This window comes from Alkalibaculum bacchi, assembly GCF_003317055.1.
Lineage (GTDB): Bacteria > Bacillota > Clostridia > Eubacteriales > Alkalibacteraceae > Alkalibaculum > Alkalibaculum bacchi.
Genome location: NZ_QNRX01000003.1, coordinates 1 through 57,671 on the forward strand (window position 1 = coordinate 1; position 57,671 = coordinate 57,671).

Below are 57,671 nucleotides of genomic sequence, written 5' to 3' on the forward strand. Positions count from 1 at the left end.
TGACATAACTACACCTCGAATTTCGACTTTTATAACTATATTATACTATATTTTTACTATTTGAGGTGTAGAAACCTTTGTTTTCACACAGTCTGTCGTCTGCCTCTCCACTTTCTCGCCTTAAAGTGGAGCTCTCAGCAAAGTTCCACTTTCAGCTTTTCGCTATTTTTAATTCGACAATACAAATCCTTCTTCTTCAGGCTTATAAATATACACTTCTCCTGTTTCAATAATATAGTGCCAACCACTTAATTGCAATCTTCCACTATTTACCCTTTCTACTATATAGGGATAGGTCCCCAAATTCTTTAGTTGTTCTAGAACATTTCCCTGTTCCATCATCCATTTTCTAGCACCTGGTTCATTGTCTGGGATTTTATCTATGACTTTATTTCGGACAGGCTCAATAAGTTGTAACCATTTTTTCGTGTGCACAAAATCGCTATGATCTCCTATGCCCTTCAGGCTTGCTGCGCAACCACCGCAATTTGAATGTCCACAGACAATAATATTTTCAACATTAAGAGCAAGAACAGCGTATTCAATCGCGGACATAATCGATACATACTCTGAGGTTTCACTATATGGAGGCACAATATTGGCCACATTGCGGACGATAAATAGTTCCCCCGGTAGAGCTCCTGTAATCATATTAGGATGAATCCTAGAATCACAGCAGGTAATAAATAAAGTATGGGGATGTTGACTTGTCTTTAGGTCCCAGAAGAGCTCCTTGTGAGTTTCATAATCTTTTCTTCTAAAATTGATGATTCCATCTAATAACTTTTGCATGATTCCCCCTCCCAAAGGTCTTTGTTTTGTTTTCATACTATATATTAAACTATTTTTGTTAATTAATAAACTACTTTTTTGCTCTATAGTTTAAATAAGCACCTATTAAAATCAAAGTTACGCCTATCATGCTTAAATAATTTGGAATTTCACTCCATATAGAAATGCCGATAAATATCGAAAATACAGTATTTCCATAGGAATAGATAGAGAGATCTCCTGCTGGCGCATAAGAATAGGCAATTGTCATAAAATATTGTGCAAAAGTGGCGAATATACCTACTGTAAGCAAAACGATGAAATCAAATAAAGTAGGCATGACAAAACCACCAAAAAACATAAATGGAATCGTCAGCAATGTTGAAATACCTGTAAAATAAAATACGATAGCATTAGAAGTATCTGTCTTACTTAAATACCGTATCATAGTATAAGCAGAGGCTGCAAAAATAGCAGACAATAAACCTGCAATAGCTGGAATAACAGTATAGTCAAATTGAGGTTGAGATACAAACACTACTCCTACAAGAGCCAATACAATTGCCCCGATTTGTAGTTTTTTAATTTTTTCTCCTAAGAATAATACTGCAAATATTATGACGAAGAAAGGGTTTATTTGATTGAGTACGACGGCATCTGCTAAAGGCAAGTTTCCTAAAGCATAAAAATAAAAAACAACCCCTAAAAATCCTAATATTGCTCGGTAGCTTAGGTAGTTTGTATTATTTCCTTTAAACCCTTCTCCAGATTTAATAATAGCATGAGCCGATACAACTACACCTACAATATTTCGAAAAAATACTTTTTCCATAGTAGGAATATCTCCAGCAAATTTAACTGCAGCTGCCATTAAAGCAAAAAAAAGCGATGATGCCAACATATATGAAATACCTTTACTGCGATCTGACATAGTGTGCCTCCTTTATTTAAAAAGTTTCCATATACTTATATTATACCATTATAAAATTTATACGCTCTCAAAATGTGCCTTCCGCACTTTTTGAGAATTAAGGTATTCCTTTTGCGTCAAGATCCTTCGCTAGCGCTCCAGGATAACTCCTGTGGAGGCTTGGGGCAAAAGTAACATTTTCAACTATATTAAAAAAGTGCCCATCAGGCACTTAAAATAATTAGTAAAACAATATCATAATTAAAGTTAGTAAGGTTTTTCCGTCCAATCATTTAAAGCAAAAACATAGCTACGATAAATGTTGCTGCAAAACCGATCATAACAGGTCTGAAATTTTTTCTAGCAAGTTCGAGTGGACTAACATTGCAAATAGCAGCTACTGGTATAATTCCCCAAGGGATAATTGTTCCTCCACCAATCCAAATAGTGCTTAATTGTCCAAGACCTGCAAGCACCTCTAAATCAAATCCTCCGCCAGTGGCAAAAGCACTCGCTAAAGATCCTACTAAAGGAAGACCAGAAAATCCTGAGCCATCGAGACCTGTAATGGCTCCTACTAACATTTGAATACCTGCAACAGATAATATAGATAAATCTACAGCATTAGATAGATATAAACCTAAATCAGATAATAAACCCGTCGCATTTGGATCTAAAATCTTCTTTGCCATGTCTTCATTTCCAAGAAAGAAGAAAGCGCCAATAATGATTACAGGGGCAAATACTTTAATGCCAAAAATAAAGCCTTCTTTAATATAATCTGTAACTTTTTCTAAACAGTCACCAGGTTTATGGCAAATCATTGACACAAAACACATTATTAAAATAGCCGTACCTCCTACTAAAGCTGTTGCATCTCCACCTTTTAGCTGGTATTTGTACATAAAAAACACATCTAAAAGAAATATTAGTGGAGTGGCAATAGAAACAAAGATTAGACCAACACTGCGTTTTTTACAGGTTTCCTCAGAATTTTTTTCTATTTTATCTTCTAATATATCAATGGAGGTAATTGCACATTCCATTGCACCTGATTTCATGTCTTTTTTTAGCATAATAAAACTACAAATAACGGTTACTATGCTCATAGTTAACCACAGTGGAAAACTGTCCCTACTAAGTATTAAGGAATCGCTAATACCAGCTGCTTTAGCCGTTATTGCAGGAGCCCCCTGTATAAAAAAATCACTAGATAGGGCAATACCATGCCCAAAGATATTCATTGCTACTGCTGCCCAAATTGGCGATAAGCCTGCTTGTAGGGCAGCAGGTAACATAATAGCGCCTACTAGGGCCACAGCTGGTGATGGCCATATAAACCAGGAAAAAAAGAGCATAACGAAACCTAGTGCAAAAAAGGCAATCGTTGGACTTTTCATAATCTTTTTAATTGGTCGAATCATCACTTCATCAGCGCCAATATCTCGAAGAGCTCGACTCATAGCAATAACTAAAGAGATGACCACAATAATTCCCCAAAACTCGTTTCCCGAGGCAATAAGAGCATTATAAACTACTTGAACGCCCTTTATAAAACTCCCTGTATACATGGCTCCAATTACTAATATACCAATAATACAAGGTAGAAGAGTATCTTTTTTAAAGCCCATTGTTATAATGATCGTTAAAACAAAAAGATAATATACATAATGTAAAGCTGTTAATTGTATCATAATGGCCTCCCCAATTGATTTACAAGTACGAAATTTTAGCGCAATTGAGGCTTCTCTTCGACTATTTTATTTTCAAAAACATTTGATAAACCTGCATAGTGGACTCGATTCTCAATCTCTTGTACATCTGTAGAATATAATTGTAGCTCTTTCATTCTCTCGAAATACACAGAGCCTGAGAATGTAAACTTTTGTCCCATGCCTTCTTCTGTAGCCATAGCTTCTTTTACATAAGAAATAGCGTCACCTACCGCTAATTTATTTGGTAATTCAAGTAATTCCATACCTAAAGCATGACGCACGCTATTGTGTCCAGCTAAAACGCCTGTACAAATAGCTTCTGTATGCCCAACAAGTAAACCTGCTTTTTCACCAGCACAGAATAAATTGCTTAGCCCGTCTACTTTAAGAGCATTGCTTCTTGGAGCCATACTCATGTATCTCATAGAATTCCCCTCACCACCTGCATACGGATCTTCATATCTAGCATTTTCAAAGCCAGGAATTTGGCGAAGTCTTTCTAGTGAATAAAAAGGTGTCATAAGCTTCGCATGGCCAGTATCTAGTAAAATGATATTGTCTTTAAAGGCTGGCAGCGCATACTGTTGACATGCTTTTACGCCAAGGTGATCTTCTTTTAAATTTTCAGGCACTGGAATAACAGCTACTCCCGTTTCATTTAATGTATCTTGTATCTCTTGAGATAATGATTCTTTATACAGTTTACAAGAACCACTCATAGCACCCACTGTCCCATTCGCCTTTTTACCAATCATCTCTTTAACGCCAGCTAAACCTGCTAAGCTAACACGGCCACCAAAGCTAGGACATCTTAAAATACACATTGCGCAGCCGTTTCCATATTTTACACAATTGTTCATAGGTCCAGCAGTACCTGTTGTATCTACAAATACATCTCCTTCAAAAATGCGACCCCTTTGATCTTCTACAGATAGGATTCTGTCTTCTTTCATGTGAATATTGTTTACTCTTCCTTGAAAGACGACTTCAACACCTAAATGAAGTAAATGATTGAGAACCTCTCCGTGAGTTGATGCAATATCATATAAACTTGCGTGTTTATGCCCAGGAAATTCAATACTTTTATGTCTGGCGGTCTTATCACATATTGTAAATAAATCTCCTCCACCCATAGCAATTAATTCTTCTGTTGCAGTAAATCGGCCATTATTTCTCATAATTCCGCCAACAAGTCCTGTCCCTAAGAGCATGTCTGTTCTCTCTAAAAGGGTTACTTCTGCACCTACTTTTTTAGCTCCTACTGCAGCTGCACAACCAGCCCAGCCTCCACCAATTACAATTACTTTTGTCAATGTATTTCCTCCTGTTGTTTGTTTTTTATAAATATCTTTTGAACCTCATAATAATAAGCGCCTTTGGCGCTTTAGTTCTAAGTTGTAAGTTCTATGTAAAACCTTCAGGTCACTAGTAGTGACCGTTACCTTTGATTATTTGCACTTGAATAAGAACTTTCTCAATATAGAGGGTTTCGCTTTGCTATTAAACGACAAAAACAGGCATTGGTAAGTACCAATGCCTGTTTTCTAGTTATGAATATCCCGAAATCAAACAAGATAGCACTCCACCTGCAATCGGTGACAGTCACAAAGTTATTCACCTTGTGCCCAGAAATAAGCAGTAGAGACTACTTATTTCTTCGGTGCTCTCCCCTTTCTTTAAGCTTTATCGACCCTCTACAGCCTCCACTTAAATACTCTTGTCAAGCACGCCTCTATCATGAAGCTTTTATTAAATTGTTTCTATGATAACATAATATTTGTGTTAATACAAGGATTTCATGTCCTTTGAATATATTCGATAAAGAGTCCTCCTAGAGCCCAGGGTCGGATCTTAAGACCCACGAAGCCAGCCTCTGAAGACTTTCCAATCCTTGAACAATTGTTTAACCATCGTTTCACTATTGTTCAACCATTGCTCGGCTACCGTTCACTAGCATTTAGCTCAGCTATCTTCACAATAACCTCTACTGCCTTTTTCATAGATTCTACTGGAATGTATTCAAATTTTCCATGAAAATTGTGTCCACCTGTAAAGATATTTGGACACGGTAATTCTTCAAAGGACAATCTAGCTCCATCTGTTCCTCCGCGGATTGGTTGAATTTTAGGCTCAACATGCACCTTTTCCATGGCCTCTTTTGCTAAGTCTACAATCTCTATAACGGGTTCGATTTTTTCTTTCATATTGTAGTATTGATCTCTAATATCTATTTGGATAATATGATCTCCGTACTTTATCTTTACTAGGCGAAGGATTTCTGATAAGAGCTTCTTTTTCTCTTCAAATAGCTCTCTATTATGGTCTCTAATAATATAGTAGATTTCTGTTTCTTCTACACTGCCTCTAAAGTCTGTCAAATGAAAAAAACCTTCGTAATCTTCTGTATACTGAGGCTTTTGATTTTCTGGTAGTAGCCGATTAATTTCCATTCCAATCTCAATAGAGTTGATCATCTTATTTTTAGCACTACCTGGATGAATATTTCTTCCCTGAATTTTTATTCTTGCCCCAGCAGCATTAAAATTTTCGTATTCTAACTCCCCTACTTCTCCACCATCTACTGTATAGGCGAAATCTGCAGCAAATTTCTTTACATCAAATAAATCGGCTCCCTTTCCAATTTCTTCATCGGGAGTAAATCCTATCTTAACAACTCCGTGTTTAATTTCAGGGTGCTCTATAAGGTATTCTATAGCAGTAAGGATTTCAGCAATCCCAGCTTTATCATCAGCTCCAAGTAGAGTATTTCCATCTGTAGTGATTAAAGTTTGCCCTATATATTCCTTTAATTCCGGAAAATCTTTTGGAGATAAGATGATCTGCTTTTCTTCATTTAATAAGATATCTTCACCTTCATAATTAACAACGATTTGCGGATTGACATTTTCTCCAGATAGATCTGGGCTTGTATCCATATGAGCGATAAACCCAATAGTAGGTACCTCTTTATTTATATTAGAAGGCAAGGTTGCCATAACGTATCCATTTTCATCCAAAGAAATCTCTTCTAAACCTAATTCCTTCAACTCCTCCACTAATATCTTTGCTAAATCAAATTGACGTGAAGTGCTAGGGTGCGAATTAGATTCTGAGTCAGATGTAGTGTGTATCTTTACGTACTTTAAAAATCTTTCAACGATTTTTTCCATTCTAATATCTCCTTTATTTTTCTTTTGATATTAGTATACCATAATTTACTTGAACGATAGGTGAACGATGGTTAAACAGTAGTTGAATAATTGTAAATTTCCCCATCCAGCTCTTATAACTTTTCATTCAAAACTCACTAAGATAGATAAAAAGCGCCGAAGCGCTTTTCAATATAAAATGCTGACCGTTTATTTACCCTAAGTGCGGATGAAAGGAGCGAACACTTTGATTATATGCCTTTTCCTTTTCACGAGTTAACGGCACTTGACCCTTCATAGCGTAAAGTAAACGTCTTTCTACTTCTTGCCAATCGATTAAATCCCACCAGGCTTCAATGTAATCTCTTCTCTTGTTTTGATAATTTAAATAATAAGCGTGTTCCCACACATCACAAACTAGTATAGGAATACCACTCCATTGAGTGAGATTTTGATGCTTTCCAGCTTGTAAGATCTCTAATCGATTCCAAGTTGGTTGCCAAGATAAAACGCCCCATCCTGACCCTTCTACTTTATCAGATGCACTTATAAATTGATCTTTAAACTTTTGAAAGCTACCAAAGTACATATTGATTTGATTTAAGGTTTGAACTCCTACCTGTCTTGCTGCTCCTAAAGGAGCCATAATCGTCCAGTAAATGCTATGCAAGATATGACCAGAGCCATTAAAGGCTAGCTCGTTTTCCCAATATTTAATTAAATTATAATCCCCATTTTCTCTAGCTTCTACTAAATTAATTTCTGCATTATTTAAACCATCTACATAAGATTTATGATGTTTATCATGATGAATCCTAAGAGTCTCCTGACCTAATACCGGTTCCAAAGCATCATAAGAATAAGGCAATGGCGGTAGTACATGCTGTCCAGGAGGAATCATTCTAAATTCCATAAAAAGCACCTCCAATAGTTTTTTGTGCCATATTATTCTATTCATAGGTGTGAGAATGTGGAACACTAAAAAGGAAAGCCAAAAGCTGAAATTAAATGCGCCTAAAGGCAAGGTGTTTTTTTCGCATGCTGCTTTCAGTTAATATATATTTCTTTACACAAAAAAACACCTACCATACAGTAGATGTTATAAACTCTCACATTAATTATTGGCTGAGGCGGTAGGATTCGAACCTACGAATGATGGAGTCAGAGTCCATTGCCTTACCGCTTGGCGACGCCCCAATAGTGTCTAGAAAGAATACATTAATTACTGTACTCCTTTTTTTCAAAAAAATCAAGAGCTTTCCCGAGTTTTACCCCGTTTTTTACTATAAACAAAAAATGATATAAGGGATGATTACATGTATTTCGTAATACATCCCTTATATCTCGTACTCACTCGTCATGTAATTTTCCTTTCCTATGGCTAGTATTTACAAGGTCTAGGCTTTTTAAGGGTGATTTTCTTATAAGCTTTTCATATAGGGAATACCATTGAATCGGATTCGATTTGCAAGCTAAGTTTTAGATAGCATTGTCGTCATCCTTAGTTGCCAATCTATATCATCAGGTAAAAACCTGTCATAGAGTAGGCTCCTATATCACTAGGAGGTTAATACATTCCCTATTGATCATTTCCCTATACAATTTGCTTATAAAACAAACCACAGTTGCTTTATTTCCTATCCTTGTATTTCCTATCCTTGTATTTCTTATATACCCGATATCTTTTTAGTTAAACATATTTTTTGATTTAAAATTCTTTTTCAGACCAATAGGTTCTAACAATCGTTAAACAGAAGCTGAACCATTGTTAAGTAATAGCTCTTTAATCTCAAAACCATTCATAAAACTACAACCTAGTTAACTATCGTCGCCTCTAAAGTTCTTCTTCCAAACCGGAGAGCTTCTTGATGGCTGCTAAAGTAAATATCGATTCGATTTCCTTGAATAGCTCCTCCTCGATCTTCTACGACAAAGGTATTGCTAAAGTAAGGAATGTATACTTTTGTTCCAAAAGAATAATTCTTAGAAGCAGCAACAGTTCTTCCTTCTGCTGGAGAGATGCCTGATGCTGTAGTGCTTCCATCATATGGACCACAGCATTTATGACAAGAACAATATCCAGTGGCTTCAATTGTTATGGTTCTTCCTTTTACAGGAGTGTTTGTTGAAGATCTATTTGCCACTAATTTTGCCCTTTTACCTACTTCTTTGATTTCATCAACGGGATCAAGAGTTTTTTCATCTACTACTTCCCTGTTAAATTCTACTCCATCGTGATAGGTGGCCTTTTCCACAATGGTCTTTAATCCATCTACTCCCTTTTGGACAATTTTAAATTGTCCTTCCTCTAAAGAATTATTTTCTTTTACGATTTTTTCGTATTTAATTACGATTTCTGTGGTATCGAACTTTTCATCTACTCTCGTCACATGTATATTATCGCCTCTATTGACGCTTGCGTATAATGCGGGCTTGACAATATCATGGTCTTCTATGACAACATTTGCATCTTCTAAAATTTTTGCAACTTCCTTTTGTGTAGTGTATATTTCTCTGTACTCACCTTCAACGAAAATACGGACAGGTATAGCTCGGTCAATATTTATAACCGATCCGTCTTTTAACACTTCATTTCTTGCAGGCTTTACGATGTCTTCTTCTTTAACTGTGATTTGATTTGCTTTTAGCACTTCGGCTACGGTTTTATTTCCATTATATGCATATTGTACTTTTTGATTGTCTACCTCTATGATTACCTGCCGATACGAAAATATTAGAGCAAGCACAGCTGTCAAAACAAAAAGAGCAACTCCTATGAAGATCATTTTTTTTCTGATAAAGAAAAACCTAATGCATTCTAGGTTCACTATTCTTACCTCCTCAAATTAATTAAACATCTCGATTTCTTATCTGCAGTATTTTTACATATTCTTTACCTATTAAACATTATATTGTTACATATTTTATTTTATTCATAAAATCTTGACTTTTTGTAGACAAGAATAATATTTATAATAGAGTCTACAGATGTAAAATTTGGGTCTAATTAAAAAAATATATGATATTATATAAGGTACTCATTTTATGCCATAGATTAAAGTAGATATAGAAAGGAAGGTTTACATGAAGAAAGAGTGGTCTATTAGCAATGATAAAATTCTATTAAATTTCTCCATGAAATATTGCCGCACGGAAGAGCAAGTCCTAAATAGCGATGCCTTTAGAGGTGTTTTAGAGCACTTCTTAAAAAAGAATAAGGAACAACCTAATCGGATATATCGCCTTATAAGTGAGACCTTGCAAAAAAATGATCTTGAGAGACAAATCTTTGCAATTACAAAAATCACGAAGCTTCTTACTATTATGACTTCAAAAGAGATTTCTGAGTCTTTCCCTGAGTTTTCTGTTTTATATGAACATAAAGAAAAATTCAGACATTTAATTGAAGCTGTTTATAAGTACTGGAGAAGTATTGAAAGGTATTGTATTATTCAGGAAGAAAAGGGAACAGAAGGTTTACAAAACATCAATTTTATAGAATCAAAACAAAAATTTGATGAGCTTATTCTCAATATGTATCGAAAGATTACAAACAATTTGTCTATGACTACTCCTAGCGTTTACCGCCAAGTTCCAGCTGGTACAAATGTAGGCCTGATCGTTGGTCAAAGCATTTGGCCCATCCCTCGAGAATACGTGATTTTAAAAGATATACCCTTTATTAAAAACATCGTTATGGAAACGCCCTTTATCACTTATCCAAAGCGAAATACTCGTGATGGTTTTTTTACAGAAGTGTTTACAAATCCTATCCGTCGAGCTGGAATTAATACAGATCACTTTTTCTGTTATCCAGCAAAAATAGGGAACTTGCTAGCTTATATTTTTATACACCGAGATTTTTTAACTCAAGGAGTTTCTCTCTCTAATTTATTTCAGATGGCTACAGAGCAAGAAATTGCTGGACGCAAACCCGATTTACTTTACGTTTATGGAGGTCACGACTCTAACCGAGAACCTAAAGATGTGTTTTACGTAGACGAAGTGAATCAAATGATGGTTGGATTTGTAACCTTAAATGAGAAATACGATTATTTTGGCTATTTAAAAAAGATGAGCCTTACTTTACACAATATCTTACAACTAAGAAGAGGAAATCTACCTATTCATGGTGCTATGGTCAATATTGTAATGAAAAATGGCAAGAGTTCAAATATTGTCATCGTCGGCGATAGCGGTGCAGGAAAAAGTGAGAGCATTGAAGCTTTTAGAAGCTTATCTGAAGATTATATAAGTGACTTGACGATTATTTTTGATGATATGGGTACATTTCATATTGGCCGCAAAGAAAATAAAATTGTAGCCTATGGAACAGAAATTGGTGCTTTTGTTCGACTTGATGACTTGGATACAGGTTATGCTTTTAAAGAGCTAGACCGATCTATCTTTATGAATCCAGATAAAATCAATGCTCGATTAATCAATCCTGTAGCTACCTATAAAGATATTATGCAAGGGCTTCCTGTAGATATTTTGCTCTATGCAAATAATTACACTAAGGTAAAAGAAGATGAGTCTTGTATAGACCGTTTTAAAACCGTACAAGAGGCCATAGAAGTATTTAAAGCCGGTAGAAGAATGTCTAAGGGAACGACTACCGAAACAGGATTAACTACTTCCTATTTTGCTAATCCCTTTGGTCCACAACAAAAACAAGATCTTTGCGATCCTCTCATCGAAAAATTTTTTACAAAGGCCTTTGAAACAGGTATATTTGTAGGCCAATTAAAAACTCAACTAGGGATCCAAGGAAAGGAAAAATCCGGCCCTGAAAAGGCAGCTATTGATTTGTTTAAAGTGATTAACGAATAAAAATGTTGAGTTCACTAAACCTTTTGGACTATTATTTTCATTGTTAAAAAAAGACAGAGTTAAAAAAAGACAGAATCTCGTAGGAGATTCTGTCTTTTTCTTAACTTATTTTAATGTAATTAGTTTGCTTCTTTAATGATAATTTTTGAGTTGCCAAAATCAATATGTTTTACTTCACCTGATACAGAGCATTGTTCTCCGAACAAAGAAGTTAAAACTAATAAACCATTTTCCATTGCAATTTGAGAAACATTTTCCATTATAGGATTTAATTCATTGTTGTTGTTTTCTACAAAAGCTTTACCTAGACACATATATGAATCCTCCCTTTCAAGATTTGATTTCATTTTAAAAGAGTATTTTATAATAAAAGTTTTTAATATAATGCTTTTTTTATTATATGCCTTTTCCCCTCTTTAAATTCAGTATAATCCTAAAAGGTTCGACTGTCAATAAGAAACACGCTCCGCGAAGTTTCTCGCGGTTACGCCATAGTCGCCAAATGTTTGCGAGCAACCACTTGATTCATTATTTTGCGATAATAAGAAAGCACCACGCGGCGCTTTTCGTTACTCTACAATCATCGACACTCCATCAGAAACTACAGTGATTTTCCCATCCTTATTCCCGAGTATCTCATTCGCTTTTTCTAGGGCTTCTTCTATAGAGTGAGCTGGAATCATGTGCATATCTTGAATCATCTCGTCTGATGTGTCGGAAATATAGATGACCTTATTCTTTAGTAAAATCCGAACTAATATTTGGGTTTCCCATTGATCGGGTATCGTTTTTTCCCTAGGTGTTGCTAAAATTCCTTCCATTAACTTGCTTAAATCTTCTGTTTCTTGAAAAGTTTTGTAGAATTGTTCTCCCCCGTGACCGTCGTTAGATTTTGCTAGCATGATGATGACACCGCCTTCTTTTACTGTGGCTTCAGCTGCGGTCATACCTTTTACTCCCTGGTAAATATTTTGGTCTAGAGGGTATCCTCCATTTGTTGATATGGCAATATCTGCTGGAACACTTTGTACTTTGCACTGGCTATTTAAAAAGTTTCGCCCTTCTATATGGGCTAAGTCTACATCTCCTGCTACTGCATAGACCACTTCTTTTTGCGCATTGATAACTACATTGACGATAAAATCTAATCTAGCAGCCCTTGCAGCATAAAGCATATCTTTATGTAGAGGATTTCCTTCTATGACTCCAGCTCTAGCGTAATCACTTGCAATAAACTCTGCATTGTGATTGTACATGACTGTAGTCCTGCTAGCAATCCCTGGAAGAACGCTTTTTCTGCCACCAGAATAACCTGCAAAGAAGTGAGGTTCAATAAAGCCTTCTGAAATCAATAAATCTGCGTCAACTGCTAATTTGTTGATGATAAGATCTCCTCCAGATGGAAGGGTACCTATTTTTACTAGCATACTTTCATCTAAGCAATCGTGAACGTAAATATTTTCTTCTTCTACAATTTTAGGGCCAAATTTTGAAATGAGCTCTTCTTTAGTAGTACCTCTATGGCATCCCGTAGAAATTAAAATGGTAATCTCTGCATTTGGATTTCCTCGTCTGATTTCCTCTAACATCAAAGGCATAATAACTTTGCTAGGAACTGGCCTTGTGTGATCACTTGCAATGATAATAATTTTATTCTTGCCCACTGCAATATCTTTTAGCCTAGGAGTGCCTATTGGATTTTCAAGAGCTTCTACCACGAGCTCTTCTTGGCTCTTCTTAGGTTTATAATAATGCATATTTGATTCTAAGACAGCATTTAATCTGCTATCAGGGATATTCGCTTCCATAAAATCTTTTCCATATGGTAGTTTAATAATAGACATATTCTTTCCTCCTTTTTGTATTAACGATAGATAAATAGTGGTCAAATGATTGTTTAAATACTAAACTCAAGACGAATAAACAAGTATAGGCGTCCAGATAATGGACGCTTTTTTTAGAAGAACAGCCAACCTACTACCAGTATTTCAATGCCAAGTAGTAGGGTATATCCTATACAGTAAGGTAATGTAGTATTTAAAATTTTTCCCTCTTTTCCAACTAAGCTGGTAGCAGAAGCAGCAATAGCAATACTTTGCGGTGAGATCATCTTGCCTGCTGAGGCACCGACAGTATTGGCTGCTGCTAACCAAGCAGGATTAGCTCCTATTTGGAGAGCTGTTTGGGTTTGCAATGCGCCAAACAAAATATTAGAAGATGTATCACTGCCTGTTACAAAGGTTCCCAAAGCTCCAATTAATGGTGCAATAAGAGGATATGCGCTTCCCGCAATAGTAGCAATAGAGACGGCAATAACAGATACCATTCCACTGTAACCCATGAGTTTTGCCATAGCTACAATGCTTGAAACCACAACAATGGTTGGAATGAGTTGTTTAATAGAAGCTATAAAAGTCTCTACTAAATCATGAATTTTTCTTCCTTGCTTTCCTTGAATCAGTCCTCCTATGACTGCAGATAAAAACATCAATGTTCCTGGAGTAGTTAACCATTGTAAAGATACAGGCTTTCCACCAGGTCCGAAGTAAAGTTGGACTTTTGAAGCTATATTATGTAATGGTTTTAAGGCAGGTATTAAATTGACAGACATGATTAAGACGAAGAGCGCAATATATGGTGCCCAAGATTTAAGTTGTTGCTTACCAGTAATGACTTCTGCTTCGCTTACACCTGCAGCAATTTCTCGTTCATCTGGAAAACGCCAAACATTTTTAACAGGAAAAACTCGCACATATAAAATGATGGCTAGTAAGGATCCTAAAGAACCTACTATAGCTGCTAATTCTGGTCCCACATAAATAGCTACTAAAGTCTGAAGAACAGCAAAGATAAGCCCACTGATCAAGCACACCCCAAAGACGTCTTTTAATGTCTTAAAGGATTTTGTCAAGACGAGAACTAAGACAAATGGTAAAACGATTATAAAGAAAAATAATTGAAACGCCGTATAAGCAGATAATTGTTCTAAAGACAGTCCGGTTACCTCTGCAAGGGTAATAACTGGAATTCCTATTCCTCCAAAAGCTACTGGTACAGTATTGGCTATAAGGCAAATCACTGCTGCAAAGACCGGATTAAATCCCATACCTGCAAGTAAGCTAGCTGGTATAGCAACAGCAGTACCAAAGCCTGCAGATGCCTCTAAAAAGCCACCAAAAGCAAAAGCTAATATTAATACTTGGATTCTTTGGTCAGGAGATATGTTGGAAAGAGTCTTGTTAATCGTTCCCATAGCCCCTGTTTTTACTGTAATATTATAGGTAAAAATGGCTGCAATAATGACCCATATAATTGGCCACATAGCAGTAATTACCCCTTCTACTACAGCCTGACGCGCAAAATTTACAGGCATATTCCAAACAGTCACACTGAGTACAAAGGCAATAGCCATGGATAAAATAGTCGCCTTATAAGCTTTTATCTTTAAAATTGCTAAACAAACTAAAACACATAAAATTGGCAATAATGCTAAAATTGTCGATAAAAAGCCATTAGATAGTGGATCGTCAATTGGTTGCCACATAATAATCCTCCTTTTTAAAATAGCCATCAGCCGCCAACCTTCAGCTACCAGTAAACAAGCTACCTTCAGTAACAATAAAGGACCCGAAAGAAATACCCTAAGCCGGTGGCTGATCGCTTTTATTTAGTATAAACTCACTCTGTAATTAGAACCGAGCTTTCCAGGATTCATGATCTCATTTGGGTCAAAGGCTAACTTAATTCGTCTAAATAGTTCCATTCCCTTTTCGCCAAATTCTTCTTCAAGATATGGTAATTTTGCAAAGCCTATACCGTGTTCTCCTGATACAGCTCCACCCATTTCAAACGCTTTTTGATACATTCTTTCGAATACAGCGGCAGCTTTTTTATTCCAAGTTTCCTCGTCCATCTCGTCTCTTAATAGATATACATGAAGGTTTCCGTCTCCAGCATGGCCAAAACTGCTTATTCGAATATCACATTCTTTTTGGCATTGATCTGTAAAGATAATAAAGTCCGCTACTTTATTTCGAGGTACAACTACGTCACATTCATCCATTTGAGTAGTAGAAGCTTTAATGGCCTCTAAAAACGCACCTCTAGCAGTCCATAAGGAATCATGTCTTTCGTCTGTATCTGAAATAAGCACATCTAATGCGCCGCATTCTAAACAGATATCAGCTACTTTTTCATAGTTCATCTCAATTTCTTCTTTAGAATTGCCGTCAAACTGAAGCAAGAGATATGCATCAGAGGAATTATCCGGGAATTTCTTTCCTAAAAATTCTTCCGATGCTAAAATAACCTTTCCCTGCATAAACTCAATCGCTGTAGGGATGCTCTTTGACTTTATTATTTCTGGCACCGTTTTAATAGCGGAAGAAAGGTCTTTAAAAGGAACTAGTAAGCTCAATTTATGCTTTGGCAAAGGCAATAATTTTAAAATCAATTTGCTGATTACCCCAAGGGTTCCTTCTGAACCTACTACAAAGTCTTTTAAACTGTATCCTGAACTATTTTTAACGATTTTACCACCAAAGTTCATAACTGTGCCGTCTGGCATAACAAACTCTATACCCCTTACAAAGTCCCTAGTTACACCGTATTTTACCGCTCTCATACCTCCTGCATTAGTAGATACATTTCCACCTATAGAGGCGCTTTTCTCACCAGGATCTGGAGGATAAAATAAGTCGTGAGATTCTACAAAGGCAGTAAGATCCATAAGGAGTACCCCTGGCTCTACAGTTACTGTAAGATTCTCTTCATCCAGCTCTAATATATTATTCATCTTTTCTGTACTGAGCATAATTCCACCATAAAGGGCTACAGAACCACCTACTAGGCCTGTTCCTTGTCCTCTACTTGTAACTGGAATCCTGTTTTCGTTAGCATATTTTAGTATCTTGCTTATTTCTTGTGTGTTTTTGGGATACACTAACACCTCTGGATATCTTTCAATTCCAGCTAATTCATCTCCACTATAGTCATCATGTATATTGTTTTCTCCAACAAATAATCCTTCTTCTCCAACTATAGATAGTAAATAATTCACATCATTTTGATCAATCGCCTCATATTGCATAGTTGCCGTTGTCATCTTTTACCTCCTCTATTTCTTATTCCGAACAAACTCTAAGCTTTAAAATTCTTTACTTATACAAATACTTCTATTTTTTCCCTTTTTTCTAATTTCAATTTTTCTAGTAATTTTGGTATGACTTCATAAATATCCCCAACAACAGAATAATTAGCTATATTGAAGATTGGTGCATTAGGATCGGTGTTTATAGCAATGATTTGCTCTGAATTCTTCATTCCTGCTATAAATTGAACAGAACCGCTGACACCACAAGTAATAATTAATTTTGGTTTTACTGTTCTACCTGAAAGACCAATTTGCACTTTTGGATCGGTCCAGCCAGCTTCTATTAATGGTCTAGTACTTGCTACCATAGCCCCTAATTGATCTGCTAGCTCATAAATTATTGCAAGGTCTTCTTCTTTTTGAATGCCTTTACCTGCTACGACTAATACTTCTGCGTCTTCTATGTATTTTGCTTTTGGTTTTTCTTTGCTTTCTAATACAGTAATTCCAGATTTTAATAACTCTTTAGAAATAGAACAAATTTCAATAGTGCCTGCTCTTCTCTCGTCTTTCTCCATAGCAGAGAAGATCTTATAGCGAACTGTCGCAAATTGTGGTCTTTTATCTCGAGTTTTTATATGAGCCATAATATTTCCACCAAATGCTGGCCTAATCTGAGCTAAGTCCGTATTTTCATCGATGCTTAAGCTAGTACAGTCTGCAGTTAGGCCTGTTCTAAACCTAGCTGCTACTCTAGGAGCTAAACTTCTACCTACTGTTGTACCACCTACTAGGACTACAGAAGGCTTTTGATGCTTAATAAAGTCTTCAAAAACTGCTGCATAAGGTTCTACTCTATAGTCTTCTAACTCTTTTTCATCGTAAATATATACTCTATCCGCACCAAATTGAATTAATTCTCCTCCCTTATCGGCAATATTGTAACCTGCAAATAAGCATATTACTTCATGGTTAATCTCTTCTGCTAATTCCCGTGCTTTCCCCAAGAGTTCAAAAGTAACTGGATGTATTTTGCCATATGTATGCTCTACATAGACTACAACTCCATTCCAAAGAGACTTATCGATTTCTTCTCGTTCTTCATCTTCTACATATGTAAAATATTCTGGCTTTTCCTTTGTACAAATTTTGCACATTTTACATCCTGCGCTAATATCTAATTTTCCATCAATGTATTCTATAGCGCCAAAAGGACAAATCTCTTGAATTGCTGCTCCCTCTTGGGCACTAATCTCGCTTTTTTGAACAATCTCTATTTTTGCCATGATACCCCTCCTACAATATTTTTAACTCTACAATTTTGTCTGCAATTTTTGTTGCCAGCTCATCGGAAGTTCCTTCCCAGCTTTCCGTATTACTGTTTGAAGTTGGTGGGAATATACGAATGACTTGGGTAGCGGAACCATTCATGCCGTAGTGCATTTCATTTGAATCTTCAAAATCGCAAACGCCATAGGCCGTAATCTCTTTATTCTTTGTAGCTTTTTTGACCTTATAAGAAGGTAATCTCGGTTGATTTAAGTCTTTATCTACTGAAATGAGGCAAGGTAACTTTATTTCAATGGTTTGAATCATAGTAGGCATGTCTACATCTACTACCAAAGATTCTTTTTTTATTTCCTTGATTGCCAATATATTGTTGGCATGAGGAATATCTAATAATTCAGCAATTTCAGCACCTACTTGAGCTGTATCCCCGTCTGTAGTTTGTTTTCCACAGATGATCAAATCTGCCTTTCCAATTTTCTTTATTCCTTCTGACAAAGCTTTTGCCGTAGCCAGTACATCTGCTCCAGCGCATTTTCTGTCCGTTATTAAATATCCATGATCAGCACCTAATGTGAAGGCCTCATGTAAAATATCTGCAGCTTGATTTGGTCCCATAGTCACAACATTTATTGTAGCACCTGTCTGTTCTTTAATCTGAACAGCTCCCTCTATGGCAAATAAATCATAAGGATTAATTTTAGCGTCTACACCATCTCGCTTTAAATTTCCTGTCTCTTGATCAATTTCTACTTCTGAAGTACTTGGCACTTGTTTAATACACACTGTAATATCCATCTTTGCCCTCCCCTTTATTCATTCATTGCGTTTATACAATCTCTATGGAAACGTTTAATAAATTTTGAGAAAAATAAAACTAGCGCTAAGTTTGTATTTTTTCATTAATATACATTTTATAAGCTCATTTTATATGTTTATAAAAAAAAGATAAATGGCCTATAGACCATTTATCTTTTTCAAAATTTTGTTACGCGTAACATAAATAATATCCTTTTAAACCATCTTCTTTAGTTGAAAAGCAATGCTCAAAATTGCAAAGTCTCTAAGTTTCCTCATATCATAACCCGTTATTTCGTATAGTTTGTTAATTTTGTATTGAAGCGTATTTTTATGAATATAAAGTTCTTCTGATATCTTTTTAATGGATCCATTGTGTTTTTCATAAAGCCGTATAATTATTGAGTACTCTGTATATTCTTCCCTCTTTAAACCATTAAGGACCTTACCTACATATTCTCCTACAGTATTAGGCGAAATATTATTTAAGATAATTTCAAGGTCAAAATCTTCGTAATAGGTAATCTTCTCTTTTGAAATAAGTAGTGACCACTTTAAAGCGCTTATGGCTTTTAAATAGGAATTTCGAAGGGCATTCAGCTCCGTCTGGACATCTCCTATAGCGTATCTCATATTGAGGTTAAGCTTTTTATTTACAGCTTTGCTAATGCGACCAATCATTTCATTACAGTGTTCTCTAGAGCTATAGTCTATAATCGTAACGATATTGTTACCTGATAAAGAAATTATACAGTTGGTATTTTTCATGACAGATCGAAAAATCCTAAGAACTTTATCTTTATTATGAAATCTCTTGATTTCGTGTCCAACTATAGTAGAGGCTATGACAGTGCGAGAAATTTTATTTTTAATTCCATATAAGCTTTCATAGCGAACAATTTGTCTCTTATCTATTTGCCTTTCTGAATAAAGAAGAGCATCCATAATCAATTTATCTCTTTCAATTTCGTTGTCTTCTACATCTTTATTGTAACCCTCTTTGATGAGAATCTCTGTCAAACGCTTGATAATCTTCACGTATTTCATGACTTCGTCGCTATTTCCAGTAATGCCAATGACGCCAACGATGATGTTATTTAATTTTACAGGCATATTAATGCCTTTTTTGGCTCCTTCATATTCATTGTCACTATAAATAATTAAGTCAGACCCCGTTTTTGCAACCTTTTTACCTCCACGGTGAACTTGACCTTTTCGGGACTTGTCTGTAGAAGCAATAATGACCCCATCTGTATTCATGTAAATCAAGTCTTGTTCCACAACGGCTTTCATCTCATTGAGAATGTTTTGCAAGTAATTTTCCGATATATATGTATTCCCACTATTCAAGACCCTTCCTCCTTTACTTACTCTTAGTATCACTATATCACTTTTGAAAAGTAGGATGCTAGATGCTTGAAATTCGTTTATAGATTTTAGAATTGAGTTTCTCTTTATTGCAGGAATTTCCACATAAGGTATAATAAAGGTATACATTTTAAGTAAAGAAGGGTCAAGTATGTTTTTTATAGGAATTATGGGAGTAGATACAAAGGCAAAAGAAATTAAAGATATACACAATATTACCTGCAAATATTGTGGGAGACTAGGAATGTATAAGTTTATAAAACAATACAATTACTTTCATTTCTTTTTTATCCCCTTGTTTCGTTGGGGAGTAAAATATTTTTTAGTCAGCAGATGTTGCCATAGCGTCTTTTCTATATCAAAAGAGAAGGGAAAAAGGCTAGAAGATGGAACAGATGGTTTTGTAGACTCAGATGAATTACACTACGAGGATAATAATAGAGGACAAACTAGAAATAGTTGCCCTCATTGTGGAAATATGATTGACGCTTCCTTTGATTACTGTCCACGGTGTGGGAATAAGGCTAGGTAGGTGGTAAGGTGGTAAGGAAAACCATCGTCGCCTAAAGGGGAGACGGTTTTCCTTTCCGCTATCAGCATTCAGCTTTTGAGGTTTTTCCCGTCCAACCGACCAACCGCCCAACGAACCAACCCAATTACGCCAACAAACTAAAATACAATATAACCACAATCCCCAATACAATTCGATAATACCCAAAAGCTTTAAAGTCATTTCTCTTAATATAGCCTATTAAGAATTTAATCGCTATAATGGAAACTAGAAAAGATATGAAGGTTCCCGTCAGTAAGATGATTAGCTCTGCGCTTGTAAATACCAATCCGAACTTACGTAGCTTTAAAAGACTTGCTCCAAACATCACTGGAATGGCCAAGAAAAAGGTAAATTCTGTAGCTACAAATCTTGATGTTCCTACTAACATTCCACCTATGATCGTAGCTCCTGATCTAGAGGTTCCTGGAATCAAAGATAACAATTGAAACAGTCCAATTTTAAAAGCTGTAGCGTATGTAAGTTGTGAAAAATCGTTGATTGCAGGTTTGTAGTAGTTTTTCTTATTTTTGTTTTCGATTAATATAAACCATATACCGTAAACGATCAATGTAATAGACACTGTTTGGTAATTATAAAACAATTCATCGATTAGATCATCAAACAACAAACCAATAACAGCTGCCGGTAAACAAGCTACTACAACTTTAAACCATAATGTCCACGTTTCATTTTTTTCTCTTGCTGTTTTCTTTGAAGAGAAGGGATTTAGTTTATTAAAATACAATAACACTACAGCTAGAATAGCTCCTAATTGAACAACTACAAAAAACATCTCTTTAAACTCTGCTGACATATTTAATTGAATAAATTCATCTGCAAGTATCATATGACCTGTGCTACTAATGGGAAGCCACTCTGTTATGCCTTCAATCACACCTAAAATAATGGCTTTTAGGATTTCAATAAATTCCATAATCTGTCTCCTTTATATTATATAATCCTTTCATTACTATTCCGTAAGGTATACAAAAACCTTACGGAATAAAGTTTCACTTTATTATATAATACTCTATGACAAATCACAAAAAATATTATCTTACTTATCCGCAATTTTACTTAAGAAATTATAAATACTTTTTAAGGTTTCTTTATTGATTCAATGATCTTTTTCTCTACTTCAAACCAATTAATAAGATTCCACCAGTTTTCTAAATATTCTCGTCTTCCATATAATAAATTAGGGTACTCAGCCTCATCCTGTACATAACACGATAGAATGGGAATAATGGAGTTGTCTAAACATTTTCCCTCTTCTACTTGAAAAACCTTTAATTGCCCTACTTGTGGCAAATACATAAGTACACTCCAACCTGATCCAGAAAGAGTATCTGCTGCATTGATCAAGTGCTCCTTGAACTGGTTAAAATGTGCTAATGATTTTTTTATTAGTTTGATTGTTTTTGTTCCCGGATATCCCCCTAAACCTAATGGAGACATGATTGACCAGTAAACTTCATATAAAGAAAGGAGAAATTCTCCTTTTGTAATCTCCTCTTCCCAATAATCAAAGAATTGGTAGTTTTGTAAATTTTCTTTCGTTTGGGCAAGAGTATATTGAGAATCATTTAAATGTTTTACACATTTTTCATAATCAGAATAAAACTTTTTTAGCATGCTTTTTGTTATAATTGGTACTAATTCATCATATTCATAAGGCAGAGCCTTTGCCTCGTATATTATTTTCGGTTTTATAACGGATTCTATACTCATAAAGAATACCTCCTAACAGATCTTTACTCTATTAGTATATTCCATGAGAAGATTACTGTGAATAGAAGGCATTCGCTCTAATTTTAATTGTTAATAGAATATAGTAAGCTAAAAGCAGAAGGTGGAAAGCTGAAATTAAATTCGCCCATAGCGAATATGGTTTTTACTTTTCAAATAGATATAATCCTTTTAAGAGACAGTTAAACTTGTAGCTACTAAAACAACTTAGAAATCAACAACCTTCGTACGACTGAAAAACCATCCCACCCTTTTCCGCTTTCAGCTTTCCGCATTCAGCAAAAAAGCAACGACTTTTACATCGTCACTTTTCTAATAAACTCCTCAATATTCTTTTGTTCCTTTGACGAATCCGCATTAAGTCTACCCATTCGATCACAGTAGCCTAAAAGAGCTATTTCATTTATGTCTACATGGTCTTTCATTGATGAAATATCCGCAAAGGGTAAATTGTTTAGTACGAAGAGTATCTGCATATGGTAGCGAACCAAAGCCGTTACCTCTTTGATGAACTCCTCATCTTGCCCTACTTCTAATAGAAATTCCTCAGCTAACTCTGACCCTACTTTATCGTGATCATAAGAGGTGATTTTACCTTTTCTCTTTCGAGTAGTACTTGGCTTTCCGATATCATGAAGGAGGGCTGCCCACATGAAAGCTCTTTTATTTTTGCTTTTGTTTTTTACTTTAGCTGCTCCATCTATCACTAACATAGTATGATTCCAAACACTTCCTTCTGGATGGTATTTAGGTGATTGCTCTGTTTGAATTAATTTATTAAGATAATCAAAAGGATGCTTTTTAAACTCTGGATTATCTTTAATTGAATTCAGATACTCGGATGGTTTAGAATCATTTAGTAAATGCTCTTCTATTTCTTCGAAAAAATTCATTGAATCTGTCATCTTTGTTTTAATTGTGGGTTGTCATCTTTCATACCAAATACTGCTCGAGCACTTTCTGCCTGAGGATCATGCTTTACATTTTTTGAACGAAATTTACCATCTTTCTTATTATGTTTTTTGTTTCCTTTTTTCTTATTATGTTCTGCCATAATTTTATACCTCCTATTGTGATTATACTAAATAGTATTTGAATTTACTAAAACAGTATGCGCATTAGTTCTAAGTTCTATGTTCTAAGTAAAACCTTTTAGGTCACTAATGATCACTGTAATGTAGTGCTAGTCTACATTTTTAGCAAATATATAATTTTTAGATTTTCCTAGCCAACAAACCAACTAACCTACTTTCTATATTTGTATCTTGCGATTCGTTGCGTTAAAATTGAACCTCACTAAAAAACAGAACTTTTTTTATTAAATAAAAGTTTTCTACTTATTATTTCATAAGTTCAAACACACATTTTGGGAAATACTAATATTATGATTATTAAGATGATGTTTATTTAAAATAGGAGGCTTAGTATGAAAAACAATAAATGCAAAAAATTATTTCCAGGTGGAAATACTACACAAGGTTTTTTTTCTTATTTTGATTACATAATAAGACCAGATGCGAATCGTTTTTTTATACTCAAAGGTGGACCAGGAGTTGGAAAATCATCTTTTATGAAAAAAATTGGAAATGAAATGCTTAAAAAAGGTTTTACCATAGAAGAACACTACTGTTCTTCTTCTAATGATTCTTTAGACGCTTTAGTGATTAAAGAGCTAGATATTGGCATTGTAGATGGTACGGCTCCACATATGATTGACCCAAATAATCCAGGTGCTGTAGATGAAATTGTCAATTTAGGAGATTATTTAGATGAAGATTATTTAGTAAAGCATAAGACAGAATCTATGGCGATAAATCATGAAACTACCAAATGCTTTCGAAGAGCATACAAGTACTTGAACGCAATAGTACCATTTATTGAAGATATAAGAGATATCTATGAAGATGGTATGGATACTTATCGGTTTTACCAGTTATGTGATAGTATGCAAAAAAATATTTTTGAACATGTAGATAAAAAGAACCGAATTGGTTTTACAAGACATTTATTCGGCAGTTCTATCGCTCCTAAAGGATTTATCGATTATCAAGAGACTGTTTTTGATGGTATTGATGATATCACTTATATAAAAGGAAATTGGGGAACAGGCTGGGATACGCTACTAGAAGGTTTGGGAAAAAAAGCCACTTTACTAGGGTATGATGTAGAAGCCTACCATACCCCTTTAGCTCCAAATATTATCGAAGATTTGATTATACCTGAATTAAATATTGCATTAACTACAAAAGTAAAATTCATTGATCAATCTAGCTGCGTAATTGACTTGGATGCATTAGTAGATTCTAAAATTCTTCAGAAGTATAAAAAAGAAATAGAATATGATAAAAAAATGATTGATGAGCTCATAGTAAAATCAATAGAATATGTTAATGAGGCTAAACTTGCCCACGATAAATTAGAGTCTTTCTATATTCCAGCAATGGATTTTAATGCAGTAAATGAAAAACGAAAAGAAATTGTAAAACGAATCTTACAATACGCTTAATAGTCCCTCCTTTCTAAAAGCCTTTCGCTGATATTCTAAAGCGGCGGGCTTTTTAGTATTTATATCACTTGGCCAAATTCATTGCACATTCCTTTATCTCACATATATTAATTCGATATTTTTATCATTATTTTATTTTTAATAAATATTATAAACTTATATATGATTTCACTTGACCAATGTAATAAATCGATGTTAAAATATAATTATACTTAAATTATATTTCATAATCTATTTACTATATTCATTAATGTATCGGTATTATAAATACATCATTGCATATAACACTGCCGTACTACAGCTGTATATTACAGCTCTCTATCATGCAATTATATATTTAAGGAGGAGATCATATGTTAACAGCAAAACAAAATTTATTGGAAACGATTAAGGGTGGAAATCCAGACCGCTTCGTCAATCAATACGAATTTATGGAACTCATTGTAGAAATTCCTCTAATGGGAGCTCCTACGACACCTGGTAAAGAAGGAAAAGATATATGGGGTGTTACTATTAGATGGAATGAAGGTCAACCTGGTCCATTTCCTGTACATGGAGATGAATATACTGTCTTAGAGGATATAACACAATGGAAAGAAATCATTAAAATGCCTTCAGTTGACTATCCAGACGAAGCTTGGACGGCAGCCATTGAACATGCCAATAGCGTTGATCGCAACGAAAAATTTGTTACTGCAACATATTTCGGTGGTGTTTTTGAAAGATTGCACTATCTAATGGGTATGGAAAATGCATTGATGTCCTTCTATGAAGAACCTGAAGCTATGAAAGAATTAATTGACTTCATTACGCAATATGAACTAGCTTACGCAAAGGAAACGATCAAGCACATTAAACCAGATGCACTATTCCACCATGATGACTGGGGTACTCAAAAATCCACATTCTTATCACCTGAAATGTTTGCAGAGTTCATAGCCCCTGCTTATAAGAAAATCTACGGTTATTGGAAAGAAAATGGCGTTGAAGTAGTAGTCCATCATGCAGATTGTTATGCTGCCACATTAGTGCCTTCTATGATTGATATGGGCATTGATATCTGGCAAGGTTGCATGACTACAAATAATGTTCCAGAGCTCGTAAAAAAATACGGCGGAAAAATCAGCTTTATGGGTGATTTAGATAATGGTCAATTAGACAAAGCCGATTGGACTGTAGAAGAAGTAGCAGAACATGTAAAAAGAGCTTGTACATCATCTGGTACATTATACTATATCCCTTCTATGGTTATGGGTGGACCAGAAAGTATATACCCAGGCCTTTATGATGCTGTCAGTGCAGAAATCGATAAAATAAATAAAAGATAGTCCCTAGCAATTAGTCACTAGTATTAAGGTATTCCTTTCGGGTCACCTTGCTATCAGAAATCGCAATGATTAGTAAAAAATGGAGCAAAGCCACCAAACTGGTGGCTTTTAATGCTATCCGTAGGATAGCCATGTGCTAGGGACAACTAAGGACTAAAGACTAGCTTTACAAGGTTAGTTCAAATGCATTTACAATATGATTGATCTTAACATCTTCAAGATAATCTAAAATCTCGATTACGTCAAAGCGAATATTGTAGTCATAATCAAATAATTTTTTGCTTTGCAGATAATAAAGAGCTACTTTAGAGATTTTACGTTGCTTGTGATAGTTCACAGCCTCACTAGGGTAGCCATACTGATTGCTTTGGCGGGATTTTACCTCTACAAATACGATAGTAGATTTGTCCTTTGCTACAATATCAATCTCCCCTATTTTGCAACGAAAATTGATGTCTAACATTTTATACCTCTTTCTCTTTAAATACTCTACACTCGTTTCTTCTCCAAATCTTCCTTTTACAACATTTTGTTTTTTACTCATAAAATCCCCCCATAGAGCGCTTTGCGCTCAAGTAGATACTTAGTGCTAGTCTTTAGTCTCTAGCATTAATGCATTCCTTATGGGTCGATTTTTCGGTTCTATTTCCGCTTTCAGCTTTCTACTTTCCGCTCAAATTATTTATTACTTACTCAAATATCATCTCATCTAAACATTTTTTAGTATATTATTCAAAAAAGACATTCTATGAATTGGGCAGGTGCCGTATTTGTGAATGGCGTCTATATGTTCTTGGGTGCCGTAGCCTTTGTTGGATTTGAAGTGATACTCTGGATACATCTCGTCATACGTATCCATCATTTTATCTCGGGTCACTTTTGCTACAATACTAGCTGCAGCAATGGAATAACATTTTTCATCACCTTTAATAATAGACTTTTGAGGTATATGAAGTCCATCTATATGCATTGCATCGATTAATACGATTTGAGGAGTCAACTGAGAATTGTCGATGGCGTCTTTCATGCTCTGTTTTGTTGCTTCATAAATATTGACTTCATCAATCATATCCTTATCGACGATTCCAACGCCTATAGAAATAGCTTCTCGTTTTATTTGCTCATGAAGAGCTTCTCTTTTAGCAATGGATAATTTTTTAGAATCATTAATGTATAATAGATGTGAATCTTGGGGAAGTACGACGGCACAACTTACAACAGGTCCAGCTAAAGGTCCCCTGCCAACTTCATCAATACCCGCAATGTACTCATAACCTTGCGCATATAACTTATCTTCAAATTGCTTCATTTGATCAATTCTGATACTTTCTTTGATATAAGACTGGTATTTCTTTTCTAAAGATATAGCTATTTGCTGAACACCAGCCCTCTCATCTCTTTTGAGAAGAAGTATGTACTCTGGATAATCTTCGATGTTTACTTTAGTAATTTCCGATTTTATTTGAGATATGCTCATTTCTTTTGTGTTCATGAATTAGCTCCTTTTGATTAATCACTGAAAGTCGAAAGTGGAATCCGGAACTCTCTACGTAATTTAGTAGTAAAACCATTGAATCGTCTCTATTAAAATATCCTATTTCCACATTCCACTTTCTACTATAATAACATAGAACTTACAACGAAAGCGCCCATTGAGGGCGCTTTAAGGTCGTTCAAAACTAATTTTTCCTATCTTTGTCTTTCTCAACTCATCTAAAAGCATTTCTGCTGTTCTTGCGTAATCGATATTATTGCCCTTTTGAATAAAGCCTCGTTTCTGAGCAATCTTTTCATAAACGGTGATATCCTCATCATCAGAATCTATTTCAATATTGTAGCGTTCTATCAAGTTTTGAGGATAATATTCTCTTAAAAAAGAGATTAAACGAAGTGTGGCGCCTTCCCTATCGTATATAGTATCTTTTATAGATCCTATCCATGCTAGTTTTAAACCAGTTTCTGTATCTTCAAATTTTGGCCACAGTATCCCCGGAGTATCTAAGAGAAGTATTTTGTTGCTTACCCTAATCCATTGATTAGCTCTTGTCACACCAGGAATATTACCTGTTTTAGCAGAAGATCGACCAGCCATTTTATTAATGAGAGTAGATTTGCCTACATTAGGAATTCCTAAGATCATACATTTTATTTGTCTGTTCATTCTGCCTTTTTTGGCATCTCGTTCTAAAACATGAGCCATTTTGCTTTCCATTGCACTGATTAATTCTCTTACCCCTTTGCCTGTAATAGAATTAGTAAAAATAAAATCCTGTTTATTCTCTATATAATAATCTGCCCATAGCTTGTTTACTTCTGGGTCTGATAAATCACTTTTATTTAATAAAATAATTTTACGTTTATTTTGAATAATACTGTCTACCTCTGGATTCTTGCTGCTAATAGGTATTCTCGCATCTAATAGTTCTATTACTACGTCGATGAGCTTTAGCTCTTCTTGTATTTTTTTCTTGGTTTTGGCCATATGACCTGGATACCATTGAATTTCCATTGTACTACACCTCTTTAATAAAGTGCCTACGGCGCTTTAGTTCTAAGTTCTATGTTGTAAGCTCTAAGTAAAAGCATGACCCTGTGGTCCTAAGATTCTTCGCTGCGTTCAAGAATTACTAGACCAGAAGCTGAGCGACTTACGTCGCAGTGAACAATGAATTTGGAACACTGAACAGTTATATATAAAAGCTAAGTGAATAGTTATATCTTTGTACTGTTCCACTTTCAGCATTCAGCATTCCGCTATTTTATCTTTCCAAAATCATCAAAGGGATATACTCTATACACAACTTTTCCTACGATTTCATCTTCCTCTACAAAGCCTACATCCTCATATCGACTATCCTTACTATGATTTCTATTATCTCCTAATACAAAATAAGATCCTTCTGGTACTATTACTTCTGGATAGTCTGGATAGGCTTCTGTATTAATATAATCTTCTTCTAGTGGTGTGCCATTTATATAGACGATGGAATCCCTAATTGCTACAGTATCTCCAGGCATACCAATTATTCTCTTTACAAATTCTATATGTGTGCTCTCTGTATTGTACTCTAATATAATAATATCTTGAAATTGTGGATTATTAAGACGGTACTCCAATTTATTGACAATTAAGCGATCACCGTCGTGAAGAGTTGGAAACATTGAGGCTCCATCAACTAATACAAACTCAAATAAAAAGAATTTGATGATCAAAGCCAAGACCACAGCAATAGCCGCAGACTCCAACCACTCTCTAATTTCACTCTTCTCTTTTTTGCTTTCCAAGCAAATCACCCCTATGAAAGTGCCTTTGGCACTTTAGTTCTAAGTTTTATGTTGCAAGTTCTAAGTAAAAGCTTGACGCGGTCGATCCTAAGATTCTTCGCTACGCTCAAAATGACTAGGATTACTGCTCTAGGGTTTTTATCTCACCCGAAGGCAAGTATTGCTTTGCAAACCAACTAACTACTTTTTCGAACTATCTAACATACTAATATTCCAACTTAAAAGTTCCGCTTTCAGCTTTTTACTTTTAAGTTTTTCCGTCCAACCATATTTAAATACAAAGAAAGGACTGATAGACAGTCCTATATTCTTTCTTTAACTTTTGCAGCTTTACCTACTCGGTCTCTTAAGTAGAATAATTTTGCTCTTCTTACTTTACCTTTTCTTGTTACTTCGATTTTATCGATTCTTGGTGAATGTAGTGGGAATGTTCTCTCTACACCAACACCATAAGAAATTTTTCTTACTGTAAAAGTCTCGTTTATGCCACCGTTTTGTTTCTTTAAAACGACACCTTCAAAAATTTGAATTCTTTCTCTTTTTCCTTCTACTACTTTTGCGTGAACCTTTACTGTATCTCCAACATTAAATTGTGGGATATCGTTTTTAATTTGTTCTTTTTCAATTACATCGATGATATTCATTTGTTTTCTTCCTTTCTTTCTTAGACGTTCTTATCATATTCTCGATAGCGGACCGCCCAGGATAACAGATTAATTATAGCATAAGGCTATATAGTTTTCAATGGATTTTTATTTAAATTATTCACAAAATATACGCTGGAATTATTGGTCTTTTTTAAACAATTCATATAAATCCGGTCTATTATTTTGAGTGATTTCTTCGGATTTGCTTAATCTCCATTGTTTGATTTTCTCATGATTGCCTGAAAGAAGAACTTCAGGTACCTCCATATCTTCAAATACTCTAGGTCTAGTATACTGTGGATGTTCTAGTAAAGGCTTGGTGAAAGATTCTTCTACAGCACTTTCTTCATTTCCTAATACTCCCTCTACATATCTAGAAACGCTGTCGATAAAAACCATAGCAGGCAATTCGCCACCAGTTACAATATAATCTCCAATAGAGATTTGTAAATCAATGTATTTTTCGACAATACGATAGTCAATTCCCTCATAATGACCACATAAAAGGATTATATCTTGTTCTTTTGCCAAGTTAGATACCATGCTCTGCCTCAGTACTGCACCATGAGGCGAAAAATAGATGACTTTTCCATTATTGGATCTTTCTTTCGCATACTCAATGGAGCTCGCTAACGGTTGTGGAGTCATGACCATGCCAGGTCCTCCTCCAAAGGGATAGTCGTCGGTCTTGTTGTGCTTATCTTGAGTAAAATCTCGAATATTGATAAGCTCTATTTCAACGAGGCCTTTGTCAATGCTCTTTTTTAAAATACTGGTGTTTAAAAAGCTATCAAACATCTCAGGAAATAATGTCAGCACGAAAAATTTCATAGTTCTTTTAGCCCTTCAGGAATACTTGCTTCTATTCTACGATTGTCCATATCTATTTTTAAAATATATTGTGATACTGCTGGAACGAGCATGATTTTTTCTTCTGTCTGAATTTCATAAAGATCTGTTCCACCAGTGCTTATAACATCTTTTAATACACCTAGCTTTACACCGTCTTCATAGACCTCTAATCCAATCAAATCTACAATATAATACTCATCTTCTTCAAGAGAAATGCCATCTTCTCTAGAAATCTCTAAATACTTATTCTTTAATCTATCAGCGTCATTTCGATCGTTAATTTCTTCTAGTTTAAGGATAAGATGAGGTCCATTATACTTTACAGAACTAATTTCAAATTCTTCATAATCTTCTTTTGATTTTACATATACTTTCCTTAGGGCTTCGAATCTTGAAGGATCATCCGTCAATGGAAATACCTTAATTTCGCCTTTTATGCCATGAGGGGCTCCAATTTTTCCTACGATTAGCTTTTCATTCATATTATCACCTGCTTTTTTGATAGAGACACACTTAAGCAATCCGTATTTTGCTTAGCTTTTCACTTTTTTACTTACAAAATAGAGTTAGGCATAGCCTAACTCTATTTTTATTATCGCGAAGCAATAAGCCAAACGACTGCTTTCAGTCGTAGTAGACATAGACTTCCTCAGGCATATGGCTTGCCAATTTGGCTGAGGAAGTCTTCTGGATGCGTAATGACTGCTTGCAGATATTTGGCGACTACCGCGTAACCATGAAAAACTCGCAAAGCATGTTTCTTATGGTTTGTTGACAATTTCTAAAGTCGCTCGCTTATTTTCTTTTGTAGCTGCAGCTTTTAAGACTGTTCGAATAGCCTTAGCTATTCTCCCCTGTTTGCCTATAACTTTGCCCATATCTTCAGGAGCTACAATAAGTTCTAAATCAATTAAATCTTGGTCCACCGTTTCGTTGACTACAACGGATAGTGGATTATCTACTAAAGATTTTGCCAAAACTTCAATTAGTTCCTTCAAAAGATGCACCTTCCTCTTTCATTAGATGATGCCATTTTTTTTGAATAAATCTCTTACTGTGTCAGATGGTTGAGCACCATTTCCTAACCATTGTTTTGCTTTATCAGAATCAATCTTTAATTGGACTGGTTCCGTTAAAGGATTAAAATAACCAATTTCTTCGATGAATCTTCCGTCTCTTGGAGCTCTGGAATCTGCAACGACGATTCTATAAAATGGTTTTTTATGTGCACCCATTCTCTTTAATCTAATTTTTACTGCCATGTATCGTTCACCTCCTTTAAGTAGTCGCTAGCCACAAGTCATTCGTCACCAGCTTGCATCTATTCCTCTTAAGTAGCTACTAATTACTAATCGCTAGTCGCTAGTTATTGGCTTATATAATACGATGAAGCCTTTGAGCTATCGCATAAATGGTAATTTAAATTTACTCATTTTTTTGCCACCCATACTACTTAATTGCTTCATCATCTTTCTTGATTGCTCAAAACCTTTTAAGAGTTTATTTACATCTTGTACTCTAGTACCTGATCCTTGGGCAATCCTTTTTCTTCTGCTGGCATTGATGATATCTGGGTTTAACCTTTCGGCTTCTGTCATAGAGTCAATAATCGCTTCTGTTTTTACCAGCTCTTTGTCACTCATATCTAAACCTTGTAGTGCTTTTGTGTTAGCACCAGGCATCATTTGAAGAATATCACTTAGTGATCCCATACTCTTCATTTGCTGCATTTGCTCTTTAAAATCTACTAATGTAAATTCTTGTTTTCGAATTTTCTCTTGTAGTTCTAAAGCTTTTTGCTCATCAAAGTTTGCCTGAGCCTTTTCAATTAATGACAACACATCTCCCATACCTAGTATACGAGAAGCCATTCGATCTGGATAAAAGGGTTCTAAATCAGCGATTTTTTCACCCATACCGACGAATTTTATGTGTTTACCTGTTACAGCAGTAATAGATAATGCTGCTCCACCTCGTGTATCGCCATCTAACTTCGTCATGATAATCCCTGTAATGTCTAGCTTTTCATTGAAGCTTTCTGCAACAGTTACTGCATCTTGACCCGTCATAGCATCTACATTTAATAAGATTTCTACAGGTTCTATTTCATTTTTTATATTGTAAAGTTCATCCATGAGTTGTTCATCTACGTGCAGTCTACCTGCTGTATCCACAATGACTACATCGTATAAATTGTGCTCTGCATGTTCAATCGCTTTTTTTGCAATTTGAACAGGTGATTCTTTATCTCCTAAAGAAAATACATCAACACTAATTTGTTGACCTAATACTTGAAGTTGTTTGATAGCAGCTGGTCTATAAACATCACAGGCTACTAGCAAAACTTTTTTTCCTTTTTCTTTTAATAGATTTGCTAATTTTCCTCCTGTAGTAGTCTTACCTGCTCCCTGCAATCCTACAAGCATAATTGGCGTAATACCTTTTTTAGAAAATTCTAATTTTGTATTTTCTTTGCCCATAAGAGAAGTCAATTCATCATTGACTATTTTTATAACTTGCTGGCCTGGAGTTAAACTTTGTAAAACTTCTACCCCTACAGCTCTTTCATTAATTTTTTTGATAAAGTCTTTTACGACTTTAAAATTAACATCAGCTTCAAGTAAGGCAATCTTAATTTCTCTAGTAGCTTCCTTTATATCTTTTTCAGTAAGCTTTCCTTTTCCTCTGAGTTTCTTAAATGTATCTTGGAGTTTATTACTTAAACCATCAAATATCATACTCTTAAAAATCCTCCATTAAAGTTGTTTGAGCAACTGTTCTAAATCCTCTTTTACTTCATCAAGGATATCAGGTTTATTCCCGTCATAATGTTTTAAATTTTCTATAGCCTTCTTTAGCAATTCTTTATTGACTTTATATTTTTCCATAAGCTTTAATTTACTATCGTATTCTCGAAGCAATTCTTCTGCACGCTTTAAGGAATCGTACACTCCTTGACGGCTGATATTCACTTTTTCTGCAATTTCCCCTAGGGAAAAGTTATCATTATAGTAACAGTCCACAACTATTCTTTGCTTTTCGCTCAACAATTCACCATAAAAGTCATACAATATGGACATCTCAATAAATTTTTCCAAGAAACTCACCACACTTCATCTGTCAAGCTCTTTACTTGACAGGTGTTATTGTACAATACTTTCTTTTAACTTGTCAAGAAAAATATTAGCTGAAAGCGGAATGCACTAATTTATAAGTAAATGCAAGGTTGAACGGTTGGACGGGAAAAACCTTCAATGAACAATGAAAAATAAACATTGAACATTAAACAGTACAAATATGCGACTTTTATTACCCTTTTAAATTGTTCATTATCCATTATTCTATATTCATTGTTCACTGCGAAGTAGGTCGCATATTTGGCCACCTGACCACCTTAAAACAATGCTTCCACAAAGCTCCCTGCATCAAACTCCTGCAGATCATCCATTTGCTCTCCTACGCCAATATAGCGAATAGGGATGTTTAGTTGAACTTTTATTGGGATGACGATGCCGCCTTTTGATGTGCCATCTAATTTCGTTAATATAATACCGTCAAGTTTCGTAGCTTCATGGAATACCTTCGCTTGATTCACAGCATTGTTTCCACTAGTAGAATCTAATACTAAGAAATTATATTGAGTAAAATAATCTTTTTCATTTTCAATTACTCGGTTAATTTTTGATAATTCCTTCATTAGATTATCTTTATTATGAAGCCTTCCAGCCGTATCGCAGATCACTACATCAGAGCCCCTAGCTTTTCCTGCTTGTAGCGCATCAAAAATTACTGCTGCAGGGTCTGCGCCATTATCATTTTTTATTAAATCTACACCTAATCGCTCTGCCCAAATGGTAATTTGTTCTACTGCTGCAGCTCTAAAAGTATCTCCTGCCGCTAATAAAACCTTCTTGCCGTCTTTTTTAAAGATATTTGCTAATTTAGCAATGCTCGTAGTCTTTCCTACTCCATTGACTCCAACTACTAAAATTACCATAGGGTACTCATAGCTCGTATCTTGTTCATGGCTAATCATCTCTGCAATAATTTCTTTTATAGCATTCTTTACAGAGTCCTTACTTTTAAGATTTTCTTTCGCTATTTTTTCTCTCGTATTTTTGATAATTTCCTGTGTCGTTTCTACTCCTAAATCTGCTAATATTAAGATTTCTTCTAGCTCTTCAAAGAAATCATCATCATATACTCCTGAGTAATTAATCAACTGATCTATCTTACCTGAAAAATTATTTTTTGTCTTTACTAAACTTTCTTTTAATTTTGAAAAAAATCCATCCTTTGCCATTATACATTCACCTCATTCTCTAATATATGGCTCATCTCGACAGAGACAATTTTTGAGACGCCATCTTTATTCATAGATATTCCATATAATCTATCTGCTATTTCCATAGTCCCTTTTCTATGAGTAATGGTAATAAACTGATTTTCTTTTGAAACATTATAAAGATACTTTGAAAACCTGTCTACATTGCTGTCATCTAGAGCTGCATCGATTTCGTCAAGTATGCAAAAGGGGGTAGGTTTAATATTGATAATCGCAAATAACAATGCAATAGCAGTAAGAGATTTTTCTCCTCCTGACAAAAGACTTATATTTTTTAATTTTTTGCCTGGGGGTTGTACTTCAATGTCGATACCTGTTTCCATAATATTATTGGAATCTTCTAAAATAAGCTTTGCCGTGCCTCCATTAAAAAGTTTCGTAAAGGTACAATCAAACTCTTTCTTAATCAACTCAAATTGCTCCACAAACTGGCCTTCCATATGAACTGTAATTTCCTCGATAATTTCATGTAAAGAATCTTTTGCCTTCGTCAAATCATCTCTTTGTAAGGTCAAAAACTCATATCTCTCTTTGACTTCCTTATATTGTTCTACTGAATCTACATTTACAGAACCTAAATCTTTTATTTGAGTTTTGTAACTCTTTAAAATCTTCATTTCGGCATTTAAGCTTTCAATCTCGTAATAGTACTCTTTGGCCATAGCATAATTAACTTGATAATCTTCAAAAATATTGTTTTCAAGTTGCTCTAGTTCTGCCGTTTTATTTTCCACCTTGTTGACCATCTTATTATAGCTTTCGTTAATGAGCACGTTTTCTTTGTTTAGTTCTTTGATCTTTTCCTGCAAATGGTCAATCTGATGATTTTTGTTTTTCTTTTCTTCTGTATGTGATTCCATACTTTCTCTTAACTGACTTTTTGCTTTTTCCAACTGATTTATTTGCCTATTGGCCTCTTCAATAATCTTTTCTAGCTCTTTGTTATCAAGTATTAACTTATCCATTTCCTCTTTATTTAATAATACTTTGTGAGTATTTTCCTCAAGAGTATGGATAAAATCTTCTCTTTGTGTTTGATAATAATTGTACCTTTCTTCTGCTTTTGCTATAGAAAGCTTGATTTGTAGTATCTTTTCATCAAGTTTATCAATCGTTTCTTGTATTTGATCATCTACCTTAAATTGATTTACATCTCCTAAAGATTCCTTTTCGATTTGAGTAGATGCTAGTATTTTTTTTAAATCTTCAATATTTTCTTCTTCCTTTGCTCTCTGATGGTGAATTTCATCTATTTTAATTTGTAGTGAAGATTTATTTTTTAATTCACTACATACTTTACTATTTAGCTGTTCACAAATTTGTTTTACAAGTTTTTCTTCTGTATGTAATCTATTTAGATTTTTCTCTAAAGAAGCGATTTCTACATTTCCTTGTTCTACAAACTCCTTTAGACCATCATTTTCTTTTTCACAGCTTTTTATTTTTTCCTGCAAAGTTTTCATTGAAAATTCTAAATCCATTACTTCTTGTTTTCGCTGTATAATACTAGTGGTTTTATTTTTGTGGACTCCACCTACAATGGCTCCTCCAGGAAAAAAGATTTCTCCATTAAGGGTTACAATTTTGTACTTGTAAAAAGTAAGCTTACTAATTTCTTTCGCTGCAGTTATATCTTCTACAATAAGGACTTTTCCAAGTAGATTATAGACAATATTATTATACTTTTTATCGAACTCAATCAAATTGCTTCCCAAATCAATGAAACCTTTGTGAGAGACAATTTTAGGTTCTAATTTAAGAACTTGACCCTTTACGATATTTAATGGTAAAAAGGTTGCCCTTCCCCATTTGTTTGTATTTAATATCTTAATACATTCATGAGCTGCATTTTCATTTTCAACAATAAGATGATGAACTGTACTGCCAAGTGAAGTTTCAATGGCTAGAGCATATCTTTTAGGGACTTCTAAAATATTCCCAACCACATCGTGTAGATGCTCTGACAAAAACTTGTTTTTCTTTTTTTCCCTAAGGAGGTTTTTTACACTGTGTTGATAGCCTAAAAAATCCTCATTGCTATTCATAAGATTATACTTTGAATGAAGCTTATTATATTGGCTTTCATCGAATTTTAACTCTGAAGATAATGCATGAGATTTCTCTTGAGCTTTAACAAGGCGCTCTTTTTTCTCCTTGTATTGCCTTTTTAAGGAGTTTATATCTTCAGAAAGTTTATCTTGTTTTTTCTTTTCCTCTTCTATAGATACACTTGCTTCCTGGATAGAAATACTGCATTCATCTACTCTTCTCTGCAAATCTGCTAGGTGATCTAAAGTATATTGATCTTTATTTTCTAAAAGAGCAAGCTTACTAAGCGTATCAGAAATTTTCTTATCTGTTTTGTCAATGGAATCCTTTTTCTCTATATAAATCTGTTGTTGGGATCTTATCCGCAATTCGTATTGACTTTTTTCTTCTTGTAAAGAACGAATCTGATTTTTCTCCTCTTTAAGATCTCCATCAATAGAAGAAATACTAAGCTTAATAGATTCTATCTTTTGATTCAAAGTATGATTTAATTCTTCCGTTTCCTTATTTAGTCTCTCTAAGGAAGAAATCTTATCTTGATTGTTCTCTATTTTTATCGTAGACATTTGAACATCTGTGTTGTTCTTTTGATGGGCCTCGTTTAGGGCAAAGTACTGTTCATTGACTTTTTTAAGCTCTTCATCAATAAATTCTACTTCGCCTCGGAGTTTTTGATAAGCTTTATCTTTAAGGGATATCTCTTCACTCTTCCTAGATAATTCCTCTTGTATGTGGTTTGCATTCTGCTCTAGCTCTTTTAATACTCTCTGTAACTCATCCACTTGATGTACAAAGAGATTTAATTCTACTCTTTTCAGCTTTTCCCTTAGTTCAAGATATAAAAAGGCCTTCTCTGATTGCTTTTTTAAAGTAGGAATTTGCTTTTCTAATTCAAGGATAATATCCCCTATGCGATATAGATTATCCTGAGTCTTTTCTAGTTTTCTCTGTGACTCTAACTTCCTGTTTTTAAACTTTACAATTCCAGCTGCTTCCTCAATTAATAGCCTTCGTTCCTGTGAGTTGCTAGAGACAATATGATCAATCTTACCTTGTCCAATAATAGAATAACCTTCTTTGCCTAAACCTGTGTCAGCAAATAAATCTAGAACATCTTTTAGGCGACAAGGAGATTTATTAATATAATACTCGCTTTCTCCAGATCGATAAAGCCTTCTTGTAACACTGATTTCACTATATTCTATTGGAAATGAACCAGAATGGTTGTCAATGATTAAAGACACCTCTGCAACACCTAAAGGTTTTCGAGCTTCCGTCCCAGAAAAAATCACATCTTCCATCTTGCTGCCTCGAAGGGTTTTTATTTTTTGCTCTCCTAATACCCACTTGATAGCATCAGAAACATTGCTCTTCCCACTTCCATTTGGTCCAACGATAGCAGTAATCCCATTTTTAAATTCTAAATTTGTTTTATCCGCAAAAGATTTAAACCCAAAAATCTCTAATCTCTTTAAATGCAAAATATCACCTCCTCGGCGCCTTTGGCGCTTTCAAGGTTGGTTCGTTGATATGCCGTAGGTTGCGGGCTTGTAGCTCCTTTTAGTCGCTACAAACCTCGCCAACCTTGGCAGGGGCAATACTATTCGATTTCTCTCACCCTTCGGGCAAGACAAATCCGGTATTACTCCCGGTTGGTCGATTGAACGGAAAAACCATTACTCGCCCACAGGCGAATTGTGATTTTGCTTACCACCTGACCACCTGACCACCTTACCACCTTACCACCTTAATAACAAAGTAAAGTCGAAGGATCTCGTTTTATTTATATCTTAAGCTATTTCTATAAGCGAGATACTTCGACTTCCCTCAGCATGTCTATCATTTCAAATAATAATAAACTTTCGACCTTACACTTTAAATCTTAAACCTTACATCTTATACTTTAAATTATACACTTTATCCAACTATACATTTTATCACAAAACTCTTTCTTATTTAAGAAATAACTTTTGTCCTCATGCTCAATGATTATATCTTCTATCAAACTACGGTCTTCTAGAAATTTATATTTTATATTATATTCATTTTCTAATTTCTTTCTATTTTCGCCTTTGTTTCCACTAATTTTAGAGAAATCCTTTGGGTTTGCTTTTATATGAATTTGAATGTTTTGTAAATCATGCTCTTCAACCAACTCTTTAAGCATATACCAGTAGATTCTACTTTCTACCATTTCGCCAAAAGCGCTGTGAAAAGGTCCTGCTATCATATTGTCTTCATAGAGTAGTGATTCTGATGCATGTAAACCCATGCGAATGATATCTGTTCCTACTTGTTTAAAGAGAATATATCCAATCATGGTCCATTCTACTGCTTCCTCTAAGGACAAAGGTTTATATAATCCCTCATCAAACATCTCTTTCATTTCTGTCCCTTCAATTACAACTGTAGGGTAAATTCGAAGAGTACTCGGTTTAAGTGGAAGTAAATCTATGCAGGTCTTAATAAACTTGTCCTTTGTATCTTTAGGGAGACCAGGCATAATCTGAAAACCGTAATCGATTTGTACTCTCATTAGGTTTTTTACAGCTATTTGAATATCTTTCATAGAGTAATAGCGCTTAGCGCAATTTAATACCGCTGGATTTGTAGACTGGATGCCTAGTTCTACATGGTCTACTTTATACTCTTTAAGAAGATTGACTTGATTTTCATCCATATAATCAGGTCTTGTAGAAAGACGTATATATTGAATCTTATTATTATGTTTGTATTCTCTAGCTATTTCAAGATACATTTTTTGTTTTGTTTGGGGTATGGCTGTGAAACTCCCTCCGTAAAAGGCCAATATAATGCTGTATTTACTTCTATCTATAGTCAAAAGAGATGCTTCAATAATATCTCTAATTTCTTCTATACTAGGTGATTTTATTGAACCAGATATCTTCTTTTGATTGCAGAAAACACAGTCATGAGGACAGCCTTCGTGAGGAATAAAAATAGATATGACCTTTGTTCTATTTTTCATGTACTTCTCCTAAAAAAATCAGACCATTATACGCCGCATGTTGCTCTGCCTCTTTTTTACTGCTTCCTGCTCCCGAACCGATTACTTTTCCATTTAAGAGCAGCTGAATATTAAAGATTTTATCGTGTTCAGGACCTTCTTCGCTAATTACTACATAATCAATATCATTATCTGCTTTTTGTTGAATATGCTCTTGCAATTTAGTTTTATAATCAAATACCAACTTCCCTTTGACGGAATCATCAATATTATTTTTTAATTTACATAATATAAACTTCCTTGCTTCTTCTAAACCTCCATCAATGAATATCGCTCCAATAATGGCTTCAAAAGTATTGGCTAGAATAGACTTACGAGTCCGACCTCCTGTGTTTTCTTCGCCCTTGCCCATATATATATAATTTCCCAATTGAAAATCTGATGCAGCCATGGCAAGTGAATCCGTACAAACGATTTTCGCCCTAAGCTTTGTCATTTCACCTTCTGCTCTATTATTGCAGTTTTCATACAAATAATGACTGACAACTAATTCAAGTACTGCATCTCCAAGAAACTCAAGTCTCTCGTTATTTTTCAGCTTACTCTTATCATTAATAAAAGAACTGTGAGTTAGAGCATTCTTCAATATGCTTTGATCTTTAAAATGATAATCTATTACGATCTCAATTTTGTCATCTTTCATATTTCCCCTCCATTTCATAAGATATTTCTATTTATACTATGTGCATGAATTCTCGTATTTATCCTTGATTAACAATGGTTGAACGTGCTTCCGCTTTGAGTGCTTTTATAGAAAATAAAAGCCCTATATAGGACTTTTACCTGTTTTTGAAGTACTCTACTACGTCTCCAACTGTCTTAATTTGCTCAATTTCTTCATCTTCTATTTCTAAATCAAATTCATCTTCAAATGACATGACCATTTCTGCTAAATCAAGAGAGTCTGCTCCTAAGTCTTCAATAAAGTCTGCTTCTAATGTGATAAAGGACTCATCAATATCGATTTGATCAAGAATTATTTTTTTTACTGTTTCAAAGACATCCATCTTTCACACCTCCTACTATATAGAAATTACACGATTTACTCCTTAATTTCAACTACTTTATTAGAGATTTTCATTGTTATTTTTTCTTCTTGGTATTTTATGGCTTGCTTTATTGCACTAGTAATGGCTTTTGCATTAGAACTTCCGTGGGCCTTAATGATTCCACCTTTTATTCCTAGCAACGGAGCTCCGCCTACTTCGGTGTAATCCATTTTCTTCTTAAATTCCTTCAAAGCAGGTTTTAACAATAGTCCACCAATTTTCGCCCTAGTTGAACTCATAATCGTTTCTTTTAAAGCATCCATTAAGAATTGCCCTACACCTTCTGTGGCCTTTAAAATCATATTGCCAGCAAATCCATCACATACAATAATGTCTACATCGCCTTGGAGGATATCTCTAGCTTCTACATTTCCAACAAAATTGATATTTGTTTCTTTTAGCAATTGATAAGATTCTTTCGTTAGTTCATTTCCCTTTTTTTCTTCGATTCCAATATTTGCCAGAGCAACTTTTGGGTTTTTTATTCCCAGTAAATCCTCTGCATATATACTGGCCATAATCGCAAATTGCTGTAGGTAAACCGGTTTACAATCTACATTTGCCCCTGAGTCCAGTAAAAGTGCAAACCCCTTTTTAGTAGGCAACATAACAGTTAGAGCTGGCCGTTGTATTCCCTTAATCCTTCCTACTAAGAGGGTTCCCCCAGCAAGTAAAGCACCAGTGCTGCCAGCAGAAACAAGTACAGAGTCTTCTTCTTCCTTTACTCTTCTTAAGCCTATAACTAATGACGACTGCTTTTTTCTACGTATAGCCAACGCAGGATCTTCATTATTAGTTATAATCTCAGAAGATGGAATAACTTCAATAAGGTCTTTTCGATACTCCTCTTTTTTAAGCAACTCATGGATTTTCGCCTCATCGCCGATGATGGTAATCTTCTTTTGAAATTCTTTGCTTGCATCAACACAGCCTTTTACCACAGCATCAGGTGCATGATCTCCACCCATTCCATCTACATAGATATTCATATATTCACCTCTCTCTTCGTTGGTCGGTTGGTCGGGAAAAACCTCAAAAGCTGAAAGCTGAAAGGAAAACCGTCTCGCCTTTAGGCGAGGGTGGTTTTCCTTACCACCTTACCACCTTACCACCTTACCACCTTACCACCTTACCACCTTACCACCTTACCACCTGTTTTTAACCAATTTAAAAAAAGCAGAGAATATTCCCTGCCTTCTTTATACTTCTAATATTCCCTTATCTTTATACGTTCCACAAGATTTACATACTCTATGAGGTAATTTAGTTTCACCACATTTTGGGCATGTACTCATACCTGGAATACTCAGCTTGTAGTGAGTTCTTCTCTTATCTCTTCTAGATTTTGATATTCTATTCTTTGGTACAGCCATTTCTACACCTCCTATTCGTCCCCATTTAATAGATTTTTCAGAACAGACAAACGAGGATCTACCTGTTCTTCCTTGCACTTACAAGAAAGAATATTTAAGTTTGTCCCACATTCCGCACAGAGACCATTACAATTTTCAGTGCACAAAGGTTTTATGGGGAGATTAAGTAAGATATTTTCTCTCAACAGTTCTGTCAAATCTATCGTTTCATTCTGCAAAATTCCTTGATCCTCCACTAGATTATAACTTTCCTGTAGATGTAAATTTAGTGGACAAATAAATTCCTCAATACATCTGGAACATACAAGATGTACCTGTACCTTTACTTGAAGATCTACCTTAAGGACATTATCCTCAACGTAAAGAATACCTCCTACCTCAATGGGATCATCTTTTGATTCGGGCAAAAGATGATACATTTGAGTTTTGATATCAATTTTGTCATTATTCCCTTTTATAAGATGTGAAATATTAATAATCAAAGAATCACCTCTGAACTCGCAGAGTTAATTATATATTCAATGTGATACTTTGTCAAGGGAATCAATTCATTTAATTTTCCGCACTATTTGCCAATGATATCCTTGGTATCTCTAGCTATAGCCATTTCTTCATCTGTTGGAATAACGATTACTTTTACCTTTGATTCTGGAGTAGAAATTATGATTTCTTCGCCACGCATTCCATTTTTGTCATCGTCGATTGCAAGTCCTAAATAAGTCAAACCTTCACATATAGCTTTTCTGCTTGTAGCTGAATTTTCACCTAAACCTGCTGTAAATATAATCGCATCAACACCGTTCATAGCTGCTACATAAGATCCAATAGCTGTTTTTACTTTGTAAATGAATACAGCTAATGCTAATTTTGCTCTTTCATTTCCACCTTCGCCTGCATTTTCGATATCTCTAAAGTCTGAACTTACACCAGAAATACCTAATACACCTGATTTTTTATTCATGATTGTATCTAAGTCACGTGCAGTAAGGTTTTCTTTATCTTGTAAGAAAGTTACGATAGATGGGTCAATGTTTCCACATCTTGTTCCCATTGCTAAACCTTCTAATGGAGTAAAGCCCATTGTAGTATCAACTGACTCTCCATATTTAACAGCTGTTAAACTAGCTCCATTACCTAAATGGCAAGAAACAAGCTTTAATTCTTCTATTGGCTTGTCTAAAATATGAGCTGCTCTACCAGAAACATATTTGTGAGAAGTACCATGGAAACCATATTTTCTAACTTTGTATTTTTCGTAATATTCATATGGTAATGCATAGGTATATGCTTCTTGTGGCATTGTTTGATGGAAAGCTGTATCAAATACCGCAACCATAGGCACACCTGGTAATAAAGCTTGACATGCAGTGATTCCTAAGATATTAGCTGGATTGTGCAGTGGTGCAAGTTCAACGCATTTTTCGATAGCTTCAATTACTTTTTCATCAATTAAAACAGATGATGAATAAAACTCGCCACCATGAACGATTCTATGACCTACGGCATCAATTTCATTAAGAGATTTGATTACACCACAGTTTTCATCTACTAATGATTTCATTACTAGATTTAAAGCTTCTTGATGATCATTTAATTTACCGTTTTTGACTACTTTGTCTTTGCCTACAGGAGTATGACTAAAAATGGAGTCTTCTAAGCCGATCTTTTCTGCTAAACCTTTTGCTATTACTTCTTCGTTGTTCATGTTAATAAGTTGGTACTTCAATGAAGAACTACCACAGTTAATGACTAAAATGTTCATAATTTAACATCTCCTACTATAAATTTCTTATACATCATTTATTATTTTATCATAAATTATCATAATTTCTACAAAATTACTTTAAAAAAACAAAAATATACGCTATTATTTTTATATTACAATTAAGATAGAGGTGTAATTCTTGAGACTACTTAGTATCATTGCCGAATATAACCCTTTTCATAACGGACACAAACATCATTTATTGGAATCTCTAGAAAAAAGCCATGCTACACACTCCATGGCCATTATGAGTGGCAGTTTTCTACAAAGAGGGGAGCCAGCATTAGTGGACAAGTGGATTCGCGCTCGAATTGCAGTAAAAAACGGACTTGACCTTGTTGCAGAATTACCTTTTGTATACTCCTGTCAAAGCGCTGAAATCTTTGCTTATGGAGCTATTAGTACTTTACATTCTTTAAATGTAGTGGAAGCAGTAAGTTTTGGATGTGAAGACCCTAATCTAAACAAGATTTTTCAAGTAGCCAAGCTATTGGTAGAGGAACCACAAGAATATAAAGAAGTTCTAAAAGAACAGTTAAAAAGTGGGATTTCCTATCCCAAAGGGCGGCAATACGCTGTTGAAGCCTATTTGCAAGGTTCAGGTGATATTTTATCTAATCCTAATAATATTTTAGCGATTGAATACATGAAGTGGCTTTATTCTCTAAAAAGTTCTATAAAGCCTATAGCCATTCAGAGGGTCCACGCAGGTTATCACCATGAAAAATCCGTAAACAATTATGCTGGGGCAACTTATATTCGAAATCAAATTCAAAAGACGAATAGCGTAAAAAATATTGAAAACTTACTGCCAAAAGAGACTACAGAACAATTGTCTATATACGAAAAAACAATGATTTACAATTTCTTAAACCATTATTATACTCTCATTGTAGGTGATTTGCTTAAAACCTCTAAGGAAGATATAAAAGACATTTTTGATGTAAAAGAAGGACTAGAAAATAGAATTTTAAAAGCTTCTATTGGATCTAGTACCATAGATGAACTTCTCGATCAAATCATCAGCAAAAGATACACAAAAACGAGAATCAAGAGAATTCTTATGAACCAACTAGTGAACCACAAAGAGGAGTATGTTTATAAAGTTTTTAAAAATTCTAACTATGTGCCTTATTTAAGAGTTTTAGCCTTTAATGATAAAGGAAAAGAAATCCTCCGTGAAATTCGTGAAAAAAGCAGTATACCAATAATCACAAATTTATCAAAAGACATCAAGTCTCTAAACGAGATCCAAAAGTATGCTATTAAAAAGGATGTTTTATCTACGAACTACTATTATCTTATGACAAATCCATCAAAGCTTAATGAAGACTATAGGAGAAAGCCAGAAATCATATAAGAGTGCAGTAGATACTTTTGTTTTAAGAGCTTAAGCAAACCAATAGAATTCTTGATGGATTAAAGTATATAGTGCTGTACTATTATTGCAATATAGTTATGTAAGACTCTTTTTCAAGCGAATAATTTTAAAATGAGTATAATAGAATAATGTATGATAAGATTAAAAATCAAATTTAATTCGAGTTTTATTTTAATATTCGCTACTGTTTTTATGTTAGCAAATCTGATTGTAGATCCAGAACTTGCCATTTCATCCGTAATCGGAGGCATTGAGCTATGGTTCTACAATGTTATGCCGAGTTTATTTCCCTATATGATTTTTAGTAGCATGTTATTTCAATTAAATGTAGCCTATATCTTTCAACGTTTTTTTAACAAGCCTATGGATAAGATTTTTAATGTTTCAGGTAGCGGAATCTTGCCTATTGTAATGGGTTATATTTCCGGATATCCATTAGGAGCTAAACTAATAGCTGATTTGAGAAAGGAAAATGTAACCTCTCTAGAAGAAAGCTATAAACTACTTGCTATGTGTAGCTCTACAGGCCCAGCATTTATTATTGGAATCATCGCTACACAAATGTTTGATAATGCTGCTATTATTCCTGTATTACTTATTGCTAATTATTTAGGGAGCATATTAAACACCCTTTTACTAAAGAAATTGTATAAGGAGGACATCTCACTCAATACCTTTAAAAGGTGCCAGACAAAGAATGTTTCAAACATTATCAACACAGCAATTGTAGACTCCATGCAAAATGTAATCAAAATTTGTGGGTATATGGTCTTCTTTAACTTAGTGATTCACTATCTCGATGCCAGAGACATTTTAGATATATTTACAAACTTCTTTTATAAGTATTTAAATGTCTTTTATTTTAGCCCTGAATTAGTTAAGGGTTTATTTTATGGCTTATTTGAAATTACATTAGGTATCGATGGAATCAGTAAGTGCAGTGATCCTTTAATAACAAAAGTAGCCATCACTGCCCTAGTCACAGCTTGGAGTGGTTTTTCTATTCACATGCAAACCAATTCTTTTCTAGTAGAAACAGATATCAAATATACTGGGTTTTTACTAGGTAAAATAACACAGTCTATCCTCTCTACTATCATAGCCGTCATAAGTTATAAACTACTTTATCCAACAGCATTAAGCGTATACAATAGTTTCCATGTAGGAAGAGCCTTTGAACACTTTAACTATCCAGCCTACTATTTTCAGTCCATTGTTGTACTCACCATCACCACCCTTTTACTCATGGCCTTCCGCAAAAAAAACAGCGACTAAAAAAGTGAAAGCGCCCTCTCGGCGCTTTAATTTTTAGCCATCAGCATTCAGCCACCAGCCATCAGTCTTCTAGGGTCAAGTCTCTTAGGTCAAAAATTGACCTGTGTATAAAGGCGATTTAAATATACACCTCATAAGACCCAAGAGGAATACATGCAACTGGTCGCTGAACGCTAGTAGCTGGTTGCTTAAATCAATTGCTTTTTAATTCATTTCGATTTTCTTCAATTTGCTCTATTACGCTATTTAGATTCATTTGAACTTTTCTCAGAATATTGTCTGCATACTCATTTGTAGATTGCCTGATTTCTGTAGAAATTTCTTCTGCTCTTTTTCGAATTTCTTCTGCTTCTAGGTATGCAGATTGGGTGATTTGATTTTCATCTACCATATCTCTAATTTTAGATTCTGCATCATTTATAATTCTCTCTGCATCGTTTTGAGCTTCAATTAGAATTTTCTTTCGCTCTTCCCTTACATATTGAGCTTCTTTTAAGTCTTCAGGTAAATTATGCATAATTTCTTGTACGATTTCTAATACTTGCTCAGGATTTACCATTACTTTTGATGACAATGGCAAACTAGATGCTTCTTGTATAATTCTTTCTAATTCGTTTAGCAATGAAATGATCTTCATCTCTTTCCCCTTTCAACCTTATCGATAATTTTTTTATGTACATATTCAGGAACCAAATCTTTCATTTCTCCATCAAACATAGCTAACTCTTTTACCGCGCTAGAACTCAAATAGGAGTACTCTACTTTACTAACTAGAAATATGGTTTCAACATGATTGCATAATTTTTTATTCATTAAAGCCATCTGAAATTCATTTTCAAAGTCAGACATCGCTCTTAATCCTCTTATGATGATATTAATTTTTTTGTTGCACATATAATTTACGAGTAGACCTTCAAAACTATCTACTTCTACATTGGGCAAATGTGCTACAGATTTAGAAATCAAGTCTAATTTTTCTTGCAAAGAAAACATAGGATTTTTATTCTTATTTACAAGTACTACTACGATTAGTTTCTCAACCATTTTTGACCCACGTTCAATAATGTCAAGATGTCCATTGGTAATGGGGTCAAAGCTGCCTGGATATACAGCTACTTTCATTTATCCACCTTCTCGTTTAAGTTTGTTCTTTATAATAGGACATGATCGTAGTTCCGTAAACTCGTTGATCCACTTTTGCGAATCGTTCGATTTGATCTTTAAGTTCAATCCTATTGTCGTGTTCTGCAATAATAATTCCATCTTCAGCTAAAAGATTGTTTTGACTTATGATTTCGACTAATCTACTAATAATATTTAAATGATAGGGTGGATCCATAAAAATAATATCTGCTTTTACATTCTTATTTGCTAAAGAGGTAAGAGCGGAAGACGCTTCAACAGGAAGTACGACACCTTTTTCTTCTAATCGAGCTATTTCAAGATTCTTTCTTATAAGCTTTATGCTTTCTCTATGATTATCTATAAAATAAGCTTGTCTAGCACCTCGGCTTAAGGCTTCAATGCCTACACCACCAGTGCCCGCAAAGCAATCAATTATTACAGCATCTCTTATATATGGATTTATAATATTAAATAGTGTTTCTTTTATACGATCTGTTGTAGGCCTAACTCTTTCGTCTTTAGGCGTCAGTAACTTTTTTCCTTTTGCTGTTCCAGTAATTACTCTCATATCTACTCCATTAATTCATTGAGATTTGATCTAATTTATATTGAAAGGCAATCAAAACCTTTTTCTTAATATATTCTTGCTCCGCTGAATGTAAAATATACTCGACCATTTCATTAGCCTCTAGTAAAATACTCTGATGTTTTGATAAATCAGCCAATTTAAAACTTGGCAATCCATGCTGACGAAAACCAAAATAGTCTCCTGGTCCCCGAAGTTCTAAATCTCTCTGGGAAATATAAAATCCATCCGTGCTTTGAATGAGTACATCCATCCGTTGTTTCGTCTTCTGACTTTTGCTATCTGTCAGTAAAATGCAATGGGATTGATGCTCTCCTCTACCTACTCGCCCTCGCAATTGATGAAGCTGAGCAAGACCAAATCTCTCCGCATTTTCAATTAACATAATAGTAGCATTGGGCACATTAATGCCTACCTCAACGACAGTAGTACAAATGAGAACCTTTATTTTGTTTTCGTAAAAAGCTCTCATGACTTCTTCTTTTTCCTCACTATTCATTTTACCATGAAGGAGGCCTATAGGTATATCCTTAAAAGCCCCATTTCTACATTTTTCGTAAACTTCCTCTGCAGAATTCATCTGATCATTCATTTCAATACTAGGACATAAAATATAGGCTTGTCTGCCGTCTGAAATTTCTTTTAAGATCATTTTATAAATGCGGGACCTGTAACTCGTATTGACGCTGTAAGTCTTTATGGGCTTTCTCCCCGCCGGTAGAGCATTTATTGTAGAAACTTCCAAATCTCCGTATAGAACTAATGAAGTAGTTCGTGGTATAGGCGTTGCACTCATGACGATGATATGAGGATCTTTACCCTTATTTGACAATTGTTTTCTCTGTCTAACGCCAAAGCGATGCTGTTCATCTGTTATGACTAGGCCTAGATTTGAAAATTCTACATCTTCCTGGAGTACTCCATGAGTAGCTACTATAAGATTATACTCTCCGGCAGCAATCTTATGTAAATACTCTAACCGCTGTTTTGTGGTCTTAAATTTTGTCATAAGGCCTACTCTTGCACCTATATTTAATTTGCTAAATAAATTACTTATGTATTCGTAATGTTGCTCTGCCAAGATTGCAGTAGGAACCATCATGACTCCTTGGTATCCATTTAATAAACATATAAATAACATAATAACTGCTATAATAGTCTTTCCGCTTCCTACATCACCTTGGATTAACCGATTAATCTGCTTACTTCTACGAATATCTTCATATAGTTCCTCTAAGACTTCCTTTTGAGATAAGGTCAGTTGAAAAGGTAAAATATTTAATAACTCCTGAACTTGATTCATCCTATTATCGTCTAGGAAAAAAGGTAATGGATCATTATTTATCTCTTCTTTCATAGAACGAAAAGCAATTTGAATCTCTAAAAACTCATTAAATATCAAGCGATGCCTTGCTCTAGTTAAATCTTCACGATTTTTGGCGTAATGAATTTTCTCATAAGCTTCTTTAAGACCCATGAGCTTGTACTTATTTATAAGTTCTTGAGATAGATAATCCTCTACTGTAATACCTTTATCAAACACATTTTTGATCGCTTTTCGAATATCTTTATGTGTTAGGCCTTTTGTCAAAGAGTATTTTGGGATAAAACTAAATAAATCTTCTGCATTTAGCTGAAAAACCTCTGGCATTTCCATTTGTATATTATGAAAGGACTTGTTTACTTTGCCGTAAAAATAGTAGGTTTTTCCTGCAAATACCGTTCGACCTATATATGGTGAATTATACCATACTACTTGAAAATTTCCCGAATGATCCCGGGCTGTTGCCTTTGTTATACTTAAACTACTCCTAATTTTGCGGGTGACCAGATTGCTTGTTATTGTAGCTTTTATTAGCGACCTATGATTGTCCATAGCCTCTTCTATAGATATGGATTTCGTTCGATCCTCATAAGAAATAGGATAGTATTCAATTAAATCCCCTATTTTATAGATTCCCAGAGTATGAAATAATTTTTCTTTTGTATTCCCTATTCCCTTTATGCTAATAATGGGATCTCTAAGATTCATCGTAAAACCTTCCACTCTTTCATTTCTATCTGTTTTATTCTACTGATAGTATAAAATAATATAAGCTTTGTCCACCGTAATTGCCTTCTATATCAATATCAGAATATTTTTCTTCTAATTCTTCTATTAGATCATTAACATCTTCTTCTTCTATTTCAGCGCCGTAATAAAGAGAAAGAAGAGACGTGTCCTTATCAACCATATTCTCGATGAGGTTTCGAGTTACCTCAAAAACATTTTGACCTACGACTGTAATATCTTTTTCTAATATACCAATAATATCATCTTTTTTAATTTCTAATGAATTAAAAGAGGTGTCGCGAACAGCATAGGTTACTTGACCAGTCTTAACCTCTTGAATAGCCTCATTCATTTGTGCAGTATTTTCTTCTACATTTCCTTCTAAATTGAAAGCTAAAAGAGCAGAAATCCCTTGTGGTATGCTCTTAGTTGAAATTACGGTGACTGGCACCTGGCTAATTTCCTTAGCTTGATTTGCAGCTAAGAGTATATTGCTATTATTTGGAAAAATAAAGATATGCTTTGCATTAATTTGTTCGATTTTATTTAAGAAGTCTTGAGTGCTTGGATTCATAGTTTGACCACCTTCAATAACTTCATCTACTCCAAGGCTTTTGAATAATTCTTCAAGACCATCTCCTGCGGCTACGCTAATAAAGCCGTAATCTTTTTCCTCTTCTTTTATCTTTTGGGAAGGATTATTAGCCACTTGTTCCCTCATATTGTCAATTTTAACTCTCGTCAATGGTCCTATTTCTAAAGCCCAGTTTAAAGCTTTATCTGGTTGGTCTGTATGAACATGAACTTTTATCTTTTCTTCGTCTCCAACAACGATAACAGAATCCCCTATTGCTGCCAAATTTTCTTTTAATGTGTTTTCTATAGAATATTCTTCTATTCCGCTTAATATGATAAACTCCGTACAATAACCAAAGGTAATCTCTTCTGCAGACATAATATGATCTTCAAACATTTTACTCGTAGATGGTAGTTCATCTATTGTTTCCATGGGGATGGACTTCCCAGATAGAATTTCATAAGCACCTTCGATAATGCACAATAATCCCTTACCACCAGAATCCACAACGCCTGCCTCTTTAAGCACTGGCAATTGTTCTGGTGTATTGGCTAGGGCGCTTTTTCCTTGTTCAATTACTGCTAACAACATTTCGTCCATATATTTGTATTTGCTAGCATTTTCTACCGCAAATTCAGCCATTTCACGGGCAACGGTTAAAATCGTCCCCTCAATAGGTCTCATAACAGCTTTATAGGACATAGCAGATGCTTCTTTTAACGCATTGGCTAAGCCAAAGGTATTTAAGGTTTTTCGGTTTTCACAGCCCTTTGCAAAACCTCTAAAAAGTTGTGAAAGGATTACTCCTGAGTTTCCTCTAGCTCCCATCAATGCTCCACTGGAAGCCATCTGTGCTATTTTTGATAGATCCTGTTCAGATGTCCTTTTGAGTTCATCTGCTGCATATTGTATGGTTAGAGACATATTGGTCCCCGTATCTCCATCTGGAACAGGAAAAACATTTAAATCGTCTACAATTTTTTTGTTCTTTTCTAGATTTGCCGCACCATTGATGACAATGGCTTTAAGCATACTCCCATCTATTTCTTTAATTTGCATTGTAATCCTCCTTACACCCTGACGCTTTCTACAATAACATTGATTTTATCAATCTTAATGCCTGTTTGTTTTTCTACATAATACTTTACTTTATCAATAATATTTTCTGCAACTACTGATATTTTCACACCGTATTCGATTATAACATATAAATCAATGATAAGCTTATTATCTGCTTGTGTGATTTTAACGCCTTTTCTCAGGTTTTCCTTCTTTAAAAGTTCTACAAAACCATCTGTAGTTCTTTTAGAGGCCATGCCAACTAAACCATAGCACTCCATTGCTGCCATGCCAGCTATTGTCGCTATGACACTTTCTGAAATGTTGATACAGCCGTATTCATTATAAATTTTCGCAATCATTCGAACTCCTCCTTAAACCTTTAATCATATTCTAATTTAATTTACAATATTATTCAAGTTATTACGTATAGTAAGGTTTACCTACATTTCCACTACTGCATTAAAATAGCTTATCTTTTTTTAAGTAAATTGTAAAGAAATGATTTAAATGTTTTATTGATATTATATGAATCCTTGTGCTATAATAATAGTGCTTTGAAAGTAAGGCACGGATAAGGAGGTAAGATATATGTCTAAAGTATGTCATGTTTGTGGCAAAGGTCCAGTAGCAGGCAATCAAGTAAGCCATTCTGTTAAACATACAAAGAGAGTTTGGAATCCAAACTTACAAAAAGTTAGAGCAATGGTTGACGGTTCTCCAAGGAGAGTTTTAGTTTGCACAAGATGTTTGAGATCTAATAAAGTTCAAAGAGCTATGTAATTAAAGAAATCATTTAAAAAAAGAAAATCTTTTAGATTTTCTTTTTTTATACAAAAATTCTTAGTCCCTAGTCTCTAGTCACTAGCATTAAGGCATTTCTATAGGGTCAAAATAGAACTTTCCTATTAAAGAACAATCGTTAGACAGTAATATAACGGTATAATTTACACTTTTAACTTTACATTTAAAATAAAAGGGAAGTCTATGTAAAATATTTACAGACTTCCCCTTTTACTTAGTTTATTCATTCAATTATCGCCGAAATGCAATTTATCTATTACCTTACATGTTTCGTTAACGCAAAAACTTATCAAATAGGTGAAGTTTGTACAATACAAATACTAATAAACCAATAAGACTTATTAATATTAAGTACCATACCCAATTTGGAAGTAACAAAATTAACAGTACTGCTACTAGGCAGTATACGATATAATTAATATAGCATTTACTTATTCTCATCTTTTTCACCATACAATACCCTTTTACTTTATTGTATTTAGAAAGCGGTGAAATGTTCTTAATCTCGAGAAATAATTACCAATAATTCTCCATGTTTAATTTCTACTTTTGCAAAATCTTCTTCTATAATATTGCTGATTCCATAGCTACTGGCCTTCGTCATACAATGATTATCTAGTGGGTAATATAAACCATTTGTTGTAACCCCTTCTACCTCTTCAGAAAAGGGGATTAAAGATAATATACTTCCTTTTTTGTTGTAAAGTTCTATTTTATCATTGATGAGATAAATCTCATTTTTTTCATCAATAATCCGTCCATAGACCTTTTGAGCTAATAGCTTTTTTAGTAAAGCAATATTTGCCAAACTATGATCTACTCGGTCTCCAAGACAACCAATCATCGTAATATGGGAGTAGTTATGATCTATTAGATAGTCGAGGACAATTTCCGTATCTGTAGCATCTTTTTCAACAGGATATCTTATGATTTCTACACCTTTATCTTGTACATCCTGTAAGAAGGATTCTTCTGTAGAGTCAAAATCCCCTATTGCTACATCAGGGGTCAAATTGAGAAGGAGGGCATTTTTTACCCCCCCATCTGCACAAATAATCAAATCAAAACGATTTTTTAGTACATGAGAATGATAAAATTCTTCATTTTTAATACTGCCATTTGCAATAACTAAAGCTTTCATATTTTACCTCAGTATTTCTTCGTTGCTTTTATTGAGTGCAACATTTCAATATAACTTGAGTAACGAGACGAAGCAATCTTACGATTTTCAACAGCTTCCTTAATAACGCAATCTGGTTCCCTATCATGAACACAAGAATTGAATTTACATTGACCTAAAAGATCTGAAAATTCAGGGAAAGAATCCATTAATTCTTCTAGCTCAATTTCTTGAGCTCCATTAATATTGCTAAAACCTGGAGTATCTGCAATAAAAGTATTCTCTTCAAGTTCAAAAAGCTCTACATGTCGAGTTGTGTGTTTTCCCCTCTCTATTTTACTGCTAATTTCCCCTGTTTCAGCTTTATTTTGAGGCATAAGGCTATTTAATAGAGAAGACTTACCCACACCTGAAGCTCCAGAAAAAACATTAATATTACCTCGTAGCATGTCTTTTAACTCGTGTAAACCTGTTTGCTCTTTTACACTGGTAAAAAGAATCTTATAATTGGTATTAATAAAGTGTTCCTTAATTTCTTCTTTTTGTTCCTCATTAATTAATTCGCTTTTATTAAAACATAGGACATTTTTAATATCCAGATGCTCTGAATACACTAAAATATTGTTGACGAAATGAAGGTTTATAGCAGGTTGTACTACAGCAGATACGACAATATTTTGAGTAATATTACTAATAGGAGGGCGTATTAAGATATTTTTTCTTGGGTATATTTCCTCAATAGCGCCTTTTTCATTTTCATCTATGGTAATCTCTACATAATCACCTACATACGGTTTATGCTTATCTTTACGAAAGATCCCCCTTGCCTTGCATTCATATATCTTGTCTTCACTTTTTACATAATAAAATCCGCCAATACCTTTAATAATAATTCCCTTCATCTTTTACCTCTTTTTCAAAAACTAATGTTTTCAGCATTGTAAATCGTATTGTTAATTTGGACTTGATAAGACTGTACGCCAACACCTTTAAGCTCTACAGTTATGGTCTCATTGGACAAATGCGCATTTTCGTATTGAAGAGTTGATACATTCTTATCGTCTATTACAAATACTTTTACTCGCACCTGCTGAGGCTCTTCTTTATCCTTATCTTTGCCTTTACCATTCTCATCTTCAACTTCATTATCATCTTCTTCATCCTCCGCACCATATAAATAAGACGCGATGTTTATACTAATTGATTTTGATTTTACTAATCCTTTACTGATAGTAAGATTTACGACAGATTTTTTTTGTAATTCTACTCCAGCTTTCGGATCTTGGTTTATGACGATATTTTTTTCGTATTTATTGCTGACCTCCTCTTTGATGCTTCCTAAGGTAAGACCTTCTGACAAGAGGATTTCTTTTGCTTCATCTATAGTCTTTCCAACAAGATCGTCTAATACTGCTGAGTCTTTGCCCTGACTGACATAAAGCTTTATTTCTGCCCCTTCCTTCAGTAAAGCTCCAGGAGCTGGGGATTGCTCGTATATCATGCCTTTTTCGTAATCCTCATTGTACTTTCGCTCTATTTCATTGACTATGAAGCCCATGTTTTCAAGGGTCTGTATTCCCTCTACTTCATATTGCTTCGTTACATCAGGTAGTTTTACTTGTTTTACTCCATCACTAATATATAGTACTACTTCTTGACCTTCTTTTAACATAGTGCCTGCCACAGGGTCTTGTTTGATTACATGATCGATTGGTACACTAGAACTATTTTCTCTTTCTAATCTGTAATCGAGATTATATTCTTGCAATACGCCAATTGCTTCTTCCATATTTTGATTACTTAAATCTGGAACTTTGATTTCTTCTACATCAAAAGCATTGACCAAAACAAACACCATAATCCCTAGTATAATTGGAATCAATACTATGGCCATTAGTTGCTTCTTTCCCCATTTAAACTTTTCTTTGTTAGGTGTTTCCTTAATATTCTGAGGCTTATTCTCCTCTAATTGTGCATCTCCAATGATGGGGGTTTTTTTGGTTTCATCAGATAAATCTGGCTCATCCATAAACCTAGTAGTAGGATTATTTTGAATGGTTATTAAATCTATTATTAACTCTCTAGCATTATGATAACGGTCCATGGGGCTTTTTTTTACGAGCTTGTAAACAATATCTATTAATCCTTCAGGCACATCTTGAATACCCTCTGGAAATCGAATTTCTTCTTGAATATGCTTAATGGCTACAGAAACAGAGTTGTCGCTGTCAAAAGGTACCTCTCCTGTAAGCATTTCATATAAGACAATTCCTAAAGAATATAAGTCTGATTTGGCATCTACAAAACCACCTCTAGCCTGCTCTGGTGATATATAATGCACAGATCCCATAGTTTCTTCCACTAAAGTTACTGTAGCACTAGATATGGCTCTAGCAATTCCAAAATCCGTTACCTTTGGTATCATATCTTCATTTAATAAGATATTATGAGGTTTAATATCTCTGTGTATAATATTGTTCTTATGAGCGTGATCTAAAGCAAAAGCAATTTGTTTAATCAAAAACAAAGCTTCTTTCCAAGGTAGTTTCCCTTGCTCTTTAATATAAGCTTTTAAGGTTTTTCCATTAACGTATTCCATTACGATATAATGATTATTATCCTGTACTCCTACATCAAAAACATTTACAATATTATTGTGAGAGAGGCTTGCCGCAGCTTGGGATTCTCTTTTGAATTTATTGATAAATTGCTCATTATCATTAAATTCGCTTTTTAATATTTTAACAGCAACTAGTCTATTAAGAAGTTTATCCTTAGCCTTATATACAACAGCCATCCCACCTACGCCAATGACTTCCATCAACTCGTATCGATTTCCTAATAGCTTAGCTGTCATAAGACCACCTCCGGTTTATAGACTATTACAGTGATATTATCATGACCGCCATACTCATTTGCCTTTTGAACCAACACCTCTACTGCTTCTTCGCAATTGTGCTTATTGATGATGTCTTTTATCTCTTCAGCTTCTACTTCATTGGTAAGACCGTCTGTACAAAGCAAGATGGTGTCTCCCTTTTTCAACTCGCACTGATAATAATCTACTTCAATTTCTTCATCTGTACCGATGGCCCTAGTAATAACATTTTTGTTCGGATATGTCTCCGCTTCTTCTCTAGAAATCTCTCCTTGAGAAATTAGTTGTTCAACTAAAGAGTGGTCTCTAGTAAGCTGTAAAATTTCTTTTTCATTTATGATATAAGCTCTGCTGTCTCCTA

The 57,671-nt window shown here is 34.5% G+C and carries 55 protein-coding genes, 1 tRNA gene and 1 riboswitch (1 of these 57 running past the window's edge); of the genes, 7 read left to right on the forward strand and 49 right to left on the reverse strand.

Annotation, left to right across the window (positions count from 1 at the left end; all coding sequences use genetic code 11):
- Window positions 1–168: 168 nt before the first annotated feature.
- The 8 genes from DES36_RS02650 to DES36_RS02685 all read right to left on the reverse strand — a co-directional run bounded on the left by DES36_RS02650 (window position 169) and on the right by DES36_RS02685 (window position 9,373).
- On the reverse strand, window positions 169–792 hold the full coding sequence (locus tag DES36_RS02650) for a carbonic anhydrase (RefSeq protein WP_113919678.1): 624 nt from the start codon (window positions 790–792) through the stop codon (window positions 169–171).
- A gap of 70 nt (window positions 793–862) precedes the next feature.
- Window positions 863–1,702, reverse strand: a complete 840-nt coding sequence (locus DES36_RS02655; RefSeq protein ID WP_113919679.1) for a DMT family transporter — start codon at window positions 1,700–1,702, stop codon at window positions 863–865.
- Window positions 1,703–1,974: 272 nt separating this feature from the next.
- Complete coding sequence (locus tag DES36_RS02660) at window positions 1,975–3,375, reverse strand: hypothetical protein (protein WP_113919680.1); 1,401 nt, start codon at window positions 3,373–3,375, stop codon at window positions 1,975–1,977.
- Between the two features lie 35 nt (window positions 3,376–3,410).
- Entirely contained in the window at window positions 3,411–4,709 is a 1,299-nt protein-coding gene (locus tag DES36_RS02665) for an FAD-dependent oxidoreductase (protein WP_113919681.1), read from the reverse strand.
- 254 nt (window positions 4,710–4,963) lie between these two features.
- A riboswitch (Lysine riboswitch) is annotated at window positions 4,964–5,139 on the reverse strand.
- A gap of 197 nt (window positions 5,140–5,336) precedes the next feature.
- Window positions 5,337–6,566 carry a peptidase T gene (pepT, locus tag DES36_RS02670; RefSeq protein WP_113919682.1) on the reverse strand — a complete coding sequence of 410 codons (1,230 nt, stop codon included), beginning with the start codon at window positions 6,564–6,566 and terminating at the stop codon, window positions 5,337–5,339.
- A gap of 193 nt (window positions 6,567–6,759) precedes the next feature.
- On the reverse strand, window positions 6,760–7,458 hold the full coding sequence (locus tag DES36_RS02675) for a superoxide dismutase (RefSeq protein WP_113919683.1): 699 nt from the start codon (window positions 7,456–7,458) through the stop codon (window positions 6,760–6,762).
- Between the two features lie 209 nt (window positions 7,459–7,667).
- Window positions 7,668–7,742, reverse strand: a tRNA-Gln gene (locus DES36_RS02680).
- Window positions 7,743–8,359: 617 nt separating this feature from the next.
- Complete coding sequence (locus DES36_RS02685) at window positions 8,360–9,373, reverse strand: 3D domain-containing protein (protein WP_113919684.1); 1,014 nt, start codon at window positions 9,371–9,373, stop codon at window positions 8,360–8,362.
- A 256-nt stretch (window positions 9,374–9,629) separates the two neighbouring features.
- Between DES36_RS02685 and DES36_RS02690 the strand changes: the two genes are divergently transcribed.
- Entirely contained in the window at window positions 9,630–11,378 is a 1,749-nt protein-coding gene (locus DES36_RS02690; RefSeq protein ID WP_113919685.1) for a phosphoenolpyruvate carboxykinase, read from the forward strand.
- Window positions 11,379–11,497: 119 nt separating this feature from the next.
- On the opposite strand, the gene DES36_RS02695 is transcribed toward DES36_RS02690, so the two are convergent.
- From DES36_RS02695 to DES36_RS02725, 7 genes are all read right to left on the reverse strand, one after another.
- Window positions 11,498–11,692, reverse strand: coding sequence for a CooT family nickel-binding protein (locus DES36_RS02695; protein WP_170128148.1), 195 nt, complete (start codon window positions 11,690–11,692; stop codon window positions 11,498–11,500).
- A 255-nt stretch (window positions 11,693–11,947) separates the two neighbouring features.
- Complete coding sequence (larA, locus tag DES36_RS02700) at window positions 11,948–13,222, reverse strand: nickel-dependent lactate racemase (RefSeq protein ID WP_113919687.1); 1,275 nt, start codon at window positions 13,220–13,222, stop codon at window positions 11,948–11,950.
- A gap of 113 nt (window positions 13,223–13,335) precedes the next feature.
- Window positions 13,336–14,922 (reverse strand): L-lactate permease, encoded by a 1,587-nt coding sequence (locus tag DES36_RS02705; RefSeq protein ID WP_113919688.1) that lies wholly within the window; start codon window positions 14,920–14,922, stop codon window positions 13,336–13,338.
- Window positions 14,923–15,045: 123 nt separating this feature from the next.
- Window positions 15,046–16,467, reverse strand: coding sequence for an FAD-binding oxidoreductase (locus DES36_RS02710; RefSeq protein WP_113919857.1), 1,422 nt, complete (start codon window positions 16,465–16,467; stop codon window positions 15,046–15,048).
- Window positions 16,468–16,538: 71 nt separating this feature from the next.
- Window positions 16,539–17,756 (reverse strand): electron transfer flavoprotein subunit alpha/FixB family protein, encoded by a 1,218-nt coding sequence (locus DES36_RS02715; RefSeq protein ID WP_113919689.1) that lies wholly within the window; start codon window positions 17,754–17,756, stop codon window positions 16,539–16,541.
- A 10-nt stretch (window positions 17,757–17,766) separates the two neighbouring features.
- Window positions 17,767–18,555: an electron transfer flavoprotein subunit beta/FixA family protein gene (locus DES36_RS02720; protein ID WP_113919690.1), complete on the reverse strand. Its 789-nt coding sequence runs from the start codon at window positions 18,553–18,555 to the stop codon at window positions 17,767–17,769.
- A gap of 216 nt (window positions 18,556–18,771) precedes the next feature.
- The gene (locus DES36_RS02725) at window positions 18,772–19,905 is read right to left on the reverse strand and encodes a CdaR family transcriptional regulator (RefSeq protein ID WP_170128149.1); all 1,134 of its coding nucleotides are present in this window, start codon (window positions 19,903–19,905) and stop codon (window positions 18,772–18,774) included.
- 169 nt (window positions 19,906–20,074) lie between these two features.
- On the opposite strand from DES36_RS02725, the gene DES36_RS02730 reads away from it, so the two are divergent.
- A complete protein-coding gene (locus DES36_RS02730; protein ID WP_113919692.1) occupies window positions 20,075–20,455 on the forward strand; it encodes a zinc ribbon domain-containing protein in 381 nt (126 codons plus the stop codon).
- 124 nt (window positions 20,456–20,579) lie between these two features.
- Here DES36_RS02730 and DES36_RS02735 read toward each other — a convergent pair whose 3' ends face one another.
- The 4 genes from DES36_RS02735 to DES36_RS14725 all read right to left on the reverse strand — a co-directional run bounded on the left by DES36_RS02735 (window position 20,580) and on the right by DES36_RS14725 (window position 23,279).
- Complete coding sequence (locus DES36_RS02735; RefSeq protein ID WP_113919693.1) at window positions 20,580–21,410, reverse strand: undecaprenyl-diphosphate phosphatase; 831 nt, start codon at window positions 21,408–21,410, stop codon at window positions 20,580–20,582.
- A gap of 164 nt (window positions 21,411–21,574) precedes the next feature.
- Entirely contained in the window at window positions 21,575–22,207 is a 633-nt protein-coding gene (locus DES36_RS02740) for a Fe-Mn family superoxide dismutase (protein WP_113919694.1), read from the reverse strand.
- 314 nt (window positions 22,208–22,521) lie between these two features.
- Window positions 22,522–23,118, reverse strand: coding sequence for an HDIG domain-containing metalloprotein (locus DES36_RS02745; protein ID WP_242981679.1), 597 nt, complete (start codon window positions 23,116–23,118; stop codon window positions 22,522–22,524).
- 8 nt (window positions 23,119–23,126) lie between these two features.
- A complete protein-coding gene (locus DES36_RS14725; protein WP_170128150.1) occupies window positions 23,127–23,279 on the reverse strand; it encodes a CPC_1213 family protein in 153 nt (50 codons plus the stop codon).
- 372 nt (window positions 23,280–23,651) lie between these two features.
- Here DES36_RS14725 and DES36_RS02750 point away from each other — a divergent pair, with 372 nt between their 5' ends.
- Complete coding sequence (locus tag DES36_RS02750; RefSeq protein ID WP_113919696.1) at window positions 23,652–24,731, forward strand: hypothetical protein; 1,080 nt, start codon at window positions 23,652–23,654, stop codon at window positions 24,729–24,731.
- Window positions 24,732–25,084: 353 nt separating this feature from the next.
- Window positions 25,085–26,059, forward strand: a complete 975-nt coding sequence (locus tag DES36_RS02755; protein WP_113919697.1) for a uroporphyrinogen decarboxylase family protein — start codon at window positions 25,085–25,087, stop codon at window positions 26,057–26,059.
- Between the two features lie 166 nt (window positions 26,060–26,225).
- Here DES36_RS02755 and DES36_RS02760 read toward each other — a convergent pair whose 3' ends face one another.
- The 20 genes from DES36_RS02760 to DES36_RS02855 all read right to left on the reverse strand — a co-directional run bounded on the left by DES36_RS02760 (window position 26,226) and on the right by DES36_RS02855 (window position 44,449).
- Window positions 26,226–26,603, reverse strand: coding sequence for a YraN family protein (locus DES36_RS02760; RefSeq protein WP_113919698.1), 378 nt, complete (start codon window positions 26,601–26,603; stop codon window positions 26,226–26,228).
- 165 nt (window positions 26,604–26,768) lie between these two features.
- A complete protein-coding gene (locus tag DES36_RS02765; RefSeq protein WP_113919699.1) occupies window positions 26,769–27,551 on the reverse strand; it encodes a ribonuclease HII in 783 nt (260 codons plus the stop codon).
- A 171-nt stretch (window positions 27,552–27,722) separates the two neighbouring features.
- Entirely contained in the window at window positions 27,723–28,568 is an 846-nt protein-coding gene (gene ylqF / locus DES36_RS02770) for a ribosome biogenesis GTPase YlqF (RefSeq protein ID WP_113919700.1), read from the reverse strand.
- Window positions 28,569–28,813: 245 nt separating this feature from the next.
- Window positions 28,814–29,344 (reverse strand): signal peptidase I, encoded by a 531-nt coding sequence (lepB, locus tag DES36_RS02775; protein WP_242981680.1) that lies wholly within the window; start codon window positions 29,342–29,344, stop codon window positions 28,814–28,816.
- Window positions 29,345–29,646: 302 nt separating this feature from the next.
- A complete protein-coding gene (rplS, locus tag DES36_RS02780; protein ID WP_113919702.1) occupies window positions 29,647–29,988 on the reverse strand; it encodes a 50S ribosomal protein L19 in 342 nt (113 codons plus the stop codon).
- Between the two features lie 141 nt (window positions 29,989–30,129).
- Entirely contained in the window at window positions 30,130–30,822 is a 693-nt protein-coding gene (gene trmD, locus DES36_RS02785) for a tRNA (guanosine(37)-N1)-methyltransferase TrmD (RefSeq protein WP_113919703.1), read from the reverse strand.
- Window positions 30,819–31,325, reverse strand: a complete 507-nt coding sequence (rimM, locus tag DES36_RS02790; RefSeq protein ID WP_113919704.1) for a ribosome maturation factor RimM — start codon at window positions 31,323–31,325, stop codon at window positions 30,819–30,821. Before rimM ends, trmD begins: the two co-directional genes overlap by 4 nt.
- A 279-nt stretch (window positions 31,326–31,604) precedes the next feature.
- The gene (locus DES36_RS02795) at window positions 31,605–31,841 is read right to left on the reverse strand and encodes a KH domain-containing protein (protein WP_113919705.1); all 237 of its coding nucleotides are present in this window, start codon (window positions 31,839–31,841) and stop codon (window positions 31,605–31,607) included.
- A gap of 21 nt (window positions 31,842–31,862) precedes the next feature.
- Window positions 31,863–32,105, reverse strand: coding sequence for a 30S ribosomal protein S16 (gene rpsP / locus DES36_RS02800; protein ID WP_113919706.1), 243 nt, complete (start codon window positions 32,103–32,105; stop codon window positions 31,863–31,865).
- Between the two features lie 138 nt (window positions 32,106–32,243).
- The gene (gene ffh / locus DES36_RS02805) at window positions 32,244–33,581 is read right to left on the reverse strand and encodes a signal recognition particle protein (protein WP_113919707.1); all 1,338 of its coding nucleotides are present in this window, start codon (window positions 33,579–33,581) and stop codon (window positions 32,244–32,246) included.
- A gap of 18 nt (window positions 33,582–33,599) precedes the next feature.
- Complete coding sequence (locus DES36_RS02810) at window positions 33,600–33,941, reverse strand: putative DNA-binding protein (RefSeq protein WP_113919708.1); 342 nt, start codon at window positions 33,939–33,941, stop codon at window positions 33,600–33,602.
- Window positions 33,942–34,237: 296 nt separating this feature from the next.
- Window positions 34,238–35,146, reverse strand: coding sequence for a signal recognition particle-docking protein FtsY (gene ftsY / locus DES36_RS02815; protein WP_113919709.1), 909 nt, complete (start codon window positions 35,144–35,146; stop codon window positions 34,238–34,240).
- Window positions 35,146–38,718, reverse strand: coding sequence for a chromosome segregation protein SMC (smc, locus tag DES36_RS02820; RefSeq protein ID WP_170128151.1), 3,573 nt, complete (start codon window positions 38,716–38,718; stop codon window positions 35,146–35,148). Before smc ends, ftsY begins: the two co-directional genes overlap by 1 nt.
- 422 nt (window positions 38,719–39,140) lie before the next feature.
- Window positions 39,141–40,226: an elongator complex protein 3 gene (locus DES36_RS02825; protein ID WP_113919711.1), complete on the reverse strand. Its 1,086-nt coding sequence runs from the start codon at window positions 40,224–40,226 to the stop codon at window positions 39,141–39,143.
- Entirely contained in the window at window positions 40,216–40,908 is a 693-nt protein-coding gene (gene rnc, locus DES36_RS02830) for a ribonuclease III (RefSeq protein WP_113919712.1), read from the reverse strand. The genes DES36_RS02825 and rnc overlap by 11 nt, the downstream gene beginning before the upstream one ends.
- A gap of 136 nt (window positions 40,909–41,044) precedes the next feature.
- Window positions 41,045–41,272 (reverse strand): acyl carrier protein, encoded by a 228-nt coding sequence (gene acpP, locus DES36_RS02835; RefSeq protein ID WP_113919713.1) that lies wholly within the window; start codon window positions 41,270–41,272, stop codon window positions 41,045–41,047.
- Between the two features lie 35 nt (window positions 41,273–41,307).
- Complete coding sequence (plsX, locus tag DES36_RS02840) at window positions 41,308–42,303, reverse strand: phosphate acyltransferase PlsX (protein WP_113919714.1); 996 nt, start codon at window positions 42,301–42,303, stop codon at window positions 41,308–41,310.
- A gap of 210 nt (window positions 42,304–42,513) precedes the next feature.
- Window positions 42,514–42,687 (reverse strand): 50S ribosomal protein L32, encoded by a 174-nt coding sequence (rpmF, locus tag DES36_RS02845; protein ID WP_113919715.1) that lies wholly within the window; start codon window positions 42,685–42,687, stop codon window positions 42,514–42,516.
- 11 nt (window positions 42,688–42,698) lie between these two features.
- Window positions 42,699–43,169, reverse strand: a complete 471-nt coding sequence (locus tag DES36_RS02850) for a YceD family protein (protein ID WP_113919716.1) — start codon at window positions 43,167–43,169, stop codon at window positions 42,699–42,701.
- Window positions 43,170–43,252: 83 nt separating this feature from the next.
- Entirely contained in the window at window positions 43,253–44,449 is a 1,197-nt protein-coding gene (locus tag DES36_RS02855) for an acetate/propionate family kinase (RefSeq protein ID WP_113919717.1), read from the reverse strand.
- A 142-nt stretch (window positions 44,450–44,591) separates the two neighbouring features.
- On the opposite strand from DES36_RS02855, the gene DES36_RS02860 reads away from it, so the two are divergent.
- A complete protein-coding gene (locus tag DES36_RS02860; protein WP_113919718.1) occupies window positions 44,592–45,812 on the forward strand; it encodes a nucleotidyltransferase in 1,221 nt (406 codons plus the stop codon).
- A 153-nt stretch (window positions 45,813–45,965) separates the two neighbouring features.
- Window positions 45,966–47,108 carry a hypothetical protein gene (locus DES36_RS02865; RefSeq protein ID WP_113919719.1) on the forward strand — a complete coding sequence of 381 codons (1,143 nt, stop codon included), beginning with the start codon at window positions 45,966–45,968 and terminating at the stop codon, window positions 47,106–47,108.
- Between the two features lie 193 nt (window positions 47,109–47,301).
- Here the strand turns inward: DES36_RS02865 and DES36_RS02870 are convergent, their stop codons facing one another.
- Genes DES36_RS02870 through DES36_RS02895 form a run of 6 tightly spaced genes read right to left on the reverse strand, consistent with a single transcriptional unit; the run spans window position 47,302 to window position 52,870 of the window.
- A complete protein-coding gene (locus tag DES36_RS02870; protein ID WP_113919720.1) occupies window positions 47,302–47,745 on the reverse strand; it encodes an ATPase in 444 nt (147 codons plus the stop codon).
- Window positions 47,742–48,230 (reverse strand): pantetheine-phosphate adenylyltransferase, encoded by a 489-nt coding sequence (gene coaD, locus DES36_RS02875; RefSeq protein ID WP_113919721.1) that lies wholly within the window; start codon window positions 48,228–48,230, stop codon window positions 47,742–47,744. Before coaD ends, DES36_RS02870 begins: the two co-directional genes overlap by 4 nt.
- Window positions 48,231–48,246: 16 nt before the next feature.
- Window positions 48,247–48,801 carry a 16S rRNA (guanine(966)-N(2))-methyltransferase RsmD gene (gene rsmD / locus DES36_RS02880; RefSeq protein WP_113919722.1) on the reverse strand — a complete coding sequence of 185 codons (555 nt, stop codon included), beginning with the start codon at window positions 48,799–48,801 and terminating at the stop codon, window positions 48,247–48,249.
- 10 nt (window positions 48,802–48,811) lie between these two features.
- Window positions 48,812–50,851, reverse strand: a complete 2,040-nt coding sequence (gene recG / locus DES36_RS02885; protein WP_113919723.1) for an ATP-dependent DNA helicase RecG — start codon at window positions 50,849–50,851, stop codon at window positions 48,812–48,814.
- Window positions 50,852–50,885: 34 nt separating this feature from the next.
- On the reverse strand, window positions 50,886–52,508 hold the full coding sequence (locus DES36_RS02890) for a DAK2 domain-containing protein (RefSeq protein WP_113919724.1): 1,623 nt from the start codon (window positions 52,506–52,508) through the stop codon (window positions 50,886–50,888).
- 11 nt (window positions 52,509–52,519) lie between these two features.
- Window positions 52,520–52,870, reverse strand: coding sequence for an Asp23/Gls24 family envelope stress response protein (locus DES36_RS02895; protein WP_113919725.1), 351 nt, complete (start codon window positions 52,868–52,870; stop codon window positions 52,520–52,522).
- A 229-nt stretch (window positions 52,871–53,099) separates the two neighbouring features.
- On the opposite strand from DES36_RS02895, the gene rpmB reads away from it, so the two are divergent.
- Window positions 53,100–53,291, forward strand: coding sequence for a 50S ribosomal protein L28 (gene rpmB / locus DES36_RS02900; RefSeq protein WP_113919726.1), 192 nt, complete (start codon window positions 53,100–53,102; stop codon window positions 53,289–53,291).
- Window positions 53,292–53,811: 520 nt separating this feature from the next.
- On the opposite strand, the gene DES36_RS02905 is transcribed toward rpmB, so the two are convergent.
- The 4 genes in view from DES36_RS02905 to DES36_RS02920 are tightly spaced (at most 14 nt apart) and all read right to left on the reverse strand, a layout consistent with a single transcriptional unit that may run on beyond the window.
- Window positions 53,812–54,453: a thiamine diphosphokinase gene (locus tag DES36_RS02905; protein WP_113919727.1), complete on the reverse strand. Its 642-nt coding sequence runs from the start codon at window positions 54,451–54,453 to the stop codon at window positions 53,812–53,814.
- 8 nt (window positions 54,454–54,461) lie between these two features.
- Entirely contained in the window at window positions 54,462–55,334 is an 873-nt protein-coding gene (gene rsgA / locus DES36_RS02910; protein WP_113919728.1) for a ribosome small subunit-dependent GTPase A, read from the reverse strand.
- 14 nt (window positions 55,335–55,348) lie between these two features.
- On the reverse strand, window positions 55,349–57,289 hold the full coding sequence (pknB, locus tag DES36_RS02915; RefSeq protein ID WP_113919729.1) for a Stk1 family PASTA domain-containing Ser/Thr kinase: 1,941 nt from the start codon (window positions 57,287–57,289) through the stop codon (window positions 55,349–55,351).
- Window positions 57,286–57,671: the 3' portion of a Stp1/IreP family PP2C-type Ser/Thr phosphatase gene (locus DES36_RS02920; protein WP_113919730.1), read on the reverse strand. Its footprint extends 355 nt past the window's final position; the window shows 386 of its 741 coding nt (coding positions 356–741); its start codon lies off the right edge, out of view; its stop codon occupies window positions 57,286–57,288. The genes pknB and DES36_RS02920 overlap by 4 nt, the downstream gene beginning before the upstream one ends.

What these genes read in the sequence shown, in the direction of transcription:
- pknB (WP_113919729.1), bottom strand. Translation starts at nt 57,289, where the DNA reads ATGACAGCTAAGCTATTAGGAAATCGATACGAGTTGATGGAAGTCATT.
- DES36_RS02735 (WP_113919693.1), bottom strand. Translation starts at nt 21,410, where the DNA reads ATGGAATTTATTGAAATCCTAAAAGCCATTATTTTAGGTGTGATTGAA.
- recG (WP_113919723.1), bottom strand. Translation starts at nt 50,851, where the DNA reads ATGAATCTTAGAGATCCCATTATTAGCATAAAGGGAATAGGGAATACA.
- DES36_RS02730 (WP_113919692.1), top strand. Translation starts at nt 20,075, where the DNA reads ATGTTTTTTATAGGAATTATGGGAGTAGATACAAAGGCAAAAGAAATT.
- rpsP (WP_113919706.1), bottom strand. Translation starts at nt 32,105, where the DNA reads ATGGCAGTAAAAATTAGATTAAAGAGAATGGGTGCACATAAAAAACCA.
- DES36_RS02710 (WP_113919857.1), bottom strand. Translation starts at nt 16,467, where the DNA reads ATGCAATATGAGGCGATTGATCAAAATGATGTGAATTATTTACTATCT.
- acpP (WP_113919713.1), bottom strand. Translation starts at nt 41,272, where the DNA reads ATGGATGTCTTTGAAACAGTAAAAAAAATAATTCTTGATCAAATCGAT.
- larA (WP_113919687.1), bottom strand. Translation starts at nt 13,222, where the DNA reads ATGTCTATTATTAAACTACCATATGGAAAAGATTTTATGGAAGCGAAT.
- DES36_RS14725 (WP_170128150.1), bottom strand. Translation starts at nt 23,279, where the DNA reads ATGGCAGAACATAATAAGAAAAAAGGAAACAAAAAACATAATAAGAAA.
- DES36_RS02720 (WP_113919690.1), bottom strand. Translation starts at nt 18,555, where the DNA reads ATGGATATTACAGTGTGTATTAAACAAGTGCCAAGTACTTCAGAAGTA.
- coaD (WP_113919721.1), bottom strand. Translation starts at nt 48,230, where the DNA reads ATGAAAGTAGCTGTATATCCAGGCAGCTTTGACCCCATTACCAATGGA.
- DES36_RS02865 (WP_113919719.1), top strand. Translation starts at nt 45,966, where the DNA reads ATGATAAGATTAAAAATCAAATTTAATTCGAGTTTTATTTTAATATTC.
- DES36_RS02905 (WP_113919727.1), bottom strand. Translation starts at nt 54,453, where the DNA reads ATGAAAGCTTTAGTTATTGCAAATGGCAGTATTAAAAATGAAGAATTT.
- DES36_RS02705 (WP_113919688.1), bottom strand. Translation starts at nt 14,922, where the DNA reads ATGTGGCAACCAATTGACGATCCACTATCTAATGGCTTTTTATCGACA.
- rpmB (WP_113919726.1), top strand. Translation starts at nt 53,100, where the DNA reads ATGTCTAAAGTATGTCATGTTTGTGGCAAAGGTCCAGTAGCAGGCAAT.
- rplS (WP_113919702.1), bottom strand. Translation starts at nt 29,988, where the DNA reads ATGAATATCATCGATGTAATTGAAAAAGAACAAATTAAAAACGATATC.
- DES36_RS02650 (WP_113919678.1), bottom strand. Translation starts at nt 792, where the DNA reads ATGCAAAAGTTATTAGATGGAATCATCAATTTTAGAAGAAAAGATTAT.
- DES36_RS02750 (WP_113919696.1), top strand. Translation starts at nt 23,652, where the DNA reads ATGAAAAACAATAAATGCAAAAAATTATTTCCAGGTGGAAATACTACA.
- DES36_RS02855 (WP_113919717.1), bottom strand. Translation starts at nt 44,449, where the DNA reads ATGAACATTTTAGTCATTAACTGTGGTAGTTCTTCATTGAAGTACCAA.
- ylqF (WP_113919700.1), bottom strand. Translation starts at nt 28,568, where the DNA reads ATGGAAATTCAATGGTATCCAGGTCATATGGCCAAAACCAAGAAAAAA.
- rsmD (WP_113919722.1), bottom strand. Translation starts at nt 48,801, where the DNA reads ATGAGAGTAATTACTGGAACAGCAAAAGGAAAAAAGTTACTGACGCCT.
- DES36_RS02675 (WP_113919683.1), bottom strand. Translation starts at nt 7,458, where the DNA reads ATGGAATTTAGAATGATTCCTCCTGGACAGCATGTACTACCGCCATTG.
- DES36_RS02690 (WP_113919685.1), top strand. Translation starts at nt 9,630, where the DNA reads ATGAAGAAAGAGTGGTCTATTAGCAATGATAAAATTCTATTAAATTTC.
- trmD (WP_113919703.1), bottom strand. Translation starts at nt 30,822, where the DNA reads ATGAAATTTTTCGTGCTGACATTATTTCCTGAGATGTTTGATAGCTTT.
- DES36_RS02655 (WP_113919679.1), bottom strand. Translation starts at nt 1,702, where the DNA reads ATGTCAGATCGCAGTAAAGGTATTTCATATATGTTGGCATCATCGCTT.
- ffh (WP_113919707.1), bottom strand. Translation starts at nt 33,581, where the DNA reads ATGATATTTGATGGTTTAAGTAATAAACTCCAAGATACATTTAAGAAA.
- DES36_RS02765 (WP_113919699.1), bottom strand. Translation starts at nt 27,551, where the DNA reads ATGAACACAAAAGAAATGAGCATATCTCAAATAAAATCGGAAATTACT.
- DES36_RS02825 (WP_113919711.1), bottom strand. Translation starts at nt 40,226, where the DNA reads ATGAAAAATAGAACAAAGGTCATATCTATTTTTATTCCTCACGAAGGC.
- rpmF (WP_113919715.1), bottom strand. Translation starts at nt 42,687, where the DNA reads ATGGCTGTACCAAAGAATAGAATATCAAAATCTAGAAGAGATAAGAGA.
- DES36_RS02870 (WP_113919720.1), bottom strand. Translation starts at nt 47,745, where the DNA reads ATGAAGATCATTTCATTGCTAAACGAATTAGAAAGAATTATACAAGAA.
- DES36_RS02755 (WP_113919697.1), top strand. Translation starts at nt 25,085, where the DNA reads ATGTTAACAGCAAAACAAAATTTATTGGAAACGATTAAGGGTGGAAAT.
- DES36_RS02745 (WP_242981679.1), bottom strand. Translation starts at nt 23,118, where the DNA reads ATGAATTTTTTCGAAGAAATAGAAGAGCATTTACTAAATGATTCTAAA.
- DES36_RS02715 (WP_113919689.1), bottom strand. Translation starts at nt 17,756, where the DNA reads ATGGCAAAAATAGAGATTGTTCAAAAAAGCGAGATTAGTGCCCAAGAG.
- DES36_RS02890 (WP_113919724.1), bottom strand. Translation starts at nt 52,508, where the DNA reads ATGCAAATTAAAGAAATAGATGGGAGTATGCTTAAAGCCATTGTCATC.
- rnc (WP_113919712.1), bottom strand. Translation starts at nt 40,908, where the DNA reads ATGAAAGATGACAAAATTGAGATCGTAATAGATTATCATTTTAAAGAT.
- DES36_RS02895 (WP_113919725.1), bottom strand. Translation starts at nt 52,870, where the DNA reads ATGATTGCGAAAATTTATAATGAATACGGCTGTATCAACATTTCAGAA.
- DES36_RS02760 (WP_113919698.1), bottom strand. Translation starts at nt 26,603, where the DNA reads ATGAGTAAAAAACAAAATGTTGTAAAAGGAAGATTTGGAGAAGAAACG.
- rimM (WP_113919704.1), bottom strand. Translation starts at nt 31,325, where the DNA reads ATGAATGAAAAGCTAATCGTAGGAAAAATTGGAGCCCCTCATGGCATA.
- ftsY (WP_113919709.1), bottom strand. Translation starts at nt 35,146, where the DNA reads ATGGCAAAGGATGGATTTTTTTCAAAATTAAAAGAAAGTTTAGTAAAG.
- rsgA (WP_113919728.1), bottom strand. Translation starts at nt 55,334, where the DNA reads ATGAAGGGAATTATTATTAAAGGTATTGGCGGATTTTATTATGTAAAA.
- DES36_RS02695 (WP_170128148.1), bottom strand. Translation starts at nt 11,692, where the DNA reads ATGTGTCTAGGTAAAGCTTTTGTAGAAAACAACAACAATGAATTAAAT.
- plsX (WP_113919714.1), bottom strand. Translation starts at nt 42,303, where the DNA reads ATGAATATCTATGTAGATGGAATGGGTGGAGATCATGCACCTGATGCT.
- DES36_RS02740 (WP_113919694.1), bottom strand. Translation starts at nt 22,207, where the DNA reads ATGAGTATAGAATCCGTTATAAAACCGAAAATAATATACGAGGCAAAG.
- pepT (WP_113919682.1), bottom strand. Translation starts at nt 6,566, where the DNA reads ATGGAAAAAATCGTTGAAAGATTTTTAAAGTACGTAAAGATACACACT.
- DES36_RS02660 (WP_113919680.1), bottom strand. Translation starts at nt 3,375, where the DNA reads ATGATACAATTAACAGCTTTACATTATGTATATTATCTTTTTGTTTTA.